At 46.8% G+C, this 57,671-nt stretch carries 42 protein-coding genes, 3 rRNA genes and 2 riboswitches (2 of these 47 running past the window's edge); of the genes, 9 read left to right on the top strand and 36 right to left on the bottom strand.

Annotated features, from left to right (window positions below; translation table 11 throughout):
* From NKT06_RS03730 to NKT06_RS03645, 18 genes are all read right to left on the bottom strand, one after another.
* On the bottom strand, positions 1-981 hold the 5' portion of the coding sequence (locus NKT06_RS03730) for a hemolysin family protein (protein ID WP_253430055.1). 357 nt of this gene lie to the left of the window's left edge; only the first 981 of its 1,338 coding nucleotides appear in the window; its start codon is at positions 979-981; the stop codon falls past the left edge of the window.
* A gap of 715 nt (positions 982-1,696) precedes the next feature.
* A complete protein-coding gene (gene purD, locus NKT06_RS03725; protein WP_253430052.1) occupies positions 1,697-2,962 on the bottom strand; it encodes a phosphoribosylamine--glycine ligase in 1,266 nt (421 codons plus the stop codon).
* Positions 2,963-3,092: 130 nt separating this feature from the next.
* Positions 3,093-4,640, bottom strand: a complete 1,548-nt coding sequence (gene purH, locus NKT06_RS03720; protein WP_253430049.1) for a bifunctional phosphoribosylaminoimidazolecarboxamide formyltransferase/IMP cyclohydrolase — start codon at positions 4,638-4,640, stop codon at positions 3,093-3,095.
* Between the two features lie 296 nt (positions 4,641-4,936).
* The gene (gene purN / locus NKT06_RS03715; RefSeq protein WP_253430046.1) at positions 4,937-5,554 is read right to left on the bottom strand and encodes a phosphoribosylglycinamide formyltransferase; all 618 of its coding nucleotides are present in this window, start codon (positions 5,552-5,554) and stop codon (positions 4,937-4,939) included.
* Positions 5,554-6,594 (bottom strand): phosphoribosylformylglycinamidine cyclo-ligase, encoded by a 1,041-nt coding sequence (gene purM / locus NKT06_RS03710; RefSeq protein WP_253430043.1) that lies wholly within the window; start codon positions 6,592-6,594, stop codon positions 5,554-5,556. The genes purN and purM overlap by 1 nt, the downstream gene beginning before the upstream one ends.
* 129 nt (positions 6,595-6,723) lie before the next feature.
* On the bottom strand, positions 6,724-7,167 hold the full coding sequence (locus tag NKT06_RS03705; protein ID WP_253430040.1) for an immunity 26/phosphotriesterase HocA family protein: 444 nt from the start codon (positions 7,165-7,167) through the stop codon (positions 6,724-6,726).
* 3 nt (positions 7,168-7,170) lie between these two features.
* The gene (gene purF / locus NKT06_RS03700; RefSeq protein ID WP_091038782.1) at positions 7,171-8,649 is read right to left on the bottom strand and encodes an amidophosphoribosyltransferase; all 1,479 of its coding nucleotides are present in this window, start codon (positions 8,647-8,649) and stop codon (positions 7,171-7,173) included.
* The gene (gene purL / locus NKT06_RS03695) at positions 8,634-10,877 is read right to left on the bottom strand and encodes a phosphoribosylformylglycinamidine synthase subunit PurL (RefSeq protein WP_062329967.1); all 2,244 of its coding nucleotides are present in this window, start codon (positions 10,875-10,877) and stop codon (positions 8,634-8,636) included. Before purL ends, purF begins: the two co-directional genes overlap by 16 nt.
* Positions 10,855-11,544, bottom strand: coding sequence for a phosphoribosylformylglycinamidine synthase subunit PurQ (purQ, locus tag NKT06_RS03690; protein ID WP_253430037.1), 690 nt, complete (start codon positions 11,542-11,544; stop codon positions 10,855-10,857). Before purQ ends, purL begins: the two co-directional genes overlap by 23 nt.
* A gap of 4 nt (positions 11,545-11,548) precedes the next feature.
* Positions 11,549-11,794 (bottom strand): phosphoribosylformylglycinamidine synthase subunit PurS, encoded by a 246-nt coding sequence (gene purS / locus NKT06_RS03685; protein WP_017690695.1) that lies wholly within the window; start codon positions 11,792-11,794, stop codon positions 11,549-11,551.
* Positions 11,795-12,997: 1,203 nt separating this feature from the next.
* Positions 12,998-13,870 carry a phosphoribosylaminoimidazolesuccinocarboxamide synthase gene (locus tag NKT06_RS03680; protein ID WP_253430034.1) on the bottom strand — a complete coding sequence of 291 codons (873 nt, stop codon included), beginning with the start codon at positions 13,868-13,870 and terminating at the stop codon, positions 12,998-13,000.
* Between the two features lie 235 nt (positions 13,871-14,105).
* A complete protein-coding gene (gene purB / locus NKT06_RS03675) occupies positions 14,106-15,404 on the bottom strand; it encodes an adenylosuccinate lyase (protein WP_253430031.1) in 1,299 nt (432 codons plus the stop codon).
* A complete protein-coding gene (purK, locus tag NKT06_RS03670; protein ID WP_253430027.1) occupies positions 15,401-16,603 on the bottom strand; it encodes a 5-(carboxyamino)imidazole ribonucleotide synthase in 1,203 nt (400 codons plus the stop codon). The genes purB and purK overlap by 4 nt, the downstream gene beginning before the upstream one ends.
* Positions 16,600-17,085, bottom strand: coding sequence for a 5-(carboxyamino)imidazole ribonucleotide mutase (gene purE / locus NKT06_RS03665; RefSeq protein ID WP_253430025.1), 486 nt, complete (start codon positions 17,083-17,085; stop codon positions 16,600-16,602). The genes purK and purE overlap by 4 nt, the downstream gene beginning before the upstream one ends.
* Positions 17,086-17,278: 193 nt before the next feature.
* A riboswitch (purine riboswitch) is annotated at positions 17,279-17,380 on the bottom strand.
* A 270-nt stretch (positions 17,381-17,650) separates the two neighbouring features.
* Positions 17,651-18,085, bottom strand: a complete 435-nt coding sequence (locus NKT06_RS03660; RefSeq protein ID WP_047840488.1) for a universal stress protein — start codon at positions 18,083-18,085, stop codon at positions 17,651-17,653.
* Between the two features lie 184 nt (positions 18,086-18,269).
* Positions 18,270-18,533 carry a DUF1294 domain-containing protein gene (locus tag NKT06_RS03655; protein WP_017690702.1) on the bottom strand — a complete coding sequence of 88 codons (264 nt, stop codon included), beginning with the start codon at positions 18,531-18,533 and terminating at the stop codon, positions 18,270-18,272.
* 124 nt (positions 18,534-18,657) lie between these two features.
* The gene (locus NKT06_RS03650) at positions 18,658-18,795 is read right to left on the bottom strand and encodes a hypothetical protein (RefSeq protein ID WP_017690703.1); all 138 of its coding nucleotides are present in this window, start codon (positions 18,793-18,795) and stop codon (positions 18,658-18,660) included.
* Between the two features lie 150 nt (positions 18,796-18,945).
* Positions 18,946-21,075: a DNA topoisomerase III gene (locus NKT06_RS03645; RefSeq protein WP_253430023.1), complete on the bottom strand. Its 2,130-nt coding sequence runs from the start codon at positions 21,073-21,075 to the stop codon at positions 18,946-18,948.
* Between the two features lie 372 nt (positions 21,076-21,447).
* Here NKT06_RS03645 and NKT06_RS03640 point away from each other — a divergent pair, with 372 nt between their 5' ends.
* Positions 21,448-23,382, top strand: a complete 1,935-nt coding sequence (locus tag NKT06_RS03640; RefSeq protein ID WP_253430020.1) for an amidase family protein — start codon at positions 21,448-21,450, stop codon at positions 23,380-23,382.
* A 210-nt stretch (positions 23,383-23,592) separates the two neighbouring features.
* Here the strand turns inward: NKT06_RS03640 and NKT06_RS03635 are convergent, their stop codons facing one another.
* The 14 genes from NKT06_RS03635 to NKT06_RS03570 form a co-directional block, all read right to left on the bottom strand.
* Positions 23,593-24,597 carry a ketoacyl-ACP synthase III gene (locus NKT06_RS03635; RefSeq protein ID WP_253430017.1) on the bottom strand — a complete coding sequence of 335 codons (1,005 nt, stop codon included), beginning with the start codon at positions 24,595-24,597 and terminating at the stop codon, positions 23,593-23,595.
* Between the two features lie 313 nt (positions 24,598-24,910).
* Entirely contained in the window at positions 24,911-25,885 is a 975-nt protein-coding gene (locus NKT06_RS03630; RefSeq protein ID WP_253430014.1) for a copper amine oxidase N-terminal domain-containing protein, read from the bottom strand.
* 204 nt (positions 25,886-26,089) lie between these two features.
* Positions 26,090-26,206 (bottom strand): 5S ribosomal RNA (gene rrf / locus NKT06_RS03625).
* A 78-nt stretch (positions 26,207-26,284) separates the two neighbouring features.
* Positions 26,285-29,211 (bottom strand): 23S ribosomal RNA (locus NKT06_RS03620).
* Positions 29,212-29,552: 341 nt separating this feature from the next.
* Positions 29,553-31,104: ribosomal RNA gene (locus NKT06_RS03615) — 16S ribosomal RNA — on the bottom strand.
* The 16S, 23S and 5S rRNA genes sit together here, the layout of an rRNA operon.
* Before the next feature lie 815 nt (positions 31,105-31,919).
* Positions 31,920-33,296 (bottom strand): NCS2 family permease, encoded by a 1,377-nt coding sequence (locus NKT06_RS03610; protein ID WP_253430011.1) that lies wholly within the window; start codon positions 33,294-33,296, stop codon positions 31,920-31,922.
* 171 nt (positions 33,297-33,467) lie between these two features.
* Positions 33,468-33,567: riboswitch (purine riboswitch) on the bottom strand.
* Positions 33,568-33,971: 404 nt separating this feature from the next.
* Positions 33,972-34,223 (bottom strand): hypothetical protein, encoded by a 252-nt coding sequence (locus tag NKT06_RS03605; RefSeq protein ID WP_253430007.1) that lies wholly within the window; start codon positions 34,221-34,223, stop codon positions 33,972-33,974.
* Between the two features lie 372 nt (positions 34,224-34,595).
* Complete coding sequence (locus tag NKT06_RS03600) at positions 34,596-35,333, bottom strand: DUF4435 domain-containing protein (protein WP_253430005.1); 738 nt, start codon at positions 35,331-35,333, stop codon at positions 34,596-34,598.
* A complete protein-coding gene (locus tag NKT06_RS03595) occupies positions 35,326-36,555 on the bottom strand; it encodes an AAA family ATPase (protein WP_253430001.1) in 1,230 nt (409 codons plus the stop codon). The genes NKT06_RS03600 and NKT06_RS03595 overlap by 8 nt, the downstream gene beginning before the upstream one ends.
* A gap of 854 nt (positions 36,556-37,409) precedes the next feature.
* Entirely contained in the window at positions 37,410-38,948 is a 1,539-nt protein-coding gene (gene guaA, locus NKT06_RS03590) for a glutamine-hydrolyzing GMP synthase (protein ID WP_253429998.1), read from the bottom strand.
* A gap of 373 nt (positions 38,949-39,321) precedes the next feature.
* Complete coding sequence (locus tag NKT06_RS03585; RefSeq protein WP_253429995.1) at positions 39,322-41,688, bottom strand: DUF4129 domain-containing transglutaminase family protein; 2,367 nt, start codon at positions 41,686-41,688, stop codon at positions 39,322-39,324.
* Positions 41,675-42,934 (bottom strand): DUF58 domain-containing protein, encoded by a 1,260-nt coding sequence (locus tag NKT06_RS03580; RefSeq protein WP_253429993.1) that lies wholly within the window; start codon positions 42,932-42,934, stop codon positions 41,675-41,677. Before NKT06_RS03580 ends, NKT06_RS03585 begins: the two co-directional genes overlap by 14 nt.
* Positions 42,931-43,920 (bottom strand): AAA family ATPase, encoded by a 990-nt coding sequence (locus NKT06_RS03575; RefSeq protein WP_253429990.1) that lies wholly within the window; start codon positions 43,918-43,920, stop codon positions 42,931-42,933. Before NKT06_RS03575 ends, NKT06_RS03580 begins: the two co-directional genes overlap by 4 nt.
* A 103-nt stretch (positions 43,921-44,023) precedes the next feature.
* Positions 44,024-45,325 carry a polysaccharide deacetylase family protein gene (locus NKT06_RS03570; protein WP_253429987.1) on the bottom strand — a complete coding sequence of 434 codons (1,302 nt, stop codon included), beginning with the start codon at positions 45,323-45,325 and terminating at the stop codon, positions 44,024-44,026.
* 242 nt (positions 45,326-45,567) lie between these two features.
* On the opposite strand from NKT06_RS03570, the gene NKT06_RS03565 reads away from it, so the two are divergent.
* The 6 genes from NKT06_RS03565 to NKT06_RS03540 all read left to right on the top strand — a co-directional run bounded on the left by NKT06_RS03565 (position 45,568) and on the right by NKT06_RS03540 (position 51,783).
* On the top strand, positions 45,568-46,215 hold the full coding sequence (locus tag NKT06_RS03565; RefSeq protein WP_253429985.1) for a DedA family protein: 648 nt from the start codon (positions 45,568-45,570) through the stop codon (positions 46,213-46,215).
* Positions 46,216-46,438: 223 nt separating this feature from the next.
* A complete protein-coding gene (locus NKT06_RS03560; RefSeq protein ID WP_253429983.1) occupies positions 46,439-47,953 on the top strand; it encodes a spore germination protein in 1,515 nt (504 codons plus the stop codon).
* A gap of 20 nt (positions 47,954-47,973) precedes the next feature.
* Entirely contained in the window at positions 47,974-49,176 is a 1,203-nt protein-coding gene (locus tag NKT06_RS03555) for a Ger(x)C family spore germination protein (RefSeq protein WP_253429980.1), read from the top strand.
* 6 nt (positions 49,177-49,182) lie between these two features.
* Positions 49,183-49,419 (top strand): hypothetical protein, encoded by a 237-nt coding sequence (locus NKT06_RS03550; protein ID WP_253429977.1) that lies wholly within the window; start codon positions 49,183-49,185, stop codon positions 49,417-49,419.
* A gap of 18 nt (positions 49,420-49,437) precedes the next feature.
* A complete protein-coding gene (locus NKT06_RS03545) occupies positions 49,438-50,562 on the top strand; it encodes a GerAB/ArcD/ProY family transporter (protein WP_253429975.1) in 1,125 nt (374 codons plus the stop codon).
* A gap of 93 nt (positions 50,563-50,655) precedes the next feature.
* Complete coding sequence (locus NKT06_RS03540) at positions 50,656-51,783, top strand: GerAB/ArcD/ProY family transporter (protein WP_253429972.1); 1,128 nt, start codon at positions 50,656-50,658, stop codon at positions 51,781-51,783.
* A 92-nt stretch (positions 51,784-51,875) separates the two neighbouring features.
* Here NKT06_RS03540 and bcp read toward each other — a convergent pair whose 3' ends face one another.
* Genes bcp through NKT06_RS03520 form a run of 4 tightly spaced genes read right to left on the bottom strand, consistent with a single transcriptional unit; the run spans position 51,876 to position 55,016 of the window.
* On the bottom strand, positions 51,876-52,340 hold the full coding sequence (gene bcp, locus NKT06_RS03535) for a thioredoxin-dependent thiol peroxidase (RefSeq protein WP_253429969.1): 465 nt from the start codon (positions 52,338-52,340) through the stop codon (positions 51,876-51,878).
* Positions 52,341-52,383: 43 nt separating this feature from the next.
* Positions 52,384-53,169 (bottom strand): ABC transporter permease, encoded by a 786-nt coding sequence (locus tag NKT06_RS03530; protein ID WP_253429966.1) that lies wholly within the window; start codon positions 53,167-53,169, stop codon positions 52,384-52,386.
* 4 nt (positions 53,170-53,173) lie between these two features.
* A complete protein-coding gene (locus NKT06_RS03525) occupies positions 53,174-53,968 on the bottom strand; it encodes an ABC transporter permease (protein WP_062837592.1) in 795 nt (264 codons plus the stop codon).
* 1 nt (position 53,969) lies between these two features.
* Entirely contained in the window at positions 53,970-55,016 is a 1,047-nt protein-coding gene (locus tag NKT06_RS03520) for an ABC transporter ATP-binding protein (RefSeq protein ID WP_101315092.1), read from the bottom strand.
* 213 nt (positions 55,017-55,229) lie between these two features.
* Between NKT06_RS03520 and NKT06_RS03515 the strand changes: the two genes are divergently transcribed.
* Together NKT06_RS03515 and NKT06_RS03510 are read left to right on the top strand one after the other, a co-directional pair.
* Complete coding sequence (locus NKT06_RS03515; RefSeq protein ID WP_253429963.1) at positions 55,230-56,273, top strand: LCP family protein; 1,044 nt, start codon at positions 55,230-55,232, stop codon at positions 56,271-56,273.
* Between the two features lie 131 nt (positions 56,274-56,404).
* Positions 56,405-57,671, top strand: partial view of a glutamate-1-semialdehyde 2,1-aminomutase gene (locus NKT06_RS03510; protein ID WP_253429959.1) — the 5' portion only. It continues 53 nt past the right edge of the window; 1,267 of the gene's 1,320 nt are visible here — the first part of the coding sequence; the start codon lies at positions 56,405-56,407; its stop codon lies beyond the right edge, outside the window.

The raw sequence follows: 57,671 nt of genomic DNA, 5'->3' as shown, positions 1-57,671 counted from the left end.
GATTCCCGAAGTACCGCCGTACTCATCCACAACAACGGCCATGTGTACACGTTCCTGCTGCATTTTAATCATCGCATCCTGGATACGTGTAACTTCGGAAACGAATGGGATCTCGCGAACAAACTCGCTCAGTTGATACGATCTAGCAGCAACCATGTCAGGCAAAATCTTTTTCACATTCACGACGCCGATGATACGGTCCTTGTCCCCGTCCTCAATGACAGGGTAACGTGAATAGTTATGTTCATCCAATATAGGAATAATATCGTCATAGGTCATATCCTGATCTAATGTCACCAGTTCCGTACGCGGTACCATGATGTCTTTGGCATCACGTTCGTCGAATACAAATACATTTTCCAGATATGAAAGCTTGGTCTTGTTGTTCTCGTCACCTTCGTAACTCTGGTTCATGATGATCTTGATCTCGTCCTCCGAGTACGCTTGATCATGTTCGGCAGGCTTCACACCGAATCCACGCAGAATAACACGTGATGCTCCATTGAGGGCCCAGATGAACGGATACATGATTTTACCAAACCAATATAAAGGCGGCGAGAGCAATAACGTCAGTTTTTCCGAAAACTGAATCGCCAATGTTTTGGGTGCCATCTCACCAACAACCACATGCAAGAACGTAACCAGAATAAAGGCAATCGCATAGGAAGCAATGGATGAGATCGAAGGTGACACGTTCAGGTAATCAAATACCGGATATAACAATCTCTCAACCGTCGGTTTTCCGAGCGCTCCAAGTCCTAGAGCAGTGACCGTAATACCGAGCTGACAGGCTGACAGATAATAATCCAGATCCGAGACAACTTTTTTGGCGAGTACAGCCTTTTTATTGCCCTCGGCAACCAGTTGATCCACTCTTGATGTACGAATTTTGACTACAGCGAACTCCGATGCTACGAAAAATGCAGTCAATGCAATCAAGATAATAAGTAAAACGATATTCAATATGGTAATTATGTCCAATGATTTCCCCGATTCTCAGGGATTCACCTCCAGAGATAGTTACAGCGTGATCCGTTAACTGTGTTAACCATTCATCCGCTGTTAGTCTTTCAATACGACGTCTGCCTTATATAAAATCGATTTCAATGATAATTTTTGTATAAGTCTTACGTTTGACCTTGTAAAATTACAAAACAGGAATTCAAGATGAAGTCAATGACTTGCAGAAACTTCTTCGTTCAAATCGGGTTACCCCTCATGCTGTCAATTGTTCCTCGCTTAACTCCACCTAGATTCGCCATTTGGACAATTTACAATATCGCCTACCCAATAGATATCCACCTCCCCTCGTACTCATTCCTGTTTCCGAAAAGTATACCATGTTTCCCTCTCAACCATCCAGTTGCACGTTATGGTTTGGAACAAGGTTACAGTATAATGTTCACAAATTAGTCTCTATGTATGTTACGTACTTTATATAATATGATTAATATAGCCTTATAATGTGATATTGTTCACATGCTTAGTATAGTCCAATTTATAAAAATACTACCCTGTACTTTTGCGCATTAAACATACCTGAACCTCCAGATTCACTCCTGTTTTGTACCTTTCCCGTGTCTTTATCCTATAGACAAGTCCGCTCGTTTACACAAGATACATCTATATACGCAGCAAAGAGCCCGCAGGATGCAAATACCTTTCCGGTACACATCTTTCGGACTCTTTGTTCATTCTATACCAGTGCCTTAGCAGCAATATCCGTCCGCTGATGTTTGCCATCGAATTGGATACGTTCCGCCTGTGCATAGGCTTTGTTTCTAGCTTCGGCAATATTCGCACCAAGGCCAACTACGCCCAGGATCCGTCCACCGTTGGTGACCCAGTCTCCTGCTTCACTACGCGCTGTACCTGCGTGGAATACCACGGCTTCATCCACTTGATCCAGTCCTTCAATGACTACACCTTTGGCATAAGGACCTGGATACCCGCCTGAAGCAAGTACCACACATACAGCGGCTTCATCGCTCCATTCAATCTCAATGTCAGCCAGCTTGCCATGGACGGTTGCCCAGAAGATATCAAATAAATCACTCTTCAGACGCGGCAAAACAACCTGTGTTTCGGGATCACCGAAACGTGCGTTGAACTCAATCGTTTTGGGTTTACCATCAGGCGAAATCATCAATCCAGCAAACAATACACCCTGGAATGGACGTCCCTCGGACACCATTGCTTTGGCAGTTGGTTTGATGATCGTTTCCACAGCCTCCTCAATAATGGAAGCCGGGATATGTGGCAATGGTGAATATGTCCCCATACCGCCTGTGTTTGGCCCCTGATCATTATCGAACACGGGTTTGTGATCCTGTGCTGCGGCCATCGGACGAACCGTTTCCCCATCAACAAAGGCCAGAATGGACATTTCTTGACCTGCCAGGAATTCCTCGATGATCACTTTCGCTCCCGCTTCACCAAACACTTTATCCACCATGATACTGCGAAGTGCCTGATCAGCCTCATCACGGGAATAAGCTACCGTCACACCTTTGCCCGCTGCCAGTCCATCTGCCTTGATGACAACTGGAATTGTTTGTTCATTCAGGTAGGCTTGAGCCTGTTCGTAGTTATTGAATTTCTCATAAGCTGCCGTTGGAATGTTGTATTTGTGCAGCAGATCCTTCATGAACGTTTTACTTCCCTCGATCTCTGCTGCATTGCGACGAGGTCCGAATACCGGAATACCAGTGGAGTCAAACGCATCCACGATCCCATCCGCCAGCGGATCATCCGGACCAATAACCACTAATCCTACTTGAAGCTCTACAGCAAGAGCCGTTAGTTTATCGAATTCATTTACTGCAATCGCATGACACTCAGCCAGCTGAGCAATGCCTGCATTTCCCGGTGCACAGTGAATCTTGCCTGTCTTTGGACTCTTCGCCAGTGCCCAGATGATTGCGTGCTCCCGGCCACCGCCGCCTACTACCAGAATATCCATTCGCTCTGTTCCCCCTCCGTGCATAACTGGATTTGTTACGCTACTGCGTATTGAACAACCTAAAAAATAGGGGGTGTACCATAAGTCATAAGTATGACTGGCGACACCCCTTATTTGAACCTTTTCCGCTCTAGTGTTTGAAGTGACGAACGCCTGTGAAGACCATGGCAATTCCGTATTCATTGGCTACTTTAATGGATTCTTCATCCTTGATCGAACCGCCAGGTTGAATCACTGCTGTAATTCCGGCTTTTGCTGCCAGTTCCAACGTATCCCCCATTGGGAAGAACGCATCCGATGCCAGAATGGCACCTTTTGCTTGCTCGCCTGCTTGCTCAATCGCAATTTTGGCTGCACCCACACGATTCATTTGTCCAGCGCCCACACCTACCGTCATATCATTCGCAGCAAGTACAATCGCGTTGGATTTCACATGTTTAACTACTTTCCAGCCAAACAACAGCTGTTTCAGTTCTTCTTCCGATGGTGCACGATCAGTTACCACGTTCAGCTCGCTCGCTTCAATGGAGTGCACATCGGACTGTTGCACGATCATACCACCGTCGATGGAAGTTACAACGAATTGGCTCTCCCGTTTACGAGCAGCATTCAGTTCACCCGTTTTGAGCAAACGAATGTTTTTCTTCTTCGTCAGAATATCGAGTGCCTCTTGCGTAAAGTCAGGAGCAAGTACGATTTCCAGGAAAATCTCGCTCAATTTGCCTGCTGTATCGCTGTCGATAATGCGGTTTGCTGCCACAATTCCACCAAAGATGGACGTTGGGTCTGCAGCATATGCCTTGCTGTAAGCTTCATAGATACTTGCGCCAATGCCTACGCCGCATGGATTCATATGTTTAACCGCGACAACCGCCGGCTCTTCAAATTCTTTAACAATCTGCAATGCTGCGTTCGCATCGTTGATGTTATTGTAAGACAACTCTTTGCCATGCAATTGCTCGGCTGTTGTCAACGTATCTTGAGCAGCCAGCGGTTTGCGGTAGAATGCCGCCTGCTGATGTGGATTTTCGCCGTAACGCAAATCCTGGAGTTTTTCGTAAGTAACCGTCAGACGCTCTGGCAACGGATCACCATTCAGGTTGGAGAGATAGTCAGAAATCACTGCATCGTAAGCCGCTGTATGGCGGAACACTTTTGCTGCAAGCCGTTTGCGTGTTTCGAGAGTGGTATCTCCATTGCTGCGAACTTCTTCAAGCACCTTGCCGTAATCTGCTGTGTCAACAACGACACTAACATAAGCATGGTTTTTGGCAGCGGAACGAAGCATGGTTGGACCACCGATATCGATGTTCTCGATCGCGTCTTCGTATGTTACGTCCGGCTTGGCGATGGTATCCTGGAAGGGATAAAGGTTTACGACAACGAGGTCGATGTACCCCAGTCCGTTCTCCTCCATCTGACGCTTGTGCTCTTCGCTGTCACGAACAGCCAGCAAACCTCCATGAACTGCCGGATGCAATGTTTTGACACGTCCGTCCATAATTTCCGGAAATCCGGTCACATCCGAAATTCCGATGACAGGTACGCCTTCCTTCGACAATAGGCTGCTTGTACCTCCTGTCGAAATAATCTCCACACCCATTTGCGACAGCTCGCGGCAAAAGTCCACGATGCCTGTTTTATCCCATACGCTGACCAGCGCTCTTTTGATACTCACAATATGCTCCTCCTTTAATGTCCCATGGCTTCGCGTTTCCTGACGAAACACAGCCGATTTATTTCCCGAGAAATATCACAAAATGCGTACCAATATTCGACTTCTGTTATACAGTTGATAAATGGATTTTCACACTAAAACACTACGAGTCCAGAATAATCTTTCGATCGCTGTTATTCCTAGATTTTTTTGAACAATTTCTCAATGGGTAAAAATCCAGTAATAAAGGCGAGCGCTTTGCTTCTCCAGCTTATTTCTGTCCTCTGCGTTAATGTGTGAAACAGTTTAAAACTATATCAAACCGGTTTGTTAACAGTAACGTGACGTCCGTCTAATTGAACCAGACCTTGCGCGAACCAGGATACCACTTCAGGGTAAAGTTGCTGTTCGGCTGCATGGATGGAGCGGCTGATTGACTCAGGCGTATCCTCTGGCAGAATGGGAACTGGATGCTGGGCAATAATCGGTCCGGTATCCATACCTCCGTCTACGAAATGCACAGTCACACCCGTCACTTTCACACCATACTCAAGTGACTGTCCAATCGCATCCTTGCCTGCAAATGCCGGCAGCAAGGACGGATGAATGTTAATCAACCGCCCTGCGTAACGATCCACAACAACAGAAGTCAACAATCTCATATATCCGGCAAGAACGACCAAGTCGATCTCTCTGGATTCTAGCACTTCCACGATCTCAGCCTCATAGGCTTCACGGGAAGCATAATTTTTCGGAGTAAACAGATGACAATCCACGCCTGCATCCTGTGCCCGCTGCACAACACGTGCAGACGGTTTATCACACACGAGCAGATCTACGGATGCATTCAGCCCACCGTTCCGTACTGCATCGACCAATGACTGAAAGTTAGTCCCTTCACCCGAGGCAAATACAGCTATGCGGTAGTTCGCCATTAAACATCCGCTCCCGTGAAGGTTACTCGCGCATCTCCTTCAGTAACACGGCCAATGATGTACGCTTCTTCACCAGATGCTTTCAGTTGTTGCAGTGCTTCCGTTGCATCTGCTTCATTAACAACCAGTACAAGCCCAACACCCATGTTAAAGGTGGTGAACATGTCACGGTTCGAGACAGCGCCCTTTTCCTGTAATAGATTGAAGATCGGCAGGATCGGCCAAGAACCGTAGTTAATATCCACATTCACGTTGCTCGGCAACATACGTGGGATATTCTCGATGAAGCCACCACCTGTAATGTGTGCCATGCCTTTTACTTTTACCTTTTCGAGCAGGGACAACAGGGGTTTAACATAGATCTTCGTAGGTTCCAGCAGGGAATCACCCAGCTTACCGCCCAGTTCCGCTACTTCATCATGCAGATCAAGTCCCGCATCTTCCAACAAAAGTCTGCGTACCAGCGAGAAACCGTTACTGTGCACACCGCTAGAAGCCAATCCAATTACAGTGTCGCCAGGGGCGATGGTTGTACCGTTGATGATCTTTGCTTTGTCCACGATACCCACCGTAAATCCGGCAATATCGTATTCGCCTTCACTGTACATGCCCGGCATCTCCGCCGTCTCGCCACCGATCAGCGCACAACCCGATTGATGACAGCCTTCAGCGATACCCGCAACAATAGCTTCGATCTTCTCAGGAATGACTTTGTCACATGCCAGATAGTCGAGGAAGAAGAGTGGTTCTGCACCCTGTACCACAATGTCGTTCACACACATGGCTACCGCGTCGATTCCGATCGTGTCATGACGATCCATCGCAAATGCAATTTTCAGCTTGGTGCCTACGCCATCCGTACCGGATACAAGCACAGGCTCATCGTATTTATCTTTGTTCAAACCGAACAGGGCACCGAATCCACCCAGATCTGTCATCACTTCCGGACGGAAGGTACGCTTCACGTGTTTTTTCATCCGTTCAACCGCTTCATTACCTGCCGCGATATCGACGCCGGCCTTTTTATATGCTTCGGACACAACCATCACACCCTTCGTATCTTGTATAAATTGAACTAGTGTATTAACACGTACCTCTTCGGTAACTGAACAACCTTTCGATTGCCGTTATCTCCAGATTTTATCGTGTGAATGTTAAGTCCAACCTACCTATCCTTGCTCCATCTCTAACAGATGGTTTTGTACCAATTCAAACCCGGCTACGCCGGGCGTATTAAACTGACCATACTCTTCTATCGGGAGGTTACGAATGTACTCATCACCGCAGTATAAATGTCCAGCACACTGAAACACTCTCAGTTCTTCCTTTTCGGGCGTCAAAGGTGTGTTACCCACGATCCTCCACGATCCATTTCGGATATTGGCCGGAGAAGTAAATATGATGTTGCTTCTACGGTTTCCAAAGGAATAGAAGAGAAAATCGCCATTTTCCAACCTTACGGTTTCGTCACGCTGAATGCTCATCACGCCGAACGAAAATGCCTTTTTGAAACGGTCTTTAAATGCGCATACCACCTGGCATACCGCAAATCGGCCATCCTTCATCGGAATCAGGAACACGTCACCTTCGTTATAACTCTTTCTCATCTGCATGGATTAACAGCTGCAACCGAATTTTTCTTCGCCGCCAAAGTCGAGGCGGGTTGGGTAATCATTATCAAAACATGCGAGGCAAAGCCCGCCCTTGGGATCATCCTGATTATCTCCCTGAATGGATGCAATCAGTCCATCCGGACTGAGGAACGACAGGGAATCCGCATTTATTTCACGGCAAATCTCTTCCACCGACAGCTGTGAAGCAATCAATTCGCGGCTGTCCGGTGTATCGATGCCATAGAAACAAGGGTTTTTGAAAGGTGGCGATGTAATGCGTACATGAACTTCCGTTGCTCCTGCATCACGCAGCATGTTCACGATTCGGCGGGAGGTCGTTCCCCGTACAATGGAGTCGTCAATCATAACCACACGTTTGCCTTCGACAACACGACGCACAGCGCTCAGCTTCATCTTCACGCCCTGCTCCCGCAATTCCTGGCTTGGCTGGATAAACGTACGTCCGGTGTATTTATTTTTGATCATACCCATCTCATACGGAATGCCTGTCTGTTCAGCGTATCCAATCGCCGCCGAGATGCTGGAATCTGGTACCCCCGTAACCAAGTCCGCATCCACAAACGACTCAATCGCCATCCGGCTTCCCATCCGTTTACGGGCAGCATGCTGATTCGCACCATTCATATCACTATCTGGACGAGCAAAATATATATATTCCATCGCACATAATGCCTTGCGGTGTTTGTGATGATCAAAGCGATCTTCATGCAGTCCATCTGCATCCAGCACAAGCAGTTCACCGGGTTCAATATCACGAATTAACTCTGCCCCGATTGTTTCCAGCGCACACGTCTCGGAAGCAAACAGATATGCATCCCCGAGCTTACCCATCGTGAGCGGACGAAGTCCGTGTGGATCGGAAGCTACGAGCAGCTTGTCATTGGTCATGATCAGGAACGCATAACCGCCGACAATGCGCTGGAATGCCTCTTTGGCTGCTTCCACAAGCCCTTTGGAGGAACGTGCAATCAGATGCGCAATAACCTCGGTATCACTCGTTGTTTGGAAAATGGAACCGCTCTGCTCCAGCTCACGCCGGATCGTTGGTGCATTTACAATGTTACCGTTAGTCGCTACCGCCAGATCGCCATCACGGTATTTGAATACCAATGGCTGTGCGTTCGTCAGTTTACTGTCACCACTTGTTGAATACCGGACATGTCCAATGGAAATGTCCCCGGTTAACGTCTGCATCAGGTCTTTGGTGAACACTTCTTTCACCAGCCCCATGCCGCGATGATAGTTAAACTGGCTGCCATCACTCACACACATGCCTGCACTTTCTTCGCCCCGATGTTGCAGCGCATGCAGTCCATAATAGGAGAGTGAAGCCGCGTCAGGGTGTCTGAACACCCCGAACACGCCGCATTCTTCCTTCAATTTGTCGAGTCCTTCCTTGCCGGACCCTTCATTATAATAATCGCCTGTCCACAACGGTCCTGTCGTCAGTTCATGAGACATGGAATCGCATCCTCCCAGACCTGAGCCAAACCTCCTACAGGTTCGCTCACGGCTGATGTTCCGTTCAATTCAATCGTCAGGTTACTTCCTTCTACACGTCCAATCACAGCTACAGGTACACCGCGCTCACGTACAAATGCTTCAAGTTTCCCCGCTTGCTCTGGCGTAGCCGACAACAAGATACGGGATTGGCTCTCACTGAACAGAGCGTGATCTCCACGCAATGTCGTCTCCACATTCACCTGTGCTCCTACGTTACCGCTAATACAAGACTCTGCGAGTGCTACAGCCAAGCCGCCTTCAGACAAGTCATGTGCCGAGCGAACGAGACCAGATTGAATAGCTTCCAGCACCGTGCTGAGCAACGCTTTTTCCGTCTGCAAGTTCAGTTCTGGCGGACGGCCTTCCGTCTGACCATGAACCGCGTATTGCAGCTCGCTGCCGCCCAGTTCAGCTTTGGTCTCACCGAGGAGGATGATCACATCACCTTCGGATTTGAATGCCTGTGTCGTGATATGATCGGTATCATGAACGAGACCTACCATACCGACCACTGGCGTTGGATAGATGGAGCCTTTGGCGTTTTCATTGTACAGACTTACGTTACCACCGATAACCGGCGTATCCAGCACGCGGCAAGCTTCTGCCATACCGTCTACTGCTTTCTCCATTTGCCAGAAAATATCCGGTTTCTCCGGGTTACCGAAGTTCAGGTTGTCCGTAATCGCGAGTGGCTCTGCACCGGAACATACGATATTACGCGCTGCTTCACTTACGGCAATACGTCCGCCAACTTCAGGATCAAGATACACATAACGTCCATTACAGTCCGTTGTCATCGCGAGACCTTTGCGTGTGCCACGAATTGTAACTACGGCTGCGTCCGAACCTGGACGAACGGCAGTGCTTGTACGCACCATGTAATCATATTGATCATAAACCCATTTCTTACTTGCTACTGTTGGTGAAGCCAGCACTTGTTTCAGCGCTCCGCCGAGATCCGACACTTCGTCGTAACGAAGCGTGTCGATGGAAGCACTTTGCTCATAGTAGGCAGGTACAGAAGATGGTTTGTCATACACTGGGCACTCGTCAACAAGTGCTGTTACCGGCATGTCTCCAACCACTTCGCCGTGGTGGATCAATTTCAGACGACCGTCATCCGTTACTTTACCAACTTTGGCACAGATTACGCCCCAACGTTCAAAGATTTCCATCGCCTGTGCCTCATCCTTCGGCTCAACAACAAACAACATCCGTTCCTGGGACTCGGACAACATCATCTCGTAAGGTGTCATGCCTTCTTCACGCTGTGGCACCTGATCCAGATACAGTTCCAGACCGTTACCTGCTTTACTTGCCATCTCTGCACTCGAACATGTCAGACCGGCAGCACCCATATCCTGAATTCCGAGCACGATTCCCGTGTCGATCAATTCCAGACAGGATTCCATCACCAGTTTCTCCATAAACGGATCACCAACCTGAACCGCTGTCCGTTGGGACTCGGATTCTTCTGTCAGTTCAACGGATGCAAAGGTTGCTCCATGGATACCATCCCGGCCTGTTGGTGGCCCTACATAGTAAACTGGGTTCCCCACACCTTTAGCTACGCCACGCTGAATCTTGTCATGATCAATCAGACCCACACACATCGCGTTAACCAGCGGATTGCCTTCGTAGCTCTCATCAAACATGACTTCACCTGCAACGGTAGGAATACCGATACAGTTCCCGTATCCAGCAATGCCTGCTACCACATGTTCGAACAAATATTTAACGCGATCGCTCTCCAATTTGCCAAAACGAAGGGAGTTCAGCAATGCAACCGGTCTTGCGCCCATGGAGAAAATATCACGGATAATGCCGCCCACACCTGTTGCTGCGCCTTGATAAGGCTCAACTGCGGAAGGATGGTTATGGCTTTCAATTTTGAATACAACGGCCTGGTTATCCCCGATATCCACGATACCGGCACCTTCACCAGGTCCCATCAGGACACGTGGCCCCGTGGTTGGGAAGCGGCGCAGCAATGGCTTGGAGTTTTTATAAGCACAGTGCTCGGACCACATTACACTGAACACACCAATTTCCGTGTAGTTTGGCTTGCGCCCCATGAACTCACAGATCAACTCATACTCGCTGTCAGATACGCCCATTTGTGCGTAAAGTTTATGTTCTGCGACCTGTTCTGCTGTTGGTTCCTTAGCGGATAGCTGCTGCGTCATGCCGATCCCTCCATGCTTTCAAAATAGATGTAAACATACGTTTGCCGTCTTCCGAACCAAACAGTGAATCCACTGCACGCTCTGGATGCGGCATCATGCCGACCACGTTTCCAGCCTCGTTACAAACTCCTGCAATATCACCCAGGGAACCGTTCGGGTTGGTACCATACGTAAATACGATTTGGTTGTTCGCTTGCAGACTCGCGAGCGTCTCCTCGTCGCAATAATAGTTGCCTTCGCCGTGAGCAATCGGGATGATAATCTCTTCGCCCGGTGCATAGTCACGTGTAAATGGTGTATCTGTGTTCGCCACTTTCAATACCGTATCGTGACAACGGAATTTCAGGGACGTGTTGCGAATCAATGCCCCAGGGAGCAAACCTGCTTCCGTCAGAATCTGGAATCCGTTGCAAATGCCCAAAATATATTTACCTTGTTCAGCAGCTTTCGCTACCTCGTTCATTACCGGTGCAAAGCGGGAAATCGCTCCGCAACGCAGGTAGTCACCATATGAGAAACCACCCGGAACCAAAATACAATCATAAGCCGATAGATCTGTAGCCGTGTGCCATACATAATCAACCTCTTGTCCAATCGCATCTTCCACTGCCTTGTAACAGTCGATGTCGCAGTTGGAGCCAGGGAACACAAGAACTGCAAATTTCATGAGATTAACCCTCCAATTCGTAGCGGTAATCTTCAACAACGGTGTTGGCCAGCAGCTTTTCACACATGACTTTCAATCGTTTCTCCGCTTCCGCACGATCTGTTGTATCCAGGTTGAGTTCCATGACTTTACCGATCCGTACACTTTCCACTTCGTTGAATCCCATGGAATGCAGGGCTCCTTGAACAGCTACGCCTTGCGGGTCGAGTACGCTTTGCTTAATAGTGACATATACGGTTGCTTTGATCATGATCCTTATGTTCCTCCTCAGTAATGAACGGGATAAATGCTTTATGCTGTTAAAAAAGTGACTTTGGAGCTTGCTCCGGGGCGGATTGTTCTTTCCGGTCGCTGTTGTCCCCAGGTTTTTGGATTGTTTTGGCCCGCTCTGCGGTCAAAACCCGGGGACAAAGGCGAACGCTATCGCTCCTTTAAGAACAATTCCGCCCCTACGCTAGTCCATGCGATGTTTTTTAAAGGCCTAAACCTTTTACATTGCACGGTGTGTAATGGTCTAGTGCTTGCTCCCAGGCGGATTGTTTTTCCGGTCGCTTGTTGTCCCCAGGTTTTTTTGGATTGTTTTGGCCCGCTCTGCGGTCAAAACCCGGGGACAAAGGCGAACGCTATCGCTCCTTTAAGAACAATTCCGCCCCTCCGCTAGTCCATGCGACGTTTTTAAAGGCCTAAACCTTTTACGTTGCACGGTGTGTAATGGTCGAGTGCTTGCTCCCAGGCGGATTGTTCTTTCCGGTCGCTTGTTGTCCCCAGGTTTTTGGATTGTTTTGGCCCGCTCTGCGGTCAAAACCCGGGGACAAAGGCGAACGCTTCGCTCCTTTAAGAACAATTCCGCCCCTCCGCTAGTCCATGCGACGTTTTTAAAGGCCTAAACCTTTTACGTTGCACGGTGTGTAATGGTCGAGTGCTTGCTCCCAGGCGGATTGTTCTTTCCGGTCGCTTGTTGTCCCCAGGTTTTTTTGGATTGTTTTGGCCCGCTCTGCGGTCAAAACCCGGGGACAAAGGCGAACGCTATCGCTCCTTTAAGAACAATTCCGCCCCTCCGCTAGTCCATGCGACGTTTTTAAAGGCCTAAACCTTTTACGTTGCACGGTGTGTAATGGTCGAGACTGACCATTATGTGGAAACAGTTAATGGTCTTTGAGTAACTTTAGTAATCAGTGAATTTTGTTCTCGTAATCTTTCAGGCTTCCCATACCTGTGGGAAGCCATCGCTCTTCATTGCCTCACCCACCAGTTTGAACACTGGCGGAGGGAAAGATTTGAGCTAGAGAAGCGAAGCGTTCGCCTTTGCAACTGGAATGTTTCCTTTTGAAAAAAGGATTCAATCAAAACATTCCGGGGGCAACAGCGATCGAAAGCCAAACTTTCCCATAGCTCGCTCAAACGTTAGCTTCCTCAAACTTTCCCGTAGCTCGCGCTCAAACGTTACACTTTATTATTTCGTTAAACGGTTATAAATATCGACATATCTTGCGGTTGTTGCCTCAACTACCTCTTGTGGGAGTGGATCGGGTTTACTGTTCTTGTTCCAATCGGTTCCGGCGAGATAGGTGCGCACTGGCTCTTTATCCATGCTGTCGATCTCGATGTCGAGTTCATAATTCTCTTTGGCCCAGAAGCGTGAAGCATCTGGAGTGAAGATTTCGTCAATCAGGATGACCTTGCCATCCACGATGCCGAACTCGAATTTGCAGTCTGCCAGAATGATGCCACGCTGATCACAGTAATCACGAGCGAATTCGTACAAGCGCAAGCTTTTTTCTTGAAGCTCCATTGCAAGTCCGTCTCCCACCAGTTCTTTCATGCGATCCATCGAAATGTCCTCGTCATGCCCTACATCATTTTTGGCTGCCGGGGTGAAAATGGGAACTTCGAGTTTGGCATTCTTGCGCAGTCCTTCAGGCAGTTTAATGCCATTCACTTCACCGCTTGTCTCATATTGTCTCCATCCACCACCAGTGATGTATCCACGCACGACACATTCAATATCAATGCGCTCTGCTTTGCGGGTTACCATGATGCGGTCTTTGAGCAATTCTGGGTCTGTGACGAGATCACCCAGTTGATTCACATCCGTATGAACCACGTGATTCTCCATCATGCTGCCTGTCAGTTCAAACCAGAAACTACTGAGTTTGTTCAGTACGTTTCCTTTCTCGGGAACTGCCGGGTCTAGCACATAATCAAAAGCCGAGATTCGGTCGGTAACCACGATCAGAAAATGTTCACCCAGATCGTACAATTCACGTACTTTTCCTTTATATAACAGAGGTGCTTTAACGAGATCTGCCGCAGTGGACAGTGCCATGGGTTCACCTTCTTTCAGGAGATGTAAGGCTAAGGTCAGAATCCTGATGGTGCAAACTCCACTCCGATGACAGAACAATCTTCCGATCGCTGTTATCCCCAGATTTTTTGATTCCGCTTTTCCAAAGTGAAAATCCGGGGATAAAGGCGACCGCTTCGCTTCTTCAGCTTATTTCTGTCCTCTGCGTTCAAGTGCTGAACCATCATTCTGCGCTATAGCCTATGGGAGTTATATATTAATCGTTCAAACCGAGCTTTTTGAAGATGGTGTCTACGTGCTTCAAGTGCCATGACGGGTTGAATGCATCTGCGATTTCTTCTTCGTTCAGTACTTCCGTGATTTCCGGTGTGGATTTCACGATATCCTGGAACTGACGTTGTTCTTCCCATGCTTGCATCGCACGTGGTTGAACGGTATCGTATGCTTGCTCACGGCTGAAGCCTTTGTCGATCAGTTTCGTCATTACGCGGCCGGAGAATGGCACGCCGAAGGTGCGCTCCATGTTGCGTTTCATGTTCTCAGGGAATACCGTCAGGTTCTTCACGATGTTACCAAAACGATTCAGCATATAGTTCAGCAACATCGTTGCATCCGGCAGAATGATACGTTCTACGGAAGAATGTGAGATGTCGCGCTCATGCCAGAGCGTTACGTTCTCGTATGCTGATACCATATGTCCCCGAATGACGCGGGACAGGCCGGAGATGTTTTCACTACCGATCGGGTTACGCTTGTGCGGCATCGCGGAAGATCCTTTTTGACCTTTAGCAAAAGCTTCTTCCACTTCACGGAATTCACTCTTCTGCAGTGCACGTACCTCTGTAGCGAACTTGTCCAGGGACGTTGCGATCAACGCCAGTGTAGCCATATATTCGGCGTGACGGTCACGTTGCAATGTTTGAGTCGAGATCGGCGCAGGTTTCGTGCCCAGCTTCTCGCAGACAAACTCTTCAACAAACGGATCGATGTTCGCGTATGTTCCTACTGCGCCTGAGATTTTGCCGTATTGTACGTTGTCTGCTGCATGACGGAAACGCTCCAGGTTCCGTTTCATCTCTTCATGCCACAACGCCATTTTCAGTCCAAATGTTGTTGGCTCTGCATGTACCCCGTGCGTACGTCCCATCATTGGTGTGTGCTGATAGGTCAGTGCTTTTTCACGAAGAATTTCAATGAAATTCATGATATCCTTTTCCAGAATCTCATTCGCTTGACGCAGTACATAACCCAGAGCTGTATCCACGACATCTGTCGAAGTCAGTCCGTAGTGCACCCATTTCCGCTCCGCACCCAGACTTTCAGATACCGTACGTGTAAATGCGATAACATCATGACGTGTTTCCTTTTCAATCTCATAGATGCGGTCGATGTCAAAAGATGCGTTCTGACGAAGCAATGCTGCTTCTTCCTTAGGGATTACACCCAGTTCAGCCCACGCCTCACATGCACATATTTCAACTTCCAGCCACGATTGGAATTTGTTCTCTTCCGTCCAAATGGCTCTCATTTCGGGTCTGCTATAACGTTCAATCATGAATTTGTATTCCTCCAGAGGTTAGTTTGTTCAATCCATTGTAATCCTTCTTCAACATCCTGACAGAGCAGATTTACATGCCCCATCTTACGTCCTGTTTTCGCTTCGGTTTTACCATATATGTGAAGCTTGGGAATCACACCGAGTTCTATCGCTTCTGCATCAGGTTGCCCTGTTCTGGCGATAATGCCTTCCAGATGTTCTCCAAGCACATTGACCATAACAACCGGACTCAATAACGAAGTGTCCCCAAGTGGTAATCCGCAGATCGCACGAATATGTTGTTCGAACTGAGAAGTCGCACAAGCTTCCATCGTATAGTGACCGGAATTATGTGGTCTTGGCGCCAGTTCGTTGACGTACAGTCTTCCATCCGCCGCTACAAACAGTTCCACAGCAAGCAACCCAACAGCCTTCATTGATTCTGCTACCGCTGCTGCCAGCTTTTGCGCTTCGATCTGGATGTCTGTAGCAACTCTAGCCGGTACAATTGAAGCATGCAAAATGTTATTTACATGAATGTTCTCCGCTGGCGGGAACGTTTTGATCTCCCCATTGGTACTGCGCGCAACAACGACCGAAATCTCGCATTCAAATTTGATGAATTGTTCCAACACCAGTTCCGCACCTGTAGCTGCAAGCTCTTCGTACGCAACCACAGCCTCATTCGCTTCCCGAATTACACGCTGGCCTTTGCCATCGTAACCTCCAGTCACCGTCTTCAGTACACATGGCACGCCAAGTTCACTTACAGCAGCAAGCATCGTATCCGCACTCGTGATCTCACGATAAGGCGCGACTCTTACTCCAGCAGCTTCAATCGCACGTTTTTCACGCAACCGATGTTGTGTGGTATACAGTAACGCACTTCCTTGCGGAACGTAAGACTCACGTTCGAGTAGCCCAGCGACTTCTGCATCCACATTTTCGAATTCATACGTAATGACATCGCATTGCCGAGCCAGTTCGAGTGCAGCTTTGGCATCGTCATAACCAGCTTCAATCTGACGAGCAACTTGACCACAAGGTGCATCCGCAGCGGGATCAAGAGTAACAAAGCGATACCCCATTGCCGTTCCTGCGAGCGTCATCATACGTCCGAGCTGTCCGCCTCCAAGAATGCCGATGGTTGTTTTCCCGGGCAGCAGGACTTTTTTCAACTCTCCTGCTATACCGGATTGATTCCCTATTCTACTCATAGTTCTTTACTGCTTTCGAGTACTTCTTGTTTGATGCGCTCTCTTCGAGCTTCAGAGCGACGTTGGACATCCGGGTCAAAAGCCCCGATCATCTGAGCTGCCAGCAATCCGGCATTCGTTGCCCCTGCCTTGCCAATCGCTACAGTTGCGACGGGAATACCACCAGGCATCTGAACAATGGACAACAAGGAATCGAGACCGTTCAATGCTTTGGATTGCACAGGAACACCAATGACCGGAAGCATCGTTTTGGAAGCGACCATCCCGGGCAGATGTGCTGCCCCGCCTGCGCCTGCAATGATCACCTTGAATCCTCGATCAATTGCTTGCTCTGCGTATTCGAACATTAAATCCGGTGTACGATGGGCTGAGACTACTTTTTTCTCATAACCGATTTCCAGTTCATCCAGCACCTCGCACGCATGCTTCATCGTTTCCCAATCCGACTTGCTGCCCATAATTACAGCGACTTGCAGTGACATGAATACATCCAACTCCCGTCTGAGCTTTTTTGATTACATCTGATATGAAGGAACGCTTATTACGTGTGAAATGAAAAAATCCGCTACCCGCGAAAACATCACATTTTCTTCGGACACCGGACTCCAAGAAATACGTATCCCTCATTTGGGCATGCCAAAAGGGGGCTTGCTGTCCGCATCTGGTTGCATGCGACTCTCAGCCGTATCTCCTCGTAGTCCGGAAATTTACGGTTCCCGGGTAGATACTTCCGGGCCCTATTCCCGGCGTTATACGAGCAAATATCTATCAAACTATTTTCGTTCATTTTTGTAATCTCTTATTACACATTTCGTTCCTACTCGACCTTATTCTTACCTGATCGACACATCTAACATTCTAACAATCCCCTACAGCTAATGTCAACTTAAAGACGAACATTTAACATATTGACAAATATAATGTTCGGGAATTGCTTCATTAAATTCGGTTAGCTATCCATTTCATCCCATAAAAGAAAGCCGGCTCCTCTTCAATCTCTCGAAGGCAACCGGCTTCCTGCTTTTCAGTGCGTACACACTTCATCCATTATTTTACGATCAGTACTGGAACCTGAGCATGCTGCACCACATTGTGACTGACACTACCCAGGACAAATTCCCGAATACCACCCAGTCCGCGGCTACCAATAATAATGATATCCGAATCATTTTCTTTGGCAAAATCAAGTAATACTTCCGCAGCCGCTCCTTGAATCAGATCCACATTGGCCGTTACACCAGCAGCCTGAATTCGTTCTTTTGCTTCATCTGTCGTTTGCACCGCCAGATTGTAGTAGTCATTATTAAGTGAAGGTGGCAGTGGCGCCAACCCCTCACCGATGAATACGCGCGGGAAATCAAAAGCATGAATGACATCCAGTACTGCATTTGGGGACACTTTGGCTAGCTCAATCGCACGATCAAGTGCTTTATTTGAAGCTTTGGAACCATCATAAGCCACTAATATTTTGGAAAATAACATGTGAATCCCGTCCCTTCCTTTATATGTAGAGCACGCGAAGCAAGCTTCGGTCTGACATCCAATAAACTAACATAAGCATATAACTTCTTAAACGTACCGGAGCCACAATGAACCATTTATACGAATAAATTTACATATAAAACCTTACTGTGACGATGAACGATTACGCATGCGTTTCAAGTGTTCATTGAATAAAATAACCATAGATTACCGCATTCAAGAACAACAACAACGGAATGCCAATGGTGAAGCTGGGATGTTTGGTCTTATGCCTTTTCCGATACATCGCGATCCAGACTCCCAAAGCACCGCCAATAAACGCAAGCAAGAATAACGTCCGTTCGGGTGTACGGTCACGACGCTGTTGTGCACGCCTCTTATCATCCGACATCACCAGATAACCAACTACATTAATAAATAAAAACCACAATATAAGTCCGGTTTGCATATAATTCTAGCGATCCCCCTGTCCCGGGACATCTCCCTGTCTCCATTATAGTCCTCATTAAAGACATGTTCAACGCACCAGGTAGGGAACCGCAATTTTGTGTAAAATGTTACATCGCTCTGACCTAGGACTCCTGTTTTGGAATACCGTTCAGGCTTGGTGCTCTTTTGGCTGCTTTGTCCGGGCGCACAGCGATACTCTCTTCCCGAATACTGTCTTTGTTTTGCTGGTTATGGATTTTCTCTGGTTTGTTATGCGGCATATAGGTATCACCTCCTTGGCTTACGTTGCCTGAAAAAGGAGGATCTTATACGACTTGGCATGAACGAGCAGTGAAAAGTCATAATCAGTCCCTTTGGAGTAAATGAGTACATCATTCGCATGGCTCGTACCGCACGAGGCACGATCTCAACTACTTCCCTTTTTTCTCCATAGCCGCTTTCAGCAGATCGCCCAGATTGGAGCCAATCGACTCTTGCTTCGCATATTGTTTCACCAATTTTTGCTGATCGCGTTTGTTCACATGCTGTTTGTCCTTATCCAACGTTTCTGTAATACCACATGGTAGACATTGTACGTATAACCCCGCCTTGCCTTCTTTGATTTCCATCTTTTTGTGGCACTGTGCACAACGACGGTTGGACAATCTTTTCTCTGCCGAACGACGATATCCACAGTCCTCGGTAGGACATACAAGAAACTTGCCGCGCTTGCCTTTCTTCTCCAACAACCGTGCGTTACAGTCCGGGCAATGGCTATTCGACACATTATGTGGCTTATACTCCGCTTTGCTGCCTTTCACCGTTGACACGAGCTCTTTCGCCATAGAACGGATGCTGTCCAGAAATGGTCCTGGCTGTCCTTGCCCACGAGCGATGCGCTCCAGTTCAGCTTCCCAGCGGGCAGTCAGATCCGGTGTACGCAGCTGCGGAGCAGCCAGTTCAATCAACTGTTTTCCTTTGCCGGTTGGATGCATGCTGTTGCCTTGACGATCTATCGTGTCGGAACTGACCAGCTTCTCAATAATATCCGCCCGGGTAGCCGGAGTGCCGAGTCCATGCTTTTCCATCTGGGAAAGCAAAGCGGCTTCGGTATACCGTTTGGGCGGCATTGTCCGTCCACTTTTAATATGGCAACGCTGAACCGTCACGGACTGTCCTTGCTGCACATCGGGCAAAAGCGCACGCTCATGGTCTGTTGCATCATCAGCACGGTCATCGTCATCATCGCTGTAATCGCCGCCGTAAACTTCACGCCAACCGCTTTCTTTCACCGTTGTACCTTTGACATAGAAGGAATCAATCCCCACTTGAACCGTGATTGCAACCGAATCGTACTTCGCTGCCGGATAGAACAGGCTGATAAAACGACGTACGATCAGATCATACAATTTGCGTTCCTCCGGGTTCAATTGATTCAGAAGTACCGTTTGTTCCGTGGGGATAATGGCATGGTGATCGGTCACTTTGCTGTCATCCACAATACGTCTGGTGATATTCAGATTTTTGCGCAGCAAAGGACGTGCCAGAGACGCATAAGGTCCAATGGCTACACTGTCCAGACGTTCTTTCAATGTAGCTGTCATGTCGGCAGTCAGATATCGGCTGTCCGTACGTGGGTACGTCACGAGTTTGTGCTGTTCATAGAGTCGTTGCAGGACATTTGATGTTTGCTTTGCCGAGAAACCATATTTCCGGTTGGCATCGCGTTGCAGTTCCGTTAGGTCATATGCCAGTGGATGGGGCTCTACTTTCTCGCTTTTCTTCACCTGAGCAATCGTGCCCTTGCGCCCATCTACCCGTTTCTTCAATTCTTGTGTTTCTTGAGGGTCGAAAATTCGTGAATCTCCCCCAGCTGCCCGCCACACAGCCTGAAAACCACCCAAATCTGCCGTTAACGTCTCATACTCCTGCGAGCGGAAACCGTTAATTTCATTTTCTCTATCCATAATCATGCCCAATGTCGGAGTTTGGACCCGTCCAGCAGACAACTGTGCATTGAAACGAACGGTTAGCGCACGGGTCACGTTAAGTCCAATCATCCAGTCGGCTTCGGCCCGGCAACGTGCTGATTCATAGAGACGATCGAACTGACTGCCTGGTTTCAGCGAAGCAAATCCGTCTTTGATCGCCTTATCTGTCTGGGATGAAATCCACAGGCGTTTAAAAGGTTTTTTCCAACCCGCCATCTGCATGATCCAACGGGCCAGCAATTCTCCCTCGCGTGCTGCATCCGTCGCAATGACCAGCTCACCCACATCCTGACGTTTCATCAGCTGCTGTACGGCTTTATATTGATGGTTGGTCTCTTTAAGTACCTTCAGTTTCGTACGCTCTGGCAGAATCGGCAGGTCCTCCAGATTCCATGTTGCATACTTCTTGTCGTAATCCTCCGGTTCAGCTAATCCAACCAGATGCCCCAGCGCCCAGGTAACGATATATTTCGGGCCTTCCATATAACTTTTATGTTTATCACGCGCACCCATAACTCTGGCTATTTCGCGTGCTACAGATGGTTTTTCTGCGAGTACCAATGTCTTCACTTCATATCTCTTCCTCTCTGGTAGAACGTTATGTCTCTTTTATTCCTATCTTTTCATTATATCATTTCACACTGAAGGTATGCTCTGTCATCTCTACTTCCTACTCCACTCGCATCCTGTAACCTCATGTTTAATCAACATATCAATTACATGTTATATTTCTTCACATTAAAGTATGTAATAGTTTTTCTGAGTACATGTAAACAGAAGCATGAATAAGTATTAACACTGTAAAGTATTGATGTATACGTTTTTTTGGATAAATACAAACCTTGTAAGATTACCTGACATGACTATACAATGTGTCAAAAGCATAGAAATAGAATCGCTGTTAACACACATCAATGAGACACAGGAAGGGAGCGTGGATGCATGACTTATCATGGATCTGTATTGAAAAAAAGTGGGGCTTTGTTACTGGCGGGAGCTGTCGTTGCCACAACATGGGGAGGAACAGTGCCTTCGGCATCAGCAGCAACAGCAACGCCTACAAGTAAAACAACAGTAGCAGCTGTATCCAAAGGAAAAGCGCCTGCTACTCCGGCAGCATTTATTCAGGCCATGGAAGAAGCGGCTACACTTGCAGGTGTTCCTTTTACCATGGACAAGCTCTCCGGCACAACCGTGCAACGTAAAGATGCTGCGGTTGCTTTACAACAATGGCTCAAGCTGGATTCGGCTACCGAATCATTCAAGGATGTCCCGGATGAAGCCACTTTCGCAGGTGCTGTTGGTGCATTGAATACCGCAGGACTAATGAAGGGTTATACTGACTCCCTCTTCCTTCCAAACGCTGTACTTACCGAGAATGACCTCTCCATACTGAAAGACCGCATTTATAACTACATAAAACCGTTTGTTCTGGAGGAAGCAACCATCATGGATCTCCAGGCCGCAATGACGCAAGGAAAACTGACATCAAAAGAGTTGGTTCAGAAATATCTGGACCGCATTGAAAAATACGATGATCAAGGTGTAAGCATCAACGCGGTATTAACCCTAAACCCGGATGCGCTCCAAATCGCGGAGCAATTGGATGAAGAACGTGCAGCTCAAGGTGCCCGCGGACCTCTGCATGGCGTTCCGATTCTGGTAAAAGACAATTTCGATACCAATGACATGCCGACAACTGCAGGCTGTATCTGTCTGAAAGATTCCATTCCTGCTCACGATGCTGAACAAGTGAAGAAACTCAAAGCAGCTGGCGCCATTATTTTGGGCAAAACAAACCTGCATGAATTCGCATTTGGCATCACGACATCCAGCTCATTGGGTGGACAAACACTTAATCCTTACGCCCTGGACCACTATCCAGGTGGCTCAAGCGGTGGAACAGGCGCTGCCATTGCATCTAACTTTGCCGCAGCCGGCATGGGTACAGACACTGGCGGTTCAATCCGAATCCCTTCCAGCTTCAACAGCCTTGTGGGTATCCGCCCAACCATCGGACTATCCAGCCGTGAAGGCATTATTCCATTGGCTTTGACACAGGATGTCGGTGGACCAATGGCTCGTACCGTAAGTGATGCCGCAATCATGCTGGATGCTACAGCCGGCTATGACAAAAAAGATGTCGCTACAGCTTACGCGGTTGGGAAAATCCCTTCCAGCTACACTGATTTCTTGGATGTAAACGGGTTGAAAGGTGCACGCATCGGTGTGGCAACAGAACTCATCCCAAGTACCAAAGCTGAAGAAAAAGCCGTTGCTGACGTAATTAACACAGCTGTGGAAGAATTGAAGTCACTTGGCGCTACCGCAGTTCCAATTTCTATCCCGAACTTGGCCGAGATCAACAAATACCCAAGCCTTAGTGGATATGAATTCAAGTTCCAGCTGAATGACTATCTGGAATCATTGGGTGCAGATGCTCCATATCACAGTCTGTCCGAGATCATCGCTTCCGGAGAGTTTGATAAGTCCCAAGAACAATCCATGAAGACTCGGGATGCACGCCAAACCCTGGAGACTACCGAATATAAGGACATCGTCCTGAAACGTACCCAAGTTACACGTGAGTCCCTGCTGAAAGTTATGGCGGACAATAACCTGGATGCCATCATCTATCCTACGTCCACACAAGCCGCTGGTGTTATTGGCGAAGGACAAAACTCCGGTGGTAACAACCGTTTGAGTCCATTCTCCGGCTTCCCGGCGATCACGGTTCCTGCTGGTTTCACAACCGATGGTTTGCCTGTAGGTATGGAGTTCCTGGGTCGTGCTTTTGATGAAGGAACCTTGATCAAGCTGGCTTACAGCTACGAACAAGGTACACATCACCGCCAAGCGCCTAAGCTTACGCCGTAAAATATTTATGGGATTAAGTAATCCCGGTTAGCACAAAGTAACATGTAACATGTAACATGTAACATAACTTCACTCATATCATTTTATTTAAAAGATTTAACCTACTAAGAGACCACCCTCTTCATGATGCATGAAGTCTGGGTGGCCTCTTTTATTTCCTCTTTTATTTCCTCTATTATTTCGGTGTTGCATACAGTCGTATGTCATCCATTACTGAACTTTGTCCGGCACGCCCCACTTCAGCACCAGACCTGCGTAAGTCAGACCACCGCCAAAACCAAAGAGAGCTACAGTCTGTCCTTCTTTCAATTTCCCTTCATCCACTGCAAGCTGTAAAGCAAGCGGAATGGAGGCAGCAGATGTGTTTCCACGATACTCGACGCTGGTTAAAGTACGTTCCAAAGGGACCGGGCCACGTTCGCAAACAGCCTCAATCATTCTCATGTTGGCACTATGCGGGACAAACCAGTCAATCTGCTCAGGGCTTAATTCAGCTTTTGTTATCAGCTTACCCAATTGCTCTGGGATCGTCCGTACAGCCCACTTATATACCTCTCGTCCATTCTGAACCAAACAACCTCCGCCCTGTAAAGGCACTCCATCCATCTCTGAAGACAGACCACTCTTATAAAGATGGATACCACCTTCTCCATGCGTACCGGATATCGCTGCCATAAAGTTACCTTCCTCATGCACAGATCTCTCCACCAAGAAGGCTCCAGCTCCGTCCCCAAACAGTACACAAGTCGTGCGGTCTGTATAATCCGTAATTTTGGATAACGTCTCTGCTCCAATAACTAGCACTTTGCGGTACATTCCACTGGTCACCAGACTGTCAGCAAGCTGTAGCCCGTAGGAAAAACCAGCGCATGCCGCATTTAGATCAAGTACACCCGTGTGTGGGATCTTAAGATTAGCCTGTACTCTGGATGCGGTACTTGGAAACGCATATTCAGGTGTGCTGGTAGCCACAAGAATCATATCCACATCTTCTACACTTACTTCATAACGAGCTATCATATCTTCTACAGCCTTCGTAGCTAGGTCAGATACAAATTGATCCTCAGCTGCAATTCGCCGTTCTCTCATGCCTGTACGTTGAACAATCCATTCGTCACTTGTCTCGACCAATTTCTCCAGATCAGCATTCGTTAATATCCGATCCGGTACATAAGCACCCATTGCCGTGATCGTTGCCTTTGATTGATGATTCATATCGGCATTCACCTCATTTGGTTTTTCACTATTATAGCACTAAGTCTTAGTACTTGGTACTAATTTAAAAATATTTATTATCAATTACCCTTAATCACGAGAGCTGTGACATCGAGTTCTGATGAGAAGACACTCGGTATCTGGTAGTGAACGTGAAAAATCTCTAAATTAAATCATTTCTTCTATTTTATTAAAAAAAAGAATCCTTACTAAGTAAGGATTCTTTTAGCCATTTTTTTGTCGACAAGCTTTCCCATTACACACTTTACTCCTCAAAAGTGAACCTGCTAAGAAATTTTGAACCTTTTTTATTTTATGGAATGGTGATTACACTAATGGTTGAGGGATAAGCACTAAAGGTATCAAATATTAAGGTAACTTTATTGGATTTATAATCAAACAAACAGGAGGTTATTACATAAGTTACAACATACTTTCCACCTATGTATTTCACATAACTGGGTTCATGCATATTATCATTGCCATCACCTGAAGGATCGCTATCATAAACGCCTCTAAAAGCCTGGTGAATATGAATATTGGTAAACTCATACTTCTCATGCAAATAATCCGAAATAGGTACCGTCATATAGATCGAAGCTTGTTGGTCATTAAACTCTGCATCATAAATATGATCGATAGTTTCAATATCATACAGCATCGTGATCTCTAGATTATTATCATATGAAATCTCCACGAGGTATTCATTCTCATATACAATTCCATCGTAAACTAGTTGACTCTTATTTTTAGCTAAATCATTTAAAATAGCATCCGCAATTGCTTTCCTAGCAGAGCTAGTATTTATAGAAGGTGTTTTTGTTTCTAAAGTTTGATCAGGTGTAGCATTAGAATTGGATGTTGCTATGTATATTGTATTCTTTTTAATAGTAATATTTGCACCAGTCGCTTCACTTACTAGACGCAACGGCACAAACATTTTCCCTTTCACAAGTCGTGGCGCAACCTGCAAGGTAATCAAACTACCATTGACGATCGCTTGCTTTTTCCCTAAGGTAAGCTCAATTGTTAAGCCTTCTTTCATTGCTGTGACGGTTTTAGTAGCATTATTCCACTGATAAAGCAAATCTAGCTTTTGAAAAATCGGAGTAAACTGTACTAACGTTGTACCCGCCGTTTGTATAGGGTCAACCTCAAATTTTACTTTTTCACCATTTACTAAAATTGGTATCGCTGTTGCCGCTTCAGCCTTCTCTTGTACACCAGGTAAGCCAAGCATAGTAATTATTAGCACGAATGTGAAACAATATATCACTAACTTTCTCATTCCTCAGTCCCCTTGTTATCATGTTTAGGTAGATAATAGCTACCTTTAGCTTATATCGGTATTATTAATGGAATAATTAACAATCCATACTCAATTATACAAAAAAGAAAAAGGTTATTTATAACTCACACAAGTATTATAGTTGAACGATCAAAACACAAATAAAAAAGACACACTCGATAAGATCAAGTGTGTCCTTCGATTGCTTGGCGGCGTCCTACTCTCCCAGGACCCTGCGGTCCAAGTACCATCGGCGCTAGAGGGCTTAACGGTCGTGTTCGGGATGGGTACGTGTGGAACCCCTCCGCCATCGCCACCAAACGCATAGCTCAGCTTACATTCAGAGATCGTTCTCTGAAAACTAGATTCGAAACGAAAGATGCGAATTATCACTTGCTATTGGATAAGCCCTCGACTGATTAGTACTGGTCAGCTCCATGCATTGCTGCACTTCCACCCCCAGCCTATCTACCTCGTCGTCTTCAAGGGGTCTTACATACTGGGAAATCTCATCTTGAGGGGGGCTTCACGCTTAGATGCTTTCAGCGTTTATCCCGTCCGTACATAGCTACCCAGCGGTGCTCCTGGCGGAACAACTGGTACACCAGCGGTACGTCCATCCCGGTCCTCTCGTACTAAGGACAGCTCCTCTCAAATTTCCTACGCCCACGACAGATAGGGACCGAACTGTCTCACGACGTTCTGAACCCAGCTCGCGTACCGCTTTAATGGGCGAACAGCCCAACCCTTGGGACCTACTTCAGCCCCAGGATGCGATGAGCCGACATCGAGGTGCCAAACCTCCCCGTCGATGTGGACTCTTGGGGGAGATAAGCCTGTTATCCCCAGGGTAGCTTTTATCCGTTGAGCGATGGCCCTTCCATGCGGTACCACCGGATCACTAAGCCCGACTTTCGTCCCTGCTCGACTTGTAGGTCTCGCAGTCAAGCTCCCTTATGCCTTTGCACTCTTCGAATGATTTCCAACCATTCTGAGGGAACCTTTGGGCGCCTCCGTTACTCTTTAGGAGGCGACCGCCCCAGTCAAACTGCCCACCTGACACTGTCCCCGCACCGGATTACGGTACCAGGTTAGAACCTAGATACGATCAGGGTGGTATCCCAACGTTGCCTCCACAGAAGCTTGCGCTCCTGCTTCAAAGGCTCCCACCTATCCTGTACAGATCGTACCCAAATTCAATATCAAGCTGCAGTAAAGCTCCATGGGGTCTTTCCGTCTTGTCGCGGGTAACCTGCATCTTCACAGGTATTAAAATTTCACCGGATCTCTCGTTGAGACAGCGCCCAAGTCGTTACGCCATTCGTGCGGGTCAGAATTTACCTGACAAGGAATTTCGCTACCTTAGGACCGTTATAGTTACGGCCGCCGTTTACTGGGGCTTCGGTTCACAGCTTCGGATTGCTCCTAACCACTCCCCTTAACCTTCCAGCACCGGGCAGGCGTCAGCCCGTATACTTCGCCTTACGGCTTCGCACAGACCTGTGTTTTTGCTAAACAGTCGCTTGGGCCTTTTCACTGCGGCCCCCTCGTGCTATTCACACTACCGGGGCACCCCTTCTCCCGAAGTTACGGGGTCATTTTGCCGAGTTCCTTAACGAGAGTTCTTCCGCGCGCCTTAGAATACTCTTCTCGCCTACCTGTGTCGGTTTGCGGTACGGGCACCTTCACCTGGCTAGAGGCTTTTCTTGGCAGTGTGAGATCATGACCTTCGCTACTATAATTTTCGCTCCCCATCACAGCTCAGCCTTAATGATGTGCGGATTTGCCTACACATCAGCCTCACTGCTTAGACGGACATCCATCAGTCCGCGTCACTACCCTACTGCGTCCCCCCATTGCTCATAACGGCTTACGGTGGTACAGGAATTTCGACCTGTTGTCCTTCGACTACGCCTTTCGGCCTCGCCTTAGGTCCCGACTTACCCTGAGCGGACGAGCCTTCCTCAGGAACCCTTAGGCTTTCGGCGGATCAGATTCTCACTGATCTTTTCGTTACTCATACCGGCATTCTCACTTGTATAATGTCCAGCGCTCCTTACGGTACACCTTCAACCCTTATACAACGCTCCCCTACCCCTGATGCAAAGCATCAAGCCATAGCTTCGGTGGTGTGTTTAGCCCCGTTACATTTTCGGCGCAGAGTCACTCGACCAGTGAGCTATTACGCACTCTTTCAATGGTGGCTGCTTCTAAGCCAACATCCTGGTTGTCTGTGCAACTCCACATCCTTTCCCACTTAACACACACTTGGGGACCTTAGCTGATGGTCTGGGCTGTTTCCCTTTTGACAATGGATCTTAGCACTCACTGTCTGACTCCCGGAAGTAAGTCTATGGCATTCGGAGTTTGACTGAGCTTGGTAACCCTTGCGGGCCCCGCACCCAATCAGTGCTCTACCTCCACGACTCTGTTTTCCGAGGCTAGCCCTAAAGCTATTTCGGGGAGAACCAGCTATCTCCGAGTTCGATTGGAATTTCTCCGCTACCCCCACCTCATCCCCGCACTTTTCAACGTGCGTGGGTTCGGGCCTCCAGTGCGTGTTACCGCACCTTCACCCTGGACAGGGGTAGATCACCCGGTTTCGGGTCTACGTCCACGTACTACATCGCCCTATTCAGACTCGCTTTCGCTGCGGCTCCGGCTCTTCACCTTAACCTTGCACGGGAACGTAACTCGCCGGTTCATTCTACAAAAGGCACGCCATCACCCCTAAAACGGGCTCTGACTTTTTGTAAGCACACGGTTTCAGGTTCTATTTCACTCCCCTTCCGGGGTGCTTTTCACCTTTCCCTCACGGTACTGCTTCACTATCGGTCGCTAGGAAGTATTTAGCCTTGGCAGATGGTCCTGCCGGATTCATACGGGGTTTCACGTGCCCCGCACTACTCGGGATCCGTCTCGGAGGGAACAGACTTTCAACTACAGGGCTTTTACCTTCTTTGGCGGGCCTTTCCAGACCTCTTCGCTTAACCGGTTCCTTTGTAACTCCATGTGAGACGTCCCACAACCCCAAAGAGCAAGCTCTCTGGTTTGGGCTTCTCCGCGTTCGCTCGCCGCTACTGACGGAATCACTATTGTTTTCTCTTCCTCAGGGTACTTAGATGTTTCAGTTCCCCTGGTATGCCTCTACATAACCTATGTATTCAGTTATGAGTAACTGGAAATTACCCCAGCTGGGTTTCCCCATTCGGACACCCCCGGATCAAAGCTTGCTTACAGCTCCCCGAGGCAGTTTCGTTGTTCGCCACGTCCTTCATCGGCTCCTAGCGCCTAGGCATCCTCCGTGTGCTCTTAGTAGCTTAACCTCGTGCTCCGGTATTGGCTGCTCGCTTCCCTTGTTTTGCTTGCGCAAAGCCAAAAGTCGTTCCCACCCAAAACCATCGTACGTGCAATCTACCGTTTTTATTGAAACTTGTTATACACAAGTTCAGCTAAAAAGGAATGTTCTAATTCGCATTTACTTTCGTTTCGATATCTAGTTTTCAAAGAACAAGCTCCATGCAAAAGCAAGCTGTTTGAGAGTTTGAGCTCTCAAAACTGAGCAACGAGTGAGTTAAAAGCTTTACGAAGTAAAGCTCGCTTCGGAAGCATGCTTCCTGAAGACTTGTATTTGAATGTTTCCGTTACAGGAAACGATTCTCCATAGAAAGGAGGTGATCCAGCCGCACCTTCCGATACGGCTACCTTGTTACGACTTCACCCCAATCATCTATCCCACCTTCGGCGGCTGGCTCCTTGCGGTTACCCCACCGACTTCGGGTGTTATAAACTCTCGTGGTGTGACGGGCGGTGTGTACAAGACCCGGGAACGTATTCACCGCGGCATGCTGATCCGCGATTACTAGCAATTCCGACTTCATGCAGGCGAGTTGCAGCCTGCAATCCGAACTGAGACCGGCTTTTTAGGATTCGTTCCACCTCGCGGCTTCACAGCCCGTTGTACCGGCCATTGTAGTACGTGTGTAGCCCAGGTCATAAGGGGCATGATGATTTGACGTCATCCCCACCTTCCTCCGGTTTGTCACCGGCAGTCACCTTAGAGTGCCCATCCGAAATGCTGGCAACTAAGATCAAGGGTTGCGCTCGTTGCGGGACTTAACCCAACATCTCACGACACGAGCTGACGACAACCATGCACCACCTGTCTCCTCTGTCCCGAAGGAAAGGTACATCTCTGTACCGGTCAGAGGGATGTCAAGACCTGGTAAGGTTCTTCGCGTTGCTTCGAATTAAACCACATACTCCACTGCTTGTGCGGGTCCCCGTCAATTCCTTTGAGTTTCAGTCTTGCGACCGTACTCCCCAGGCGGAGTGCTTAATGTGTTAACTTCGGCACCAAGGGTATCGAAACCCCTAACACCTAGCACTCATCGTTTACGGCGTGGACTACCAGGGTATCTAATCCTGTTTGCTCCCCACGCTTTCGCGCCTCAGCGTCAGTTACAGCCCAGAGAGTCGCCTTCGCCACTGGTGTTCCTCCACATATCTACGCATTTCACCGCTACACGTGGAATTCCACTCTCCTCTTCTGCACTCAAGTCACCCAGTTTCCAGTGCGATCCGGGGTTGAGCCCCGGGATTAAACACCAGACTTAAATGACCGCCTGCGCGCGCTTTACGCCCAATAATTCCGGACAACGCTTGCCCCCTACGTATTACCGCGGCTGCTGGCACGTAGTTAGCCGGGGCTTTCTTCTCAGGTACCGTCACCTTGAGAGCAGTTACTCTCCCAAGCGTTCTTCCCTGGCAACAGAGCTTTACGATCCGAAAACCTTCATCACTCACGCGGCATTGCTCCGTCAGGCTTTCGCCCATTGCGGAAGATTCCCTACTGCTGCCTCCCGTAGGAGTCTGGGCCGTGTCTCAGTCCCAGTGTGGCCGATCACCCTCTCAGGTCGGCTACGCATCGTCGCCTTGGTGAGCCGTTACCCCACCAACTAGCTAATGCGCCGCAGGCCCATCCCCAAGTGACAGATTGCTCCGTCTTTCCAGTTCTCTTCAGGCGAAGAAAACAATTATTCGGTATTAGCTACCGTTTCCGGTAGTTGTCCCAAACTTGAGGGCAGGTTGCCTACGTGTTACTCACCCGTCCGCCGCTAAGTATCAAGGAAGCAAGCTTCCTATCAACTCCGCTCGACTTGCATGTATTAGGCATGCCGCCAGCGTTCGTCCTGAGCCAGGATCAAACTCTCCAATAAAGTATTGAAAAGAGCGATAAGCTCATTTTGAATCTGACGAGATTAAAATCTCATTTGTGCTCCAGTCGATCCAAGCCAAGGCTTATTTCGAACTTTCGCGTTCATTCTGCAAGCAGAATGTTTACTCACTCGTTGTTCAGTTTTCAAAGATCAAACTTGTTTCGTTACCGAATGTCGTTCTCTTCAGCAACTCTTATATAATATCATTTCCGAACCAACTTTGCAAGCTCTTTTTTTTAAGTTTCTTTCGAAGCTTATTTCATTCGCTTGCCGCACCGTATATCTCGTGTTTTTTTGGCCGGAAATAGAATATACCATGTACAGTTATCGAATGCAAGTCTTTTTTCGAGAAAGATTAGTTTCTTTAAATATATTATCCCATAGTCCTTTAACAAGCATTTCCTTATTGTCGGACGTATGATACATATGCAAAAAACTCCCCGTATGATTACCAATCCTATTATAGAGAAAACTCCTTTTGTGTACATGCTACAATAACTGTGCTAATTACATTCAGATCACGAAAAGCTCACTTCACTATAATCCCTCATTGTAAAAGAAAGAATAGTATGGAATCTTCATATTATAGAAGCATACTAACTGTATGATCGCTTTGGATAAATAACCAACAGATCATAGAACATTATATTCATTCCTTCTATATAGAAGGAAAACAATTTTGTAATTCATTTTACTCAAGAATAGAAAACAAAAAAAAGCGAAAGCTCCGGGTATAGATCCCGTGGCTTCCGCTTCTTTCATATATAAGGCTACATCCTTAATACAGTATTCTTTTCATCACAACTATTGTAGGTTTACTCCCCGCCAATAAATACGTACCGGCAGACTACAATGATTGCCAAGATCCACATGAGCCAGTGAATTTTCACTTTACGTTCTGTAACCAAGTTGCTGAACACCGCCAGAATGACATAAGATACGATACCTGCGGAGATCCCGTTCGCGATTCCGCCTGTGAAAGGCATCAATACAATCGTAAGGAAAGCAGGGAAAGCTTGCAGGAAATCATCCCACTCGATGCTACGTACTTGACTCATCATAAGCACACCCACGATGATCAATGCCGGAGCTGTCGCAGCGGATGGAACGACCAGCGCAAGAGGAGCAATAAACAGAGCCAAGATGAACAACAAACCTGTCGTTACCGAAGTCAGTCCTGTACGTCCACCCGCCTCAACGCCTGAAGCACTTTCAACGTATGCCGTAATGGTACTTGTACCCAGTGCAGCACCTGCGCTGACACCAACTGCATCAACGAGCATCGCTTTACCGATCGTTTTCTCGCCTTTTTTCTTATCCTTCATAATCCCCATACGTGTTGCCGTACCTACCATGGTACCGAACGTGTCGAACAATTCAACGAAGGTAAAGATAAAGATGATCTCGAACAATCCGAGACTGATGGCACCTTTCAAATCCAGCTGTCCAACCGCCAGATCACTGAAATTAGGCAACCAGCTTGCGCCTGAAAGACCACTCAAATTCGTAACTCCCATTGGAATACCAATCAGCGTTGTTACTACGATCCCGATCAGCAGAGCGCCTTTGACGCGCATCACCATCAGTATAGCAATAAGGAGCAAACCAATCAGAGCCAGCAATGCATCATGATGTGTTACAAAGTTGCCCAATGACAGGTTAAAACTGCTACCCGGAATCGGCTGACTCAGATCTGCGTCTGGTGCAACGTTAACAGTTACCGCCACGAGATTAGCAAGTTTGAAACCGATAATAGTAATAAAGAGACCGATACCCACCGTAATGGCCATTTTGATCGACTGCGGAACTGCAACAAGCAGCATTTGCCGAATCTTTGTCACGGTTAAAATAATGAACACGATACCGGAAAGGAATACCGCTCCGAGAGCAGCCTGCCAAGTAATCGCTCCATTCGAACTTAGAACGACAGTCATGAAGTACGCATTCAATCCCATACCTGGTGCGAGCGCAATCGGAATATTCACGAACAATCCCATAATAATCGTCATTAATCCGGCACCGACGGCTGTTGCAAAGAATACTGCATTATCCGACATCCCCGCCCCGGCTTGACCCAAGAACAACGTATTCACAAAAAGAATGTAAGCCATTGTCATAAAGGTAGTAAGACCCGCAACAATCTCCGTTCTAACATTTGTTCCGTTTTCTTTTAATTTAAAAAAACGATCCATAATTAACTAACTCCCCCTTAGAGATGTTGAAGCCATATTGAAAAACGACAAATGACCCTGATGAAGATTCTTCACCCAGGGTTCAGCTGACAAGGAGTGGGGCGATGCCTCTGCTAAGAACAAAAAAAATTCTAATGTGCGTGATGTCCCGCAATCATGTAGAATTCCTGTGCTCAGCCTTCTCCTCTTCGTAGCCAGATCATTAGGGTGATCTCGTAGAGACTCCCGGGCCAATTCCCGAGATTATACGAATTAGTATGCGCTATTTGTTTGTTTCCCATCACTATTTTAGGAGGGCAGTATGTTTTTGTCAATGATAAAAACGAATGTTAATATCGATATCCTATAATATCGTTCGTATTATTTAACAGATTGAACCAGTTCAGCGGTTTACAACCCAATTGTATGCGTTTTTTTCGGCGAAATTGCAATGGAATATGTTCATTCTGTCAGACTGAAAGTTCAGCAGTTTAATATAAAAAAGCTATCCTGATCAAAGGGCGAAAAACGCTCTTTGATCAGGATAGCTTATGTTTCTGATGCGTTTTGGCAATCAGGTGAATGATGAATCAGGAAAACGATATCTCGTATTCCGAAGGCGTATACTCATTAGGTATATGGAGCAATTGGCGACATGTTCCGGAGCTATTTTTTACCGGATCAGTCCTATGTTAGTTAAATCTCTGTCTGTGGAGCATCCTGTCCCTCATGTTGTTCCTGATTCGTGTTCGTTGTTAAGTCAGAGGATAACTCCTGGTTTCTGTTCTGATCGGAAGAAGCATCCGCTGCCTCTAAGTTCACAAATGGAAAGTCCCCTGAACCGGAAGCCAGGTCTTGCATACCTGAGCCGCATCCTGCCAGCATCACCATCAGAAACGCACTTCCAATGCCCATCTTCCATTTGCTCATATAGTCGGTTTTACGCATACATTCATTCTCCTTTCAGTAGCCATATAGCTCTTAGTATGTACTAATTGTACAGGCTAGACCTGAAAGAATCATGAATTGAACTTTAAAATGGGATTAATTTTGAGAGTTTATCACTTGTAAAAAAAGTACCCAATAAATTTAATCACAATATTCTTCATAATAAAAAAAACGCCCTTTTATTTGCGAAATACCGCAGATAAAAGAGCATTTTTTATAATCTATCGTTAAGAGTCTATACCCTACCCCACTCAATCGTTGCAGGTGGTTTGGAAGTTACGTCACGAATATCTGCGGTGTGGATTACATCCGAGTACCTTCCAGTTTATCCAAAGAGCCCTTGTAATTGTTGTAATTCAATTTAATTTTGATCTATTCAATACTTACTGCCTTCATTCTTTCAATAGAATCTATTACAAAACCATTTTGATCAATTAATTTAAATATTATTTCAAATATCGTTTCTCTTTTTAAAGATTTTTCTTCTACAAACCATTCCCATAGATCAAATAAGTTTTTACCCCTTATTTTTACACTATAATTACTTTCAATGTCTTTATATAACCCCAAATTTTTCATTGTGTAATTTTTTTTTCTGATATAATTCTCGGACAAATCATATGTTTGATTATCTAATACACCTTTGGGGCTGATATTAAGAAAATATGGTCTAGAATTTAGATATTCATTTACTTCAAAAGAATACCACTTTGAAAGTTCGCTAACACCTTTATGGTAGTCCGCAATTTTATCTTGACTAATCAAAGATTCTAAAGTTTCTTTAGTTGAAGTATAAATATCATTTTCAATACTATATCCTTTAGTAAAAATGATATCCTTATATTTTATCGGTACTCCACTAAATAGCCATAAATCAAGATCTGCAAAAAACAAAATATCCTTTTTCTTAATCTTATGTTTTTCATCATACAATGCTAATAAAGCATTTCTTCCTCCACATGGAAGAATATCTAAATCCAATTCAGCAAGTTTTTCTTCAATCCACCTATATATTTGATGGTCGTCTTTTCCTTCCACTAATAATGTTGGAATATTAGAATGATTTAAATAAGCGATCATTTCATCTACGGTCATCTCAATTTTACTCATAGACATCAAAATCCTTGTGTTTAGTATTTATTGTTTTAATGAAGTCTTTAAGATCTATATTAGTTAATTTAGTTTCATTTTTCTCAATACTAGTTTTATTAACTTCAGTATCAAAATCTTTTATTATCTCTTTATCACTATATTTTGAATAAATAAAAGGTGAGTGTGTAGCGATAATCAGTTGATTTCCCGTATTCTGGCTGGTCAGAATCTTCAAAATTTTTCTTTGCCAATCTACATGCAAACTAATTTCTGGTTCGTCAATAATTATTGGTGAGTTTGAATATAAAGCATTGTATGCTATAAAACTTAGCATTTGTTTTTCGCCTGCTGATAAATAGTCAGAATCAATAATTTGTTTTTGTTCTCCGAAACTTATCGTATTATTTATTTTTACGCCTTTTCTTTTGAAAACCTCTGCAACTACATCATTTATTACATGAATAGGTCTGAAATAGTGATTTCTATATTCTTTGTTCTCTTCTAACAATTCCTTAATTGCATTTAGTTGTCCTTTTTCAACATTAGTGCTATTTTCTTTAGAATCTATTATCTTTTCAAGAGAATCCGAAAGTGATATGTAATTATTGTTTATTATTTCCGATATTTCAGCGTATTTATTAGTAATTAATTCATTTATATCTTTCGTAGATACAGATGTTATATATTTATGATTTCCCATTGACATACGATTTGATATTTTTTTCATTGTATTAAACAGTAATAGTTCTTCATCATCACCAAAATTCAAATCATCTCGATAACTTGACTTCTTAGAAGGAAATCCTTCAATCTGTCTAAAGGTAGGAAAATATAAAGATTCATCATTTAGTTTGGAAACTATTTCAGAACAGTATGAAATACTTAATACTTCAGCAAATAGATCAGTTGTATCAATTATAACTTTACTTTGCTTTTTATCATAAATTCTTATATCATAACCGCTGTGTCCATTTTCCATTTGTAAAAGATTCATTTTCTCTTTTGAACATTTCACTACTTGAATTTCGTGAGTATCCGTGACCATATGTATAAAATCGAATTCTATTTCATTTGTAGCCCTTCTCAAATTACCACTATATATATACCAAATTAACTTCAACAAAGTAGTTTTACCTTGTCCATTTACACCTGTGATAATATTGATATCCTTATTAAAATTTAGTTCTATGAGTTTATCACCATAACTCGGCAAACCGTTAATAGTTACCTTTTCTATCAACTTTAACCCTCCTCTTATTGTACAATTATTAAAATATAACTAATATTTAGTATAATCTCAAACTAAATTTAGTATTCATTCAAATCTTCATTCTCCATAAATTTAAATTTAATACATTTTTATCTCACAATCCCTACAAATACTAGACTGTTAGTGCTTCCTAATGTAATAATTCGTACTACCAAATAACCAATGTGTGACATCCTGCAGATCGCAAGAAGTACATACTATTGTGAAGCAAAATTAAAATTCGAAATACAAACTCGCGGGCAATCGAAAATTTTTTAACAATAATTGAAAAGTCCGCGTCACGCGAAAGTTTAAAATCAAGCTCTAGGAAGAAAGCTTCATTATGTCCAAACACAGTATTGGCCGGATCACGAAAACCTCTATTTCGTCAGCTAGTCTGTGTGTAAAGCCTGCTTGCTTCCGCACATACCTTCTCATTATCTTGTTAATGTAGATTAAACGCTCCTTAGAGCCTTTACCTTGGACTAGAACGTGGGCTTCTTTACCCCTACTCTGACAATTCTGAATGTAATTCTTAATATGCATTGAAGTCTTGTCTTCCGCTTCCTCGATTTCAAGTTACTCCTTAGTGAATTCCATTCAAAAATTCAAGCGATACATACAACCAGTAATTATGCTTTTTTTCTTTTACGGATTCTTGACTTAGCTTCATTGATTTTTGACACAAAAAAACTCCCCTCTATTTGTTTGAATAACACAAATAAAAGAGAGTAATTTTTGAAGACCAATAGTTGCAGGTGAATGAAATAAGATTTTCAATCGTTGTCCAAGAACCCCTATACAGCAAGGCTTCTCAGTCGTTAATCAATTGAAAAATACCCAAATTACTCCCACTCGATCGTTGCAGGTGGTTTGGATGTTACGTCATAGACGATACGGTTTACGTTATCTACTTCGTTAACGATCCGCACGGAGATTTTCTCCAGCACATCCCAAGGGATACGTGCCCAGTCCGCTGTCATACCGTCGATGGATGTTACGGCACGGATACCTACAGTGTAGGAATACGTACGCGCATCACCCATAACGCCAACACTCTTCATGTTCGGCAGGGCCGTAAAGTACTGCCAGATTTCGCGGTCGAGACCGGCTTTGGCAATCTCTTCGCGCAGGATGTAATCTGAATCACGAACAATTTTGAGTTTCTCTTCAGTAACTTCACCCAGAACACGGATCGCAAGACCCGGACCAGGGAACGGCTGACGGTGTACAATTTCGTCCGGCAGGCCACACTCGGTACCAACTTTACGTACTTCATCTTTGAACAACGTGCTCAGTGGCTCGATGAGTTTGAAGTTCATGTCCTCAGGCAGACCGCCCACGTTGTGGTGGGATTTGATCGTCTGTGCAGTCGCTGTACCACTTTCCACGATGTCCGTGTACAGTGTACCTTGCGCCAGGAATGCAAAATCATCGAACTGCTTGGACTCTTCGTCAAAGACGTAAATAAACTCGTTACCAATAATTTTACGTTTTTGTTCTGGATCATCCACGCCAGCCAGCTTGGACATAAAGCGCTCCTGAGCATCAATTTTGACAACTTTCATGTCGAATTTGCCAACAAACGTCTCCATTACACTTTCAGCTTCGCCTTTGCGCAGCAGACCGTGGTCGATAAACATACATGTTAATTGATCACCAATGGCTTTGTGAAGCAATGCAGCTACAACGGAAGAATCTACACCGCCGCTAAGCGCACACAGTACTTTACTGTCGCCCACTTTTTCACGAATGTCTTTGATCGTGTCATCGATGAATGTCTCCATCGTCCAGTTTCCTTCGCAACCACAGATTTCAAACAGGAAGTTGCGAATCATGTCGTTACCCCGAACAGAGTGACGTACCTCCGGATGGAACTGAACAGCATACAATTTACGCTCATCGTCGCTCATGGCAGCGATTGGCGCACTTTCCGTGCCTGCATCCAGTTTGAAACCTGGAGGAAGTGTAACCACGTGGTCACCGTGACTCATCCATACGGTATGTTCACCTTCAATGCCTTTTGCAAGAGTAGATCCAGCAGCAAATTCAAGGTCTGCTTTACCATACTCACGCTTCTCAGAACGTTCTACTTTACCTTCGAGCTGTTGGGCCATAAGCTGCATCCCGTAGCATATCCCGAAGATTGGCAAGCCTAGGTCATAGACAGCCGGATCCACGTGTGGAGCATTCTCAGCGTATACGCTGGACGGACCACCTGAAAATACGATCCCTTTTGGTGCCATTTCTGCGATCTTCTCCGCCGGTGTATTATACGGCAAAAGCTCGCTGTATACGCCAAGATCCCGGATTCTTCTGGCGATTAACTGATTGTATTGGCCCCCAAAGTCAAGGACAACCACAATTTCATTCTGCTTATTCATAACCGTGCCTCCCTCAATTCAATGAAACTAATTATACGCAACGACAAAACATACCGTCAAGGAAAGGCGAAACTCCTTTTTTCGACATATCAAAACAGGATTACCAAATGCCTTCAAATATGAAATTCCTATCAGAAAACATGGCAGCAAGATGCTGGTTCAAGTGTATGATCGTGGAAAGACGCCTCATTCGCAGCGTAGCGCGAAAGGCGTCTTATGTATAACATACAACGATGATCAACCGATGCACAATAGAATAGATGCGCCAGTGGTGATCATCTTCTGCCACAACCTGCCAAACTGTATCGGAAAGCGATAGCGAGAGTTCAATCACCGGCAGGTTGTGTGGCGTCCTTGTTGTAACATCCTTGTGTTACATCGCCTGCAGGCGCCGGGCCAAACGAAGAGCCCGGCGCAGGAAGTCCAGACTGTCCGCGCGCAGCGGACGGTCTGGCCCGTACAGCAGCCGTTCCCAGTCGGCTGCAAACCGCGCGATGTCCGCGCCGTCCGCGCCTGCGGCCAAAGCCGGTGACGCTGCATATTCCCGCAGCGTCATACCCGGCGGCCGCGGGCCGTACCGGCGCGCGAGCGCGGACCAGACCGGAGCGGCAGCACCCAGCAGCCGCTCGCGGTCTGGAAAGCTGCTGCGTGGCCATGCCAGCAGCAGCCTGATCCGCAGCGCAGGGCGTAGCCGCCGCATGCGGATCACAGCAGCGGCGCCCAGCAGGGCCGCTGCGACAAGGGCTGCCGCGAGCCCCGGCTCCGCGGCAATGGCCCGTGCGCGGGCGAGCAGCCATGCGCCCGCGTTAGCCCATCCGCCGCTCATATACGGCGGAGTCTCTACAACAGGCTGCGGCCCGGCGAGCGCTGCCACATCTTCGCCCGCACCTTGCGCCATGGTGAAGCCCGGCGTAGCCTCGAACGGCATCCACCCTGCCCCCGGAAAATACACCTCTACCCAAGAATGTGCATCTCCTTGGGAAATGATATATTGACCTGGTATATTCGGGTCAGCCATCCCAGACCCGAAGCCTTTAACCCAGCGTGCAGGAATTCCCTCTGAACGCAGCAGCACAATCATGGCAGTGGAGAAATGATTACAATACCCCTGCCGTGTGACGAATAGAAAATCGTCCACAAAATCTGTTCCACGCGGTGGCATACGGGTATCAAGCGTATACTCGGCATGAGCAGCCAGATAAGTCTTGACGGCTTGTACAGCGTCATACCGAGTCTCACTGCCTTGAATGATTTCCTTGGCGAGCGTCTGCACCCGACCCGGGAGAGATGTGGGCAATTGCAGATATGTCCTCCGTATAGAGGCAGGATCTTTCCCTTTATTCACATTCCCTAACAGACGTAACTGTTCCGGCGAAGCCACAGGAAGCATGACGTCTGCCGTATAATTTTTAACCGTATGATCTTCGCCGGCGTTTGCAAGCCACAACGTTGCGGAATCTCGATTAGATAACAACGTAAGCATGTTCTCCTCATTATTGCTGTTCTTATCTTGAAACGATACATTCAGCGGGATTCCCCCGGTAAATAACGGATTCGGCCCTTTCCATTCCCGTTTCATCGTGACCGTTTGGCGAATACGTTTCCAATAGGTTTGATTCTCCCAACCATCAGAACGCAGGACTCCGTAAGGACTGGCCGTTTCAAAGCTTTGCTCTGGGTCACTCCAGGTACTACCGTTATAATATGAACGAGTCTCTCCTCGCCAATACGTCACTTCCGGACTCTTCGCTGTAAAAAAGAGGGCATTCCCCTGCACCAGAGGTGCTCCCATGGGCGCATCTGCCGTGCTATATCCCGTTACCGCCGTTGCAGCAGGGATGCTACTGTGCTGTGTATAACCTGCCCAGCGAGCTATGCGTTCACCCATCTGCTCCAGGGATATGCGTTCCGGTTGAGGTATGGAAGCGAACTGACCAGGTAACGCAGAGAAAAGGACCATACCTGTGGAAGCAACAATGGTTATAACGCTCCAACGGCCATAGGGACTGCCACGATAACTCGGGGTAGTTACTCCTCCGTTGAGGCGTAGTAGCTGAAGCAGAGCCTGAATTAGAAAAGTCCATAACACAGACCGTATTACTGAAGCATATACATCCAACCCCGCAAAGGATTCAAGCAGAAGCAAGTATACCAGCGTTGCACTGCCAAACAGCATAACGCTTCTACGCAGCAATACAAGGGATTGCACAGAAGCCATAAGCATGCTCCAACCGCACATCATGAACAGTCCTCTCGTTTCTGTACTAATCGAGTGGAATCGCCAGTTATCCATAAAGGTGTCCATATCCGCTGAAAGTATTCCGGGGTATGCAACCGCCCAACGGGCAGGATCACTTCCTCCATACATCAGACATAGCGCAGCGAGTGCAATAAATAATCGGATCAGTATTCCGGTGATCCACCCTGTACGAATTAACCCTGCGAGCAGCAATGCTCCAGTTAACCCCGCCATTACGGACAAGAAACGTTCACTGCCCTGCTGACCTGATGACGTAACAGGATATATCCACTCCAGAGACAGTATAAGTAAAATGGCCGAAATAAATATCCTATACAGAACCGGCACTCTAACAGCTCCCTCATCCTTTATCTCTGTAAGAGAAGTGTGGTTCACATTTCTAACTACAGAATGGACCGATTCTAATCTCAGACGGGCTGTTGACGCTTTGTCAGCCGCCACAGTGGAATTGGGTTCCTGGTTTTTATTACGCTCCCACATCCGTTACCTCCACCTTTCCCAATGAAGATAACGCAACGTCTGTAACCGCTTGGATCAATACCCCGGTGTGACGAAGCCGCTCTATACTTGAGCTGTCATGCTCAATTCCAGTCATGAATCTATCCTTTGATCCTAGCTGGTTCGTTTCAGCCAATTGCACCTCTACACGATAACCTGAACCCATTGCAGTTATAATCCATTCGGTCAGAACCTGATCGATCTTGCCTGTGAGAACCACAATTCGCGAACCGCGCGCCAGTCCATCCAGCATCTCCGTTCGGAGTGAAACCGACACGGATTGGGCTGTGGATATTCGTGCTCCTGCTAGTCTGTCCAGACCATGACACTCATCATCTGCCTGGAATGACCCATGTCGCCATTGATCTTGTTCATTACGACTCTTATCTCCGCCTTCCATCCACAGATGATAAGGAATGTCGTCCCGCTCAGCCGTATGAATCCAGCGGGCGGCTGCACCCACCACTCGTTCAAAAGCAGGTGCTTCCATAGTCTCTGGCTGTTTTACCTCATAACCCGATGCGCCTTCATACACAAGGATGCCCAGTGAAGCCAGATCTGTGGTATCGGGCAGAAAGGTCTGAAGTTGCCCCGTTTTGGCTGTGCTTTTCCAATGAATACGTCCCAGTGGGTCACCCTGCTGATATTCACGGAACTCGGGGCTACGGTTTCCCTGGCTATTTCTTCTCTCCGACAGAGTCCCTTCGATCATCGCTGCGAATTCTGCTGAATCCCCCTCCCCCCAAGCCGATGCTTGAGGAACAACAATCAAGGGGGTGCCGCCTGCGGTCTCTGTAGAGTGGGTATTCCAGCCAAACAGATCTCCCCAGTACAATCTGCCCGTATCCCATCTGTAGACCCCTCTGCGTAAACCGGAACATTCATATTGATAGGAAAATTGCCGCCGAGTTCCCGGGAAAATTAATTTGCGATGAACACCTGCAGGTGAATTTTCACACAGAACGATCCATAACAATGGAATACGACATTCGAATTCCAGTTCGACTTGAACCCGCACCCGCTCGCCTGCCTCAATCCGATTCGCATGTATTTTCCGACGGATGTGAATACGCCGTGGTCCGAACCAATGGAGAAGCAGACCTCCTATGAACATCAAGCAAGCCATAATGGATAGAAACAACGCCGCTTTGCCACCATGCCACTGATATAAGGAAGCCAAAGCCACCACAAGGACAGCACTCAACATCCGTTGTCCCAGAGCAGTCATTGCCTCCGTCCCCTTCCCAGTGATGCCATTTGTACAGGAACAGGGACCGATGACAAGGCTTCTTCAATGACTTGGACTTGTCCCCAAACCTCCGCTCTGTTCTGGGCCTTCAATTGAATTCGATGTGAGAGAACAGGCACTGCCAACTCTTTCACGTCATCGGGAATGACATAACTGCGTCCTTGAAGGTAGGCAAACGACTGCGCCGCAGCCATCCAGGCCAGTGTTCCACGCGGGCTGATGCCCAATCTGACCGCCGGAAGGCTGCGAGAGGCTACAGCAACGGCCACCAGATACTGTTTTACGACCGGGTCAACATGTACCTGTTTGACTTCACGCTGCATGGCTACGACTTCTTCAGCAAGCAGGACAGGGCGAAGTTCATCAAGCTCTTCTCTACCTTGCATCCGACTTAACAATTCCAATTCCTGTTCCGGATCGGGATACCCCAGTCCAATCCTCATGATAAATCGATCCAGCTGCGCTTCAGGCAGCCGGTACGTACCCTCAAACTGTAACGGATTCTGTGTCGCCAGCAGAAAGAAGGGGCGTGGCAAGGCGTAGGTTGTGCCATCAACCGTAATACGTCGTTCCTCCATTGCCTCCAGCAGGGCAGACTGAGTCCGGGGTGAAGCCCGGTTTATTTCATCCGCCAAGACAACGTTGGACATGACAGGTCCGGGGCGAAACTTGAATTCAGCTGTATGTGGATGATAGATTGAAGTGCCCGTAACATCTGCCGGCATGACATCGGACGTGAATTGAATCCGGCCCATGGAGCAGTCCAACGCGGAAGCAACGGCACGAACCAGCATGGTTTTACCGGTACCCGGCACATCTTCCAGAAGTACATGCCCCCCACTGAGCATTGCAGTGAGAACATAACGAATCTCTGTTTTTTTGCCAACAATCACACTTTCAACACGCTTCATGACCCTGTTTAACAATTCAACCGCATGTTCATGTTCCATTCGGATATAAGACATTTCTCCTGATCTCCTTCCGTCCATCGGCATTTCTGAACCATAGTAATCTATGATTCAGTGTTGCCCGGAAGTAGAGAGAATAGTCCTGCAAGCATGACTTTCTTCAGATCATTTTATACTTAAATATGAGATTCATTGCCGAAATGGACCTGGAAGCGCCCGCCTTTACCGTCCACTCTGCCTTATTACTGGTTAAGGAATTCACTCTTAAGCCCATCTGCTCCAGTAACTCACGTAACGGAACCCAGGTGGTTCCCCCCTGACTCTGTACTGCTCCTGTTTCAATTACCCCTGTTGAGCTCAGTGTTCCGCTCACACTGTCTGCATGAATCGTTCTTTCCTTCCATACTGCTGTGGCTGTCCTTGTCTCCGGGTCCCATCGAGTGCTGCCCCCGAATTTTTTCATGAATGTACGCAAAGGCACCATGATTCGCTGCCCATCCATTCGGAACTCTCCAGGTTGCAAGGTTGCCGCAGCCAGTCCCACCTCTACCTTCAGCTTCTTGCTTGTGAGCCACAATGCGGCATTCCCTTCTACATGCTCTGCAATCCATGCCTCTCCCGGAGCCTTGCGGGACTTATACTTAGCATCGGGATGAACTCGGAATTGAACCGGTTGATCCGTGCTCTTTATGGTGTCAAAACGGTATCCGTGATCACGATAATATTTGATAATACCCGGAAGTGCTTTTACCGTTTCAGCATGCGCACCACCGTCATGCATCAGGACAATCACCGAACGTGTTCCCGCAGGTACTTTAGTCGAATTTTTAAGAATTTCTTTGGCAGGAACCCCTTTTCGTTTGGAATCCCCACTGTCAACGTTCCAGTCCATGACGGTGTATCCACCCGATTGCAGCAAATCAAAATAACTCTGGTCAAAATGTCCGTAGGTACCTCCTGGCGCTCGTACCAGATTCGGACGGAAGCCAGTTATACGTTCCAGCACTTCCTCTGTCTGCTTGATCTGTTTCCAGAACACTTTAAAATCACTGTACAGCTGTTTATATTGATGATTGAACGTATGATTGCCCAGAGCATGTCCATCCTCTACAAGCGCCCGGATTAACTCCGGATAACGCTCTGCCTGCTCACCCAGCACAAAAAAAGTAGCCAAAACCTGCTCCTTGCGCAAAATATCCAATACTTCTCGGGTATGGTTACCCGGTCCGTCGTCAAAACTCAGATAAACGACCTTGTCTTGCGTATTCTTATCTTCCTTGATCGGATCACCTGAGCCGGAAGCAGAAGATGCATATGCCGTGCTTGCATATACAGCGAATACACATAGCAATATCGCAACTCGCACTAAAATGACAGACCATTGTCCAGATAAAAACGTATGTATGGATGTTACGGGAATTTCCCCTTTTTCCTTGATTCTTAATTCCGGTCTCTGTACCATTTACGAATCGCCCTCCACCGTCTCTAGTGAATTTGCTGATAGACTTCAGCAGATTTGTTAGAATTATATGGAGGCTTTATTGAAAAAAGACGCATTTTTGTTTAATATTTTTTCACAATTTGATATGGTGTGTGATTGATTCTTCGCGTCAGATTAGGTAGCATAATGGACAGGCAGAACGTATTCAAAACACCTTGGAGAGGATTCATGCTCCCACCCCGTCTTCAGGAGAGTGAAATCTATTGGAATTGCTTGAGAAGATCCAACATTTGTTTGGGTCCTACGGATACAGCGTATTGTTTTTTGGCTTGTTGCTTGAATTCATCGCACTTCCCTTTCCTGGTGAAACAACGATGGCTTACGCAGGGTTTCTCTCCTACAAGGGTCATCTCGACTTCGGAATCCTCACCATACTGGCTTTTCTGGGAACAACGATAGGCATGACAATTACTTATTTTATTGGAGCCAAAGCAGGACTGCCCTTTATAACACGATACGGAAAATGGTTTCTGCTGAAGCAGGACAAGCTCGATAAAACGCAAAAGTGGTTCGCCAAGTATGGTAATGCCTTAATCTTCATCGGTTATTTCATTCCGGGAGTACGGCATTTCACCGGATATTTCGCGGGCATAGCCGCTGTTCCTTTTCGCAAGTTCGCTCTCTACGCTTATTCGGGCGCGCTGTTCTGGGTTGTGCTGTTTCTGGGCATCGGCAAAATATTCGGCCCCCAGTGGAATGCCGTATTCCATCTGGCTCATCAATATGCAGCATATATCGTGGGAGGAATTGGCTTATTGCTTATTGTTGCCGTGCTTTACCGTTACCGCAAAGCATGGGTATCAAGATCCGCTGTATCCAAGTCAGCCCCTGTGCGTCAAAGACAAAAGTAAATTCGGACAACCGTCCATTCATAATAAGTAAGCAAGGAGTTGCGAATAATCGCGGCTCTTTTTTTTCGTTTTTTTTCAATTAAACTCTGTAATCACTTCATCACCTCCTCCAAAATAAACACTTACTCAAACGAAATGATGAACTATCATTCTTTTTTGTGATAATCCGAATTCATCCAGGTCATACTAACTTGCAAATATAGGATGTATAGGGGGTGAAGGTATGAGTGAACCAAACGTGGAGCATCAAGATCAGAGGCAAATCTCTCCGGATCTCAGCGAAAATATGGAATACTGCAAGCAAGTGATGGGGAACAGCAATGACTTGATGATGCGCCCTCTCCAGTGTCTACATAAATGGCCTGCCGTCATGTTGTACATTGATGGATTAGTGGATGTACAGATACTGAATCATTCCATCCTGGAATCCCTGTTAAAGACACATGACCTCCCGGAATTCTCGGCAGATGAAGAGCATCTAAGCTACCTCCAGAATGATGTTTTAGCTGCGAGCAATGTCACTCTGGTGGATGACATGGAGGATGTGCTCAATGCTCTCCTGTCAGGTTCGGCCATCTTGCTGATTGAAGGTTGTGTACGCGGTTTGAAAATTGCCGCAGCTGGTTGGGAAGACCGTGCTGTTGGTGAACCCATCTCACAGACTGTTGTCCGGGGTCCTATGGAAGGATTCAATGAAAATTTGCGTACAAATACATCCTTGATTCGCAAACGGATTCGGGACCCTCACCTCTGGATCGAAGAAAGAGAGATTGGCCGTATCACCAAAACAAGGGTTGCGGTCTTATATCTGAAGCATACCGTTGATGCGGGTGTGGTGGAGGAACTAAGGCGCAGGCTCGATGAGATCGATATTGATGGAATTCTAGAAAGCGGGTATATCGAAGAACTTGTACAGGATGAAACAGGCACGCTATTTCCTACCGTTTACAATAGTGAACGTCCGGATACGGTTTGTGCTGCCTTGCTTGAGGGAAGAGTAGCCATCATCGTAGACGGAACGCCTTTTGTACTACTGGTCCCGGCATTGTTCGTGCATTTCTTCCAGTCACCGGAGGATTATTATCAACGGGCCGATATCAGCACATTGATTCGGATGATTCGATATCTGTCCTTTTTCATCGCTCTGCTGGCCCCATCCTTCTATATTGCCATTACCACTTTTCACCAGGAGATGCTGCCTACCAATCTGCTTATTAGTCTGGCAGCTCAACGTGAAGGCGTGCCTTTTCCCGCATTCATTGAAGCTATACTTATGGAATTGACCTATGAAATTTTGCGGGAAGCAGGCATACGGATTCCGAAAACCGTTGGTCAGGCCGTCTCCATTGTCGGGACGCTGGTTATCGGCCAGGCCGCCGTTGATGCAGGGGTTGTCTCCGCTGCAATGGTTATTATCGTTTCTATTACGGCCATATCCAGTTATGTCATTCCAGAGAATGGACTGTCCATCTCTGTCCGAATTCTGCGATTTGTATTGATGATACTCGCAGCAGCATTTGGTTTCTACGGTATTCTCATTGTTCTGCTCATTACGGTTACCCATCTATGCAGCTTGCGTTCTTTTGGCGTACCCTATATGTCCCCCTTTGCACCTTTCATTCAGAAAGATCTGAAGGATACCCTGTTTCGTGTACCTTGGTCCCATATGAAAACACGTCCACTTTCTACAGGTACACCGAACAAAACCAGACAAGCCAGCAAAAAAACGAAGCGTTAATTCGGTAAGGAGAACAACGTATGAACAAGTGCTTCCGATTAATTCTATGCATTACATTCCTGCTCCCTCTCCTTACCGGATGCTGGGACCGCCAGGAATTGAATGAACTTGGCATCATGCTGGGTCTTGGGGTGGACAAGGATGGGGATTTGATTAAAGTGAGCGCTCAGGTCGTTGTGCCGAATGAAGTCTCTTCCAAGTCGGGGGGAGGGAATGGCACCCCTGTTACACAGTATGAAGCGTCCGCACCCACGCTGTTTGAAGCGATTCAAAAGCTGACTGAGACAAGCCCGCGCCGCATATTCATGGCCCATATCCGTGTTCTGGTGTTCGGTGAAGAATTTGCCCGCAAAGAGGGCATCTACGATGTTATTGAAGCATTAATGCGAGAACCTACTGTCCGTCCCGATTATTACGTCCTAGTTGCTCGAAAAACAACAGCTTCCAAGGTACTGGACACCCTTACTCCATTGGAGAATTTACCTGCAGAGAAGATATTTAATTCCCTCGATGTATCCGCCAAAACCTGGTCACCCACAACTACGGTAACCGGTGACCAGTTAATGGAGTATATGCTGGCTCCCGGAATACAACCTGTAATCACTGGTGTAGAAGTTATTGGCAATTCTCAGAAAAGCGGAAGCAAAGAAAATATCGCAACAATCAAGTCCCCAGCTCGTCTCAATTCAACGGGATTAAGTGTCTTCAAGAAGGACAAACTGATCGGCTGGTTAACTGAAGATGAATCCAAAGGATATAACTATATCCGCGACAATGTGGTATCTACCATTGGTCACTTGCCTTGCCGAAAAGGCGGCAATGTAACTTTTAAAACCCTTCGTACCAAGACGCAACGAAAAGCGAAGGTCATCAAAGATCAGCCAGTAGTTCATATCAAAATAAAAAATGTATCTTCCATCGGTGCAGTAGAGTGTGGAGTCCGAATTGGTTCGATGAAAACGCTCAAAGAGTTGGAAAAAGACAGTGAGGAACTGCTGATGGAACTGATGGAAAAATCGATAAACTCCGTGCGGCGAAAATTCCATGTCGATATTTTTGGATTTGGTCAGGAAGTTTACCATGCCGATCCTGCATTTTTCAAAAAGGTTGAGAAGGATTGGGATCAATATTTTGAGAACCTGGATGTGACGTATGAAGCCAATGTACAGATTAAACGTGTAGGTACATTGGATGATTCATTCAAGGAGGATTTGAAGGAGTGAGACCGGATGTTAATTACAATTACTGTTATTTTCATAGGGGGCCTTATAGGCTTGTTTGATTTGCCGGGTCTTATCCGTCGCAAGGAATGGAGGGAAACAGCTGTGTATAGCTGCATGCTCGTCATCGCCACAGGGTTTAGCGTGATCGCAGCAAACCTCTGGAATTTTCCGAGTCCGCTCTATATCATCATGTGGATCTATGAACCTGTTAATCAATTCTTGGCACATCTGACGGGAACCTAGAAAAAGGAGAGGACCATTATGCTTGAACAGGGGCGCCTTGGTACAAGACAATTGACTACTCTCACTTTTTTGATAGTGGTCGGGGATATGATGCTGATCTACCCCTCAGTCATCACATCCTATGCGAAACAAGACTCCTGGATATGTGCTTTCATAGGCGTCCCTCTGGGAATGGCACTGATGGCCATGATCCTGAAGTTGTGCAGTTTGCATCCAGAAAAAAATCTGGTACAGATGGCACGAAGCATTCTGGGGTTCTGGCCAGGTACTCTCTTTTCCTGTTTCTACCTGTTCTTTTTTATTATTGGTGCTTCCACCCATACGAGAGAAGTCGGCGATTTCATGACGACTCAAATCTTCCAGTACACTCCCATTCGTATCGTCATTCTGATGTTTGTCATCGTGATCGGCTGGGGGGTATTTCACGGATTGGAGGCGATGGGGCGAAGTAGTGAACTACTGATGCCTGTCGTTATTGTGTTTATTGTCGTTCTTGCAGTCTGCCTGCTTCCCCAGGTTGATACCAGCAATTTGAAGCCCGTAAGTGATACAAGTGTTGTCTCTATTTTGCAGGGCATTCTGGTAAGCATTATATATCCCATTGGTGAAGTCGTCCCCATCATGATGATCCTGCCCTACGTTGCCAAGCAGGCTCATCGAACACGGGACGTAATTATTGCAGCAGGCCTAGGCAACCTGGTATTGGCAACACTTGTTACCATATCATTGCTGGTCTTGGGTGCCTTTCTCACGCAACATAACATATATGCTTCTTTTGTTTTATCCCAGAAAATTAGTATTGGAAGCTTCTTTGAACGTATTGAAGCTATTATGGCCTCTTCCTGGCTGATCTCTACTTACTTCAAAGCGATGATATACTTATACGCCTTTATTGTTGGTTGTGCGGAACTGTTCAAGCTTAAGCAGTATCGGATGCTTGTGCTTCCAGCGTCGCTACTCGTTTTCGGATTAGCCAATCTTGTCTCACCAACCGTAACCTTTATCGTAATCACCGTTGTTCCCTATTGGGTAGATTGGGATACTACTCTGGGGATCATTCTACCCGGCTGTCTCCTGCTGATACAATTGCTCAAGTCGCACAGAAAATCATCGGTTACTCACAACAATGCCTCACAGGAATGAATACTTTTTTCGGGAAGGAGCCTGGTACGGGTAAAAAATTGAAATTCAGCAACGAATGTCATCCATATTGAATCTAGGGAAGGAGTGCGGTCTATGTTAATTAAAGAGAAAATCACCATTAGGCAATTTGCACTGCTAACCTTCCTTGTCATGGTTGGAGACATGATTCTGCTCTATCCTTCCGTGGTTACTGCTTCCGGCAAACAGGATTCCTGGTTCTGTTCTCTTATCGGTCAGCCGATCGGCTTACTCATCATATGGGTTCTATACAAACTTCATCAGACACATCCTGATCTGTCCCTTATTGAAATCTGCCAAAAAATACTTGGCCGGTGGGCAGGGGCTGTTTTGTCATCTGCATATCTGTTTTATTTCGCCATAGGCGCTGCCATATGTATCCGTGAAGTTGGTGACTTTATGACCACACAGATCTACCTCCAGACCCCCATCCGGGTCATTCTAATTATCCTTATGTGCGCTCTTGTCTGGGGAGTTATGCATGGCTTGAATACAATAAGTGCAAGCAGTGAATTGCTGACGCCGATTGTTGTTACATTTATGATCCTGTTATTCATGGGGCTGATACCCAAAGTAAACATTTCACATCTACAGCCTTACTTGAACACCCCCTGGCTCCAACTGATTCAGTCTACCATTAAGGGAGCTTTCACTTCCTTTGGTGAACTAATCGTGATTACCATGGTTCTCCCTTATGTTATGTCAGGGCCACATATCAAACGTGACATGTTACTCGCTACCTTATGTGGAGGCTTATTGTTAACCACCCTGTTGCTCATTTCCTTGATGATCTTTGGCCCCTTTGTGACCCAACATGACATCTACATCTCCTATACCTTGTCTCAGAAAATTAATATCGGCAACTTTTTCGAGCGAATTGAGGCGTTCATGGCGACCGCTTGGTTGATTGCTACCTATTTCAAAAGCCTGCTGTACATGTTCTCTTTTGTCATTGGAACAGCACAGCTATTTCAGTTAAAGACATATAAGCCTCTCATCCTGCCATCAGCCATGTTATTATTCGCTTTAGCTGTACTGATATCTCCCAATGTCATTTTCTACACCAATACGATCATGCCCGCTTGGGTGGATTGGGATATCACTGTAAGTTTTATTATTCCGCTATTCCTTCTGCTCGTGCATCGGCTTCGTTCTCGCAAGAGCAAGAACAATTCAACTAATCATAAACGATTGTCCACCTAAAAAGGCTGTGTTCACGGTATACCCCGCGAAACACAGCCTTTGGTGATGAAACGGATAAGATGTATTCACTCATACATATCCAGGTCATTACATTACAATGCCTTCACAGCCTCAAGTGCTGCCTCAATATGTCCTTTGACCCGAACTTTGGACCAATCCTTGATCAATTTCCCCTTTTCATCAATCAGAAAAGTGGAGCGAACCATACCCATGTACTCCTTGCCATACATTTTCTTCAGCTGCCATACACCGTATTGCTCGGCTACAAGGTGTTCTTCATCTGATAACAAGGTGAACGGCAGTCCATATTTGGCGATAAACTTATCATGCTGTTTCATCGGATCGGTACTGATCCCGAGAATGACCGTGTTCAGCCCTTCAAATTCAGCATGTCGATCCCGGAAATCACAAGCCTGTTGCGTACAGGACGAGGTCATATCCTTGGGATAAAAATAAAGCAGCACCCGCTGTCCGCGGTAATCGGAAAGCTTCACCGTTTCCCCCGTACTGGACGGAAGCTCAAAATCCGGTGCCAATTCGCCTACAGTTAACGTCATGTCAGTTCCTCCCTAGTCTCGCCCATGAATGTTATAGGCGTTATTATGATCCTGCTCCGCGATACCTTTTCACACCATAATTCCACAGAAGCAAGCCCATGGAACCAAACACCAGCCCCATCACAGGGGTCAGGAGCGCCATGCGATGCATCTCGGACCTCTCCAGGAACAAGGCAGCCGGATAGATACCCACGAAGGCAAACGGAATGATCCAGGTCAACAGCACCTGAATGGCACGGTTGTAGATCGTTACCGGGTAACGACCATACCCTTGGATGTTATACATCAATGGCAGAATACCTGTTGGTGCGTCCGAATAAAAGGACAACGAAGTCAGTGTGGTGTAGATTCCGGCATAGATCATTACTGAGCTGAGTGCCAGAATTATCAAGGCAGGAATATGCCACCATTCCAGCACCAAGCCCATCTCTGCTCCGCTGAAGATCATGATGATCAAGCCGATAAACGAGCCCACGAGTGCAGGCGGGTCTACATTTTCAAGCAAAATCTGAAACAGATTATGTGCAGGGCGTGTCAGGATACGATCCATCTCGCCTTTGACGATATACCGCTCACTGAATCCCCACAGATTGATAAAACAACTGAAAATGCCATAGGGCACCATAAAATATCCATAAACAAAGAGCACTTCACTCTCACTCCAGCCGCCCAGGTTATCCGTATGGCGAAAGACCACAAAGATAAAGATCAGGTTGGTTGCCTGGAACAGCAGATCCGATAGGATCTCCACCCAGAAATCAGCACGGTACGTGAGTCGTGTTTTCATGTAGTTCTTCAAATATTCCCAGATCAGACCCATATAGTACATTCCGTTATCCCCCTTGCACGAACAGACGCTTGCGCGCCTTACGCCAGATCAGTACCATCGGAAGCAGTAGCACGGCGAACCAGAACACCTGAATACCGAGTACATTCCAGATGGCGGTACCTTCCACTCTTCCTGTGAAGACCGAACCGGGCAGATACGTAATGGCCTGAAAAGGCAATACCTTCATCACCGCGGACATCCAGCCTGGATACAGGCTGATCGGGATGATTAGACCGGAGAACAAATCAACCACGACGCGTTTCATACGCATCATGCCTTCATTATTTTCCACAAAAAATGCCGCCAGTCCCGTGATCACATTAATCTGGGAATTAATGAGGAAACTGAAGAACAACATGACGAGAAAGCCAATCCACGCCGATGGGGCCGTAGGCAGTTCGACCGGGAACAGCAGAATGGCAATGAGCATCCCCGGAATCATGAGGAGCAGGAAGCGGAAAATGCCTTCGCCAAGACCCTGCATCATTTTGACCATAACGTAATTGATTGGCCTGATGAATTGAATCGCAATGGAACCATCCCGTATGTCTGCGGCAATCTCTCGGTCCAGGTTGTTAAAGTAAAAGGCACGTGCCATCCAGGATACAGCGATGTAAGTGGTCATCTGCGCTGCCGTGAAGCCGCCAAGTTCACCACTGCTGCCGTAAATGGCTTGCCAGGTAAAGTAATACACGCCGATATTCAGCGTATATATCAAAATGCCGGAGTAATAATTCACCCGGTATGCCAGCATCGTTAGAAAACGGATGCGCATAAAATCAATAAATGCACTATTCATCTCAGGATACACCCACCGCTTCTTTCCCTGCTCCCACAATCTCGGGACGCTCGGCGGAACCGGATTGGTAAATACTGCGCACAATCTCATCCGTGTTAATCTCTATAATCTGAATATCGGTAATATCGGCTTGTCCAACGACCCGTCCGAGTACATCCGAAACGTTCAATTCCAGTGGAATCCATACGGATGCAGACAATTCATTCTCTACCGTCCAACGTACAGGTAGCGCCGCAGTCCATTCCTGCATCTGACTCATGTTGTGAGCTGAACCGAACTTGAAGCGGATTTCCCTTTCCTTGCCCCATTGGGACTTCAGATGATCCAGACCTCCATCATAGATGATGTTACCCGCATCAAGCATGATCACCCTGGAACATAGGGCCTCAATGTCCTGCAAATCATGGGTTGTGAGCAGAATGGTTGTTCCATGCTCCTTATTCATGTCTTTCAAGAAATCCCGAATTTCCGACTTCACGACAATATCCAGGCCAATGGTTGGCTCATCCAGAAAAACAATACTCGGGTTGTGCAACAATGCTGCCACCAACTCACAGCGCATACGCTGACCGAGACTGAGCTTCCGCACCGGACGACTTAACAGGTCCTGAAGCTGCAATCGCTCAACCAGTTCATCCAGCCTTTTACGGAAATCGACTTCTCCTACACGATATACTTTGCGCAATAAATGGAAGGATTCGATAACGCCAATATCCCACCACAATTGACTGCGCTGACCAAAAACAACACCAATATTCTGTACAAACTTCTCCCGTTCCTGATACGGAACATATCCACCAACCGATATTTGCCCTGAAGTAGGCACCAAAATGCCGGTCAACATCTTGATTGTTGTTGATTTACCGGCACCGTTCTCCCCGATATATCCGCATATTTCGCCCTGCGGAATCTGAAATGAAATATCATTTACAGCCAATACCTCTTGGTACTGACGTGCAAACAGGTCCTGGAACGCGCCCTTCAGCCCACCTCGGCTTTTCTGGACGCTAAACGACTTGCGCAAATCTTTGACATCAATCGCCAGCATGATTATACCTCACTTGGATTTTGTTGAAATTGCTTGTAGCCCAAAAAGAAATTATAATGGTATCAGTCAAAATTCAGCAAGCTTTAAAATAGTCTGGAGCCGCGTCCTGCCCTTATGTATGGGAAAAGACGTGTACGGAAAGCTCCGACTACATCTTACTTGAATACTCGAACTCGTTTTTTTATTTCATCTCAAATACAAAGGAGAGCTAGCATGACCAGAAAGACGAAGAGAACCATATGGATTTCTCTTGCCGCCTTCGTGTTAATTATTGGAGGAGCAGCGGCATATTATTTCGGTTCTATTCTCAATCAGTTGGACGGTTTGGCAAAGGACGGCGACGATTCACCATTCGCAGGTATCGAAAATGTGGAGAAAGTAAATACTCCTGACCCACCCAAATGGGAAGGCACAGAAACGGTCAATATTCTCGTTATGGGTGTCGATGCACGTGGATTGAAAAAAGGTGAAGTTCCTCGCTCCGACAGCATGATGGTCGTATCGCTCGACCCACTTACTAAAAAAATCAATCTGTTCTCCATTCTGCGCGACACTTACGTCAATATTGACGGATATGGCAAGGAGCGGATCAATACCGCCATCACCCATGGTCCTAATGCAGCGATGCAAGCTGCCGGCGACCTGCTCGGCATTCCTGTACAGTATTATGTGTATACGGATTTCCAGGGATTCATCAAATTGGTGGATGCCGTTGGCGGTGTTGATTTTAATGTGGAGAAAGACATGCATTATACAAGTAAAGCAGACAATAACGAATACGATATTGATCTCAAAAAAGGGTATCAGCATCTGGATGGCGAGACAGCTCTCATGTACGTTCGTTTCCGTCATGATGCGATGTCGGATTTTGCTCGTTCCGAGCGCCAGCGTGAATTGCTGAAAGCTGTTACGGCGAAAATGCAGTCCACGACTACCATTGCCAAACTGCCTGCCATTCTGGAACAGGTCAATCCTTATGTAGATACGAATCTGACACTCTCCGATATGTGGAAGCTGGGTGGACTCGGATACCAGAGCAGCATGAACGGCAGTGAGCAGATCCCACCAATGAACCTGTTGAAAGAAGAACGTACAGCAGGTGGTGCGCAAGTATTGACGGTTACCAATGAAGAGAAATTGAAGCAGCATATTCAGGATATTATTCACCCGCCTGCTACAACGGATGACAGTACGACCAGCACCGAAGATAAAACAGCCAGTGGTGACGATCAGAAGTCAGAGCAACCGGCTCAGTAATCTAAACATGCAGAGGGCAGCCATTACGCTGCCCTCTCGTTGTGCCCGGCTATAGTAATATGAGAAAATCATCATATCTTTCTGTGGCTTGTACCTTTATCATATTTCGAATTACGAAAGGAAGTTATCTTATGAAACCATCACGTTCCCGATCCGAACTTCTATACGCAGAAGCACTTGAACATATTGTAGGAGGTGTGAACAGCCCTTCACGCTCGTTTAAAGCCGTTGGTGGCGGTGCACCTGTATTTATGAAAAAAGCCCAGGGCGCCCACTTCTGGGATGTTGATGACAACCGTTACATTGATTATCTGGCTGCTTACGGTCCGATTGTTACAGGACATGCCCACCCGCATATTACGCAGGCCATTACGGAAGCAGCAGCCAATGGAGTACTGTACGGTACTCCGACTGAACTAGAAATCAAGCTTGCCAAAATGCTGAAGGAAGCCATTCCTTCCATGGATAAAGTACGCTTTGTTAACTCCGGTACAGAGGCTGTCATGACTACGATTCGGGTCGCTCGTGCCTATACCAAACGCAACAAGATCGTAAAATTCGCCGGATGTTACCATGGTCACTCGGATCTGGTGCTTGTGGCTGCCGGTTCTGGCCCTTCTACGCTGGGTATCCCGGATAGTGCCGGCATTCCTACCAGTATTGCGCAAGAAGTCATCACCGTGCCTTACAATGACCTGGATAGCCTAAATGCTGCACTGGAGCACTGGGGTGACGATGTTGCCGCAGTCATGGTTGAACCAATCGTTGGCAACTTCGGTATGGTTATGCCGGAACCTGGCTTCCTGGAAGGTCTCTGTGCCATGACACGCGCCAACGGCTCACTGGTTATCTATGATGAGGTTATTACAGCTTTCCGTTTCCATTATGGTTCTACACAGACGTATGCCGGACTCGATAATCATGCGGAGATTGAACCGGATCTGACGGCTCTTGGTAAAATTATTGGTGGGGGCCTGCCCATCGGTGCTTACGGCGGACGCAAACACGTTATGGAGCAGGTTGCTCCACTCGGCCCGGCTTATCAAGCGGGAACGATGGCTGGTAACCCTGCATCCATCTCGGCTGGTATCGCATGTCTTGAGGTCCTGCAAGGCGCGGGTGTATACGAAGAGATGGAACGCCTTGCTATTGACCTGACAGCAGGTCTGCAAGCTTCTGCTGACCGTCATGGGATTGCACTGACAATCAACCGGATTCGCGGTGCATTCTCCACCCATTTCTGTGATCATCCGGTGACGAACTACGATCATGCCCAAGACACGGACGGAGAACGCTTCGCTTCCTTCTTCCGTCACATGCTGGATCGTGGCATTAACCTCGCTCCATCCAAATATGAGGCCTGGTTCCTGACCACGGCTCATACAGATGAAGATGTTC

The sequence above is a fragment of the Paenibacillus sp. 1781tsa1 genome (assembly GCF_024159265.1).
Lineage (GTDB): Bacteria > Bacillota > Bacilli > Paenibacillales > Paenibacillaceae > Paenibacillus.
The sequence above is the reverse complement of the archived record's forward strand: the minus strand, read 5'-3'. Positions and strand labels throughout refer to the sequence as shown.

Bases quoted from the DNA above. Each gene is read 5' to 3' on its own strand.
- purD (WP_253430052.1), bottom strand. From the start codon at position 2,962: ATGGATATTCTGGTAGTAGGCGGCGGTGGCCGGGAGCACGCAATCATC.
- purN (WP_253430046.1), bottom strand. From the start codon at position 5,554: ATGGCGAACTACCGCATAGCTGTATTTGCCTCGGGTGAAGGGACTAAC.
- NKT06_RS03705 (WP_253430040.1), bottom strand. From the start codon at position 7,167: ATGCAGATGAGAAAGAGTTATAACGAAGGTGACGTGTTCCTGATTCCG.
- purF (WP_091038782.1), bottom strand. From the start codon at position 8,649: ATGTCTCATGAACTGACGACAGGACCGTTGTGGACAGGCGATTATTAT.
- purL (WP_062329967.1), bottom strand. From the start codon at position 10,877: ATGACGCAGCAGCTATCCGCTAAGGAACCAACAGCAGAACAGGTCGCA.
- purQ (WP_253430037.1), bottom strand. From the start codon at position 11,544: ATGAAATTTGCAGTTCTTGTGTTCCCTGGCTCCAACTGCGACATCGAC.
- purS (WP_017690695.1), bottom strand. From the start codon at position 11,794: ATGATCAAAGCAACCGTATATGTCACTATTAAGCAAAGCGTACTCGAC.
- NKT06_RS03680 (WP_253430034.1), bottom strand. From the start codon at position 13,870: ATGGCACTGTCCACTGCGGCAGATCTCGTTAAAGCACCTCTGTTATAT.
- purB (WP_253430031.1), bottom strand. From the start codon at position 15,404: ATGATTGAACGTTATAGCAGACCCGAAATGAGAGCCATTTGGACGGAA.
- purK (WP_253430027.1), bottom strand. From the start codon at position 16,603: ATGAGTAGAATAGGGAATCAATCCGGTATAGCAGGAGAGTTGAAAAAA.
- purE (WP_253430025.1), bottom strand. From the start codon at position 17,085: ATGTCACTGCAAGTCGCTGTAATTATGGGCAGCAAGTCGGATTGGGAA.
- NKT06_RS03660 (WP_047840488.1), bottom strand. From the start codon at position 18,085: ATGTTATTTTCCAAAATATTAGTGGCTTATGATGGTTCCAAAGCTTCA.
- NKT06_RS03655 (WP_017690702.1), bottom strand. From the start codon at position 18,533: ATGCAAACCGGACTTATATTGTGGTTTTTATTTATTAATGTAGTTGGT.
- NKT06_RS03650 (WP_017690703.1), bottom strand. From the start codon at position 18,795: ATGCCGCATAACAAACCAGAGAAAATCCATAACCAGCAAAACAAAGAC.
- NKT06_RS03640 (WP_253430020.1), top strand. From the start codon at position 21,448: ATGACTTATCATGGATCTGTATTGAAAAAAAGTGGGGCTTTGTTACTG.
- NKT06_RS03635 (WP_253430017.1), bottom strand. From the start codon at position 24,597: ATGAATCATCAATCAAAGGCAACGATCACGGCAATGGGTGCTTATGTA.
- NKT06_RS03630 (WP_253430014.1), bottom strand. From the start codon at position 25,885: ATGAGAAAGTTAGTGATATATTGTTTCACATTCGTGCTAATAATTACT.
- NKT06_RS03610 (WP_253430011.1), bottom strand. From the start codon at position 33,296: ATGGATCGTTTTTTTAAATTAAAAGAAAACGGAACAAATGTTAGAACG.
- NKT06_RS03605 (WP_253430007.1), bottom strand. From the start codon at position 34,223: ATGCGTAAAACCGACTATATGAGCAAATGGAAGATGGGCATTGGAAGT.
- NKT06_RS03600 (WP_253430005.1), bottom strand. From the start codon at position 35,333: ATGAGTAAAATTGAGATGACCGTAGATGAAATGATCGCTTATTTAAAT.
- guaA (WP_253429998.1), bottom strand. From the start codon at position 38,948: ATGAATAAGCAGAATGAAATTGTGGTTGTCCTTGACTTTGGGGGCCAA.
- NKT06_RS03585 (WP_253429995.1), bottom strand. From the start codon at position 41,688: ATGTGGGAGCGTAATAAAAACCAGGAACCCAATTCCACTGTGGCGGCT.
- NKT06_RS03580 (WP_253429993.1), bottom strand. From the start codon at position 42,934: ATGACTGCTCTGGGACAACGGATGTTGAGTGCTGTCCTTGTGGTGGCT.
- NKT06_RS03575 (WP_253429990.1), bottom strand. From the start codon at position 43,920: ATGTCTTATATCCGAATGGAACATGAACATGCGGTTGAATTGTTAAAC.
- NKT06_RS03570 (WP_253429987.1), bottom strand. From the start codon at position 45,325: ATGGTACAGAGACCGGAATTAAGAATCAAGGAAAAAGGGGAAATTCCC.
- NKT06_RS03560 (WP_253429983.1), top strand. From the start codon at position 46,439: ATGAGTGAACCAAACGTGGAGCATCAAGATCAGAGGCAAATCTCTCCG.
- NKT06_RS03555 (WP_253429980.1), top strand. From the start codon at position 47,974: ATGAACAAGTGCTTCCGATTAATTCTATGCATTACATTCCTGCTCCCT.
- NKT06_RS03550 (WP_253429977.1), top strand. From the start codon at position 49,183: ATGTTAATTACAATTACTGTTATTTTCATAGGGGGCCTTATAGGCTTG.
- NKT06_RS03545 (WP_253429975.1), top strand. From the start codon at position 49,438: ATGCTTGAACAGGGGCGCCTTGGTACAAGACAATTGACTACTCTCACT.
- NKT06_RS03540 (WP_253429972.1), top strand. From the start codon at position 50,656: ATGTTAATTAAAGAGAAAATCACCATTAGGCAATTTGCACTGCTAACC.
- bcp (WP_253429969.1), bottom strand. From the start codon at position 52,340: ATGACGTTAACTGTAGGCGAATTGGCACCGGATTTTGAGCTTCCGTCC.
- NKT06_RS03530 (WP_253429966.1), bottom strand. From the start codon at position 53,169: ATGTACTATATGGGTCTGATCTGGGAATATTTGAAGAACTACATGAAA.
- NKT06_RS03525 (WP_062837592.1), bottom strand. From the start codon at position 53,968: ATGAATAGTGCATTTATTGATTTTATGCGCATCCGTTTTCTAACGATG.
- NKT06_RS03520 (WP_101315092.1), bottom strand. From the start codon at position 55,016: ATGCTGGCGATTGATGTCAAAGATTTGCGCAAGTCGTTTAGCGTCCAG.
- NKT06_RS03515 (WP_253429963.1), top strand. From the start codon at position 55,230: ATGACCAGAAAGACGAAGAGAACCATATGGATTTCTCTTGCCGCCTTC.